General features: G+C 46.7%; 63 protein-coding genes, 2 tRNA genes and 2 pseudogenes (1 of these 67 only partly in view). 39 read left to right on the forward strand and 28 right to left on the reverse strand.

Features of this window, described 5'->3' with window-relative positions:
• Window positions 1-178: 178 nt before the first annotated feature.
• The 4 genes from AM1_RS26215 to AM1_RS26230 all read left to right on the forward strand — a co-directional run bounded on the left by AM1_RS26215 (window position 179) and on the right by AM1_RS26230 (window position 4,177).
• A complete protein-coding gene (locus AM1_RS26215) occupies window positions 179-1,450 on the forward strand; it encodes a glycosyltransferase (protein ID WP_012165958.1) in 1,272 nt (423 codons plus the stop codon).
• A 107-nt stretch (window positions 1,451-1,557) separates the two neighbouring features.
• Window positions 1,558-2,685, forward strand: coding sequence for a CobW family GTP-binding protein (locus AM1_RS26220; RefSeq protein WP_012165959.1), 1,128 nt, complete (start codon window positions 1,558-1,560; stop codon window positions 2,683-2,685).
• Window positions 2,686-2,761: 76 nt separating this feature from the next.
• Window positions 2,762-2,834 (forward strand) — tRNA-Arg (locus AM1_RS26225).
• 179 nt (window positions 2,835-3,013) lie between these two features.
• On the forward strand, window positions 3,014-4,177 hold the full coding sequence (locus tag AM1_RS26230) for a site-specific integrase (protein WP_012165960.1): 1,164 nt from the start codon (window positions 3,014-3,016) through the stop codon (window positions 4,175-4,177).
• Here the strand turns inward: AM1_RS26230 and AM1_RS26235 are convergent.
• Window positions 4,174-4,476, reverse strand: coding sequence for a hypothetical protein (locus tag AM1_RS26235; RefSeq protein ID WP_012165961.1), 303 nt, complete (start codon window positions 4,474-4,476; stop codon window positions 4,174-4,176). The genes AM1_RS26230 and AM1_RS26235 overlap by 4 nt on opposite strands.
• A complete protein-coding gene (locus AM1_RS40000) occupies window positions 4,473-6,920 on the reverse strand; it encodes an AAA family ATPase (protein ID WP_041660550.1) in 2,448 nt (815 codons plus the stop codon). The genes AM1_RS26235 and AM1_RS40000 overlap by 4 nt, the downstream gene beginning before the upstream one ends.
• Window positions 6,921-7,080: 160 nt before the next feature.
• On the opposite strand from AM1_RS40000, the gene AM1_RS26245 reads away from it, so the two are divergent.
• Window positions 7,081-7,752, forward strand: coding sequence for a S24 family peptidase (locus AM1_RS26245; RefSeq protein ID WP_148215833.1), 672 nt, complete (start codon window positions 7,081-7,083; stop codon window positions 7,750-7,752).
• Window positions 7,753-7,910: 158 nt separating this feature from the next.
• Here the strand turns inward: AM1_RS26245 and AM1_RS26250 are convergent, their stop codons facing one another.
• The 7 genes from AM1_RS26250 to AM1_RS26280 all read right to left on the reverse strand — a co-directional run bounded on the left by AM1_RS26250 (window position 7,911) and on the right by AM1_RS26280 (window position 12,808).
• Entirely contained in the window at window positions 7,911-8,384 is a 474-nt protein-coding gene (locus AM1_RS26250) for a 2Fe-2S iron-sulfur cluster-binding protein (protein ID WP_012165964.1), read from the reverse strand.
• A gap of 52 nt (window positions 8,385-8,436) precedes the next feature.
• On the reverse strand, window positions 8,437-9,381 hold the full coding sequence (locus AM1_RS26255) for a hypothetical protein (protein WP_238549087.1): 945 nt from the start codon (window positions 9,379-9,381) through the stop codon (window positions 8,437-8,439).
• Between the two features lie 118 nt (window positions 9,382-9,499).
• Window positions 9,500-9,967, reverse strand: a complete 468-nt coding sequence (locus AM1_RS26260) for a globin family protein (RefSeq protein ID WP_012165967.1) — start codon at window positions 9,965-9,967, stop codon at window positions 9,500-9,502.
• Between the two features lie 23 nt (window positions 9,968-9,990).
• Window positions 9,991-10,473, reverse strand: coding sequence for a 2Fe-2S iron-sulfur cluster-binding protein (locus tag AM1_RS26265; protein ID WP_012165968.1), 483 nt, complete (start codon window positions 10,471-10,473; stop codon window positions 9,991-9,993).
• Window positions 10,474-10,533: 60 nt separating this feature from the next.
• On the reverse strand, window positions 10,534-11,211 hold the full coding sequence (locus AM1_RS26270; protein WP_012165969.1) for a V4R domain-containing protein: 678 nt from the start codon (window positions 11,209-11,211) through the stop codon (window positions 10,534-10,536).
• A 19-nt stretch (window positions 11,212-11,230) separates the two neighbouring features.
• On the reverse strand, window positions 11,231-11,719 hold the full coding sequence (locus AM1_RS26275) for a globin family protein (RefSeq protein WP_041660556.1): 489 nt from the start codon (window positions 11,717-11,719) through the stop codon (window positions 11,231-11,233).
• Window positions 11,720-12,091: 372 nt separating this feature from the next.
• Entirely contained in the window at window positions 12,092-12,808 is a 717-nt protein-coding gene (locus AM1_RS26280) for a V4R domain-containing protein (protein WP_012165970.1), read from the reverse strand.
• A 1,018-nt stretch (window positions 12,809-13,826) separates the two neighbouring features.
• Between AM1_RS26280 and AM1_RS26285 the strand changes: the two genes are divergently transcribed.
• The 9 genes from AM1_RS26285 (at window position 13,827) to AM1_RS26330 (ending at window position 23,233) form a co-directional block, all read left to right on the forward strand.
• Window positions 13,827-14,144, forward strand: coding sequence for a hypothetical protein (locus AM1_RS26285; RefSeq protein WP_041660558.1), 318 nt, complete (start codon window positions 13,827-13,829; stop codon window positions 14,142-14,144).
• A 316-nt stretch (window positions 14,145-14,460) separates the two neighbouring features.
• Window positions 14,461-16,044 (forward strand): IS5-like element ISAcma17 family transposase, encoded by a 1,584-nt coding sequence (locus AM1_RS26290; protein ID WP_012161164.1) that lies wholly within the window; start codon window positions 14,461-14,463, stop codon window positions 16,042-16,044.
• Window positions 16,045-16,439: 395 nt separating this feature from the next.
• The gene (locus tag AM1_RS26295; protein WP_012165974.1) at window positions 16,440-16,655 is read left to right on the forward strand and encodes a DUF2949 domain-containing protein; all 216 of its coding nucleotides are present in this window, start codon (window positions 16,440-16,442) and stop codon (window positions 16,653-16,655) included.
• Window positions 16,656-17,174: 519 nt separating this feature from the next.
• On the forward strand, window positions 17,175-18,641 hold the full coding sequence (locus AM1_RS26300; RefSeq protein WP_012165975.1) for a DUF7305 domain-containing protein: 1,467 nt from the start codon (window positions 17,175-17,177) through the stop codon (window positions 18,639-18,641).
• Window positions 18,642-18,643: 2 nt separating this feature from the next.
• Entirely contained in the window at window positions 18,644-19,231 is a 588-nt protein-coding gene (locus AM1_RS26305; RefSeq protein WP_012165976.1) for a PulJ/GspJ family protein, read from the forward strand.
• A gap of 557 nt (window positions 19,232-19,788) precedes the next feature.
• Window positions 19,789-20,622 (forward strand): type II secretion system protein, encoded by an 834-nt coding sequence (locus tag AM1_RS26310; protein ID WP_012165979.1) that lies wholly within the window; start codon window positions 19,789-19,791, stop codon window positions 20,620-20,622.
• Between the two features lie 23 nt (window positions 20,623-20,645).
• Complete coding sequence (locus AM1_RS26315; protein WP_012165980.1) at window positions 20,646-21,677, forward strand: PulJ/GspJ family protein; 1,032 nt, start codon at window positions 20,646-20,648, stop codon at window positions 21,675-21,677.
• A 139-nt stretch (window positions 21,678-21,816) separates the two neighbouring features.
• Window positions 21,817-22,700 (forward strand): IS630 family transposase gene (locus tag AM1_RS40005; RefSeq protein ID WP_148215834.1). Its coding sequence is split into 2 segments (ribosomal slippage): window positions 21,817-22,143 and window positions 22,146-22,700, totalling 882 coding nucleotides; the frame shifts between segments, so codons are not numbered across the junction.
• A gap of 176 nt (window positions 22,701-22,876) precedes the next feature.
• Window positions 22,877-23,233, forward strand: a complete 357-nt coding sequence (locus AM1_RS26330) for a hypothetical protein (protein ID WP_041660561.1) — start codon at window positions 22,877-22,879, stop codon at window positions 23,231-23,233.
• Window positions 23,234-23,819: 586 nt separating this feature from the next.
• Here the strand turns inward: AM1_RS26330 and AM1_RS41270 are convergent.
• A complete protein-coding gene (locus AM1_RS41270; RefSeq protein WP_012165982.1) occupies window positions 23,820-23,963 on the reverse strand; it encodes a hypothetical protein in 144 nt (47 codons plus the stop codon).
• A gap of 598 nt (window positions 23,964-24,561) precedes the next feature.
• Here AM1_RS41270 and AM1_RS26335 point away from each other — a divergent pair.
• From AM1_RS26335 to AM1_RS26380, 9 genes are all read left to right on the forward strand, one after another.
• Entirely contained in the window at window positions 24,562-24,828 is a 267-nt protein-coding gene (locus tag AM1_RS26335; protein WP_012165983.1) for a hypothetical protein, read from the forward strand.
• A complete protein-coding gene (locus AM1_RS26340) occupies window positions 24,807-25,325 on the forward strand; it encodes a hypothetical protein (RefSeq protein WP_012165984.1) in 519 nt (172 codons plus the stop codon). Before AM1_RS26335 ends, AM1_RS26340 begins: the two co-directional genes overlap by 22 nt.
• Before the next feature lie 123 nt (window positions 25,326-25,448).
• Window positions 25,449-26,384 carry an ATP-binding protein gene (locus AM1_RS26345; protein ID WP_012165986.1) on the forward strand — a complete coding sequence of 312 codons (936 nt, stop codon included), beginning with the start codon at window positions 25,449-25,451 and terminating at the stop codon, window positions 26,382-26,384.
• Window positions 26,381-26,644 (forward strand): metal-dependent hydrolase, encoded by a 264-nt coding sequence (locus AM1_RS26350; RefSeq protein WP_012165987.1) that lies wholly within the window; start codon window positions 26,381-26,383, stop codon window positions 26,642-26,644. Before AM1_RS26345 ends, AM1_RS26350 begins: the two co-directional genes overlap by 4 nt.
• Window positions 26,645-26,713: 69 nt before the next feature.
• Window positions 26,714-27,711 (forward strand): IS630-like element ISAcma34 family transposase gene (locus AM1_RS40010; RefSeq protein ID WP_148215715.1). Its coding sequence is split into 2 segments (ribosomal slippage): window positions 26,714-27,167 and window positions 27,167-27,711, totalling 999 coding nucleotides; the frame shifts between segments, so codons are not numbered across the junction.
• 136 nt (window positions 27,712-27,847) lie between these two features.
• On the forward strand, window positions 27,848-28,528 hold the full coding sequence (locus tag AM1_RS26365) for a hypothetical protein (RefSeq protein WP_238549088.1): 681 nt from the start codon (window positions 27,848-27,850) through the stop codon (window positions 28,526-28,528).
• Window positions 28,515-29,612 carry an ATP-binding protein gene (locus AM1_RS26370; protein WP_012165990.1) on the forward strand — a complete coding sequence of 366 codons (1,098 nt, stop codon included), beginning with the start codon at window positions 28,515-28,517 and terminating at the stop codon, window positions 29,610-29,612. Before AM1_RS26365 ends, AM1_RS26370 begins: the two co-directional genes overlap by 14 nt.
• 1 nt (window position 29,613) lies before the next feature.
• Window positions 29,614-29,901 carry a hypothetical protein gene (locus AM1_RS26375; protein WP_041660564.1) on the forward strand — a complete coding sequence of 96 codons (288 nt, stop codon included), beginning with the start codon at window positions 29,614-29,616 and terminating at the stop codon, window positions 29,899-29,901.
• Window positions 29,850-30,671 (forward strand): HlyD family secretion protein, encoded by an 822-nt coding sequence (locus tag AM1_RS26380; RefSeq protein ID WP_238549089.1) that lies wholly within the window; start codon window positions 29,850-29,852, stop codon window positions 30,669-30,671. Before AM1_RS26375 ends, AM1_RS26380 begins: the two co-directional genes overlap by 52 nt.
• A 54-nt stretch (window positions 30,672-30,725) precedes the next feature.
• Here AM1_RS26380 and AM1_RS26385 read toward each other — a convergent pair whose 3' ends face one another.
• The 3 genes from AM1_RS26385 to AM1_RS26395 all read right to left on the reverse strand — a co-directional run bounded on the left by AM1_RS26385 (window position 30,726) and on the right by AM1_RS26395 (window position 33,622).
• Window positions 30,726-31,670 (reverse strand): nuclear transport factor 2 family protein, encoded by a 945-nt coding sequence (locus tag AM1_RS26385; protein ID WP_012165993.1) that lies wholly within the window; start codon window positions 31,668-31,670, stop codon window positions 30,726-30,728.
• A 9-nt stretch (window positions 31,671-31,679) separates the two neighbouring features.
• Window positions 31,680-32,639, reverse strand: coding sequence for an alpha/beta hydrolase (locus AM1_RS26390; RefSeq protein WP_012165994.1), 960 nt, complete (start codon window positions 32,637-32,639; stop codon window positions 31,680-31,682).
• A 104-nt stretch (window positions 32,640-32,743) separates the two neighbouring features.
• A complete protein-coding gene (locus tag AM1_RS26395) occupies window positions 32,744-33,622 on the reverse strand; it encodes a helix-turn-helix domain-containing protein (RefSeq protein WP_012165995.1) in 879 nt (292 codons plus the stop codon).
• Between the two features lie 224 nt (window positions 33,623-33,846).
• Between AM1_RS26395 and AM1_RS26400 the strand changes: the two genes are divergently transcribed.
• The gene (locus AM1_RS26400) at window positions 33,847-34,101 is read left to right on the forward strand and encodes a hypothetical protein (RefSeq protein WP_041660567.1); all 255 of its coding nucleotides are present in this window, start codon (window positions 33,847-33,849) and stop codon (window positions 34,099-34,101) included.
• Here AM1_RS26400 and AM1_RS44470 read toward each other — a convergent pair.
• Window positions 34,048-34,191: pseudogene (locus AM1_RS44470) on the reverse strand (pentapeptide repeat-containing protein); the annotation flags it as partial. The gene AM1_RS26400 and the pseudogene AM1_RS44470 sit on opposite strands and share 54 nt — an antisense overlap.
• Window positions 34,192-34,256: 65 nt before the next feature.
• Here AM1_RS44470 and AM1_RS44475 point away from each other — a divergent pair.
• The 3 genes from AM1_RS44475 (at window position 34,257) to AM1_RS26410 (ending at window position 37,707) form a co-directional block, all read left to right on the forward strand.
• On the forward strand, window positions 34,257-34,349 hold the full coding sequence (locus AM1_RS44475) for a hypothetical protein (RefSeq protein ID WP_390610040.1): 93 nt from the start codon (window positions 34,257-34,259) through the stop codon (window positions 34,347-34,349).
• Between the two features lie 158 nt (window positions 34,350-34,507).
• Window positions 34,508-35,752, forward strand: a complete 1,245-nt coding sequence (locus tag AM1_RS26405; protein ID WP_012160803.1) for an ISL3-like element ISAcma10 family transposase — start codon at window positions 34,508-34,510, stop codon at window positions 35,750-35,752.
• Between the two features lie 572 nt (window positions 35,753-36,324).
• Window positions 36,325-37,707 carry a hypothetical protein gene (locus tag AM1_RS26410; protein WP_148215836.1) on the forward strand — a complete coding sequence of 461 codons (1,383 nt, stop codon included), beginning with the start codon at window positions 36,325-36,327 and terminating at the stop codon, window positions 37,705-37,707.
• Window positions 37,708-37,911: 204 nt separating this feature from the next.
• Here AM1_RS26410 and AM1_RS43325 read toward each other — a convergent pair whose 3' ends face one another.
• From AM1_RS43325 to AM1_RS26420, 4 genes are all read right to left on the reverse strand, one after another.
• Window positions 37,912-38,088: a hypothetical protein gene (locus AM1_RS43325; RefSeq protein WP_238549090.1), complete on the reverse strand. Its 177-nt coding sequence runs from the start codon at window positions 38,086-38,088 to the stop codon at window positions 37,912-37,914.
• An 11-nt stretch (window positions 38,089-38,099) separates the two neighbouring features.
• Entirely contained in the window at window positions 38,100-38,420 is a 321-nt protein-coding gene (locus AM1_RS43330; RefSeq protein WP_238549091.1) for a hypothetical protein, read from the reverse strand.
• Between the two features lie 93 nt (window positions 38,421-38,513).
• Complete coding sequence (locus tag AM1_RS43335) at window positions 38,514-39,005, reverse strand: PulJ/GspJ family protein (RefSeq protein ID WP_012166004.1); 492 nt, start codon at window positions 39,003-39,005, stop codon at window positions 38,514-38,516.
• Window positions 39,002-39,859: a pilus assembly FimT family protein gene (locus AM1_RS26420; RefSeq protein WP_012166005.1), complete on the reverse strand. Its 858-nt coding sequence runs from the start codon at window positions 39,857-39,859 to the stop codon at window positions 39,002-39,004. The genes AM1_RS43335 and AM1_RS26420 overlap by 4 nt, the downstream gene beginning before the upstream one ends.
• Before the next feature lie 71 nt (window positions 39,860-39,930).
• On the opposite strand from AM1_RS26420, the gene AM1_RS41285 reads away from it, so the two are divergent.
• Window positions 39,931-40,113, forward strand: a complete 183-nt coding sequence (locus AM1_RS41285; RefSeq protein ID WP_012166006.1) for a hypothetical protein — start codon at window positions 39,931-39,933, stop codon at window positions 40,111-40,113.
• Window positions 40,114-40,365: 252 nt separating this feature from the next.
• Here AM1_RS41285 and AM1_RS26425 read toward each other — a convergent pair whose 3' ends face one another.
• The 6 genes and pseudogenes from AM1_RS26425 to AM1_RS41290 form a co-directional block, all read right to left on the reverse strand.
• Window positions 40,366-40,953: a PulJ/GspJ family protein gene (locus tag AM1_RS26425; protein ID WP_041660570.1), complete on the reverse strand. Its 588-nt coding sequence runs from the start codon at window positions 40,951-40,953 to the stop codon at window positions 40,366-40,368.
• Between the two features lie 93 nt (window positions 40,954-41,046).
• Window positions 41,047-42,396: a sensor domain-containing diguanylate cyclase gene (locus AM1_RS26430; RefSeq protein WP_012166008.1), complete on the reverse strand. Its 1,350-nt coding sequence runs from the start codon at window positions 42,394-42,396 to the stop codon at window positions 41,047-41,049.
• Window positions 42,397-42,407: 11 nt separating this feature from the next.
• Window positions 42,408-44,759, reverse strand: a complete 2,352-nt coding sequence (locus AM1_RS26435) for a bifunctional diguanylate cyclase/phosphodiesterase (protein WP_012166009.1) — start codon at window positions 44,757-44,759, stop codon at window positions 42,408-42,410.
• A gap of 854 nt (window positions 44,760-45,613) precedes the next feature.
• Window positions 45,614-46,006 (reverse strand): annotated as a pseudogene (locus AM1_RS44480) (DDE-type integrase/transposase/recombinase); the annotation flags it as partial.
• A 60-nt stretch (window positions 46,007-46,066) separates the two neighbouring features.
• Entirely contained in the window at window positions 46,067-46,321 is a 255-nt protein-coding gene (locus tag AM1_RS44485; RefSeq protein ID WP_012166013.1) for an IS6 family transposase, read from the reverse strand.
• A gap of 459 nt (window positions 46,322-46,780) precedes the next feature.
• On the reverse strand, window positions 46,781-47,122 hold the full coding sequence (locus tag AM1_RS41290; RefSeq protein ID WP_148215837.1) for a hypothetical protein: 342 nt from the start codon (window positions 47,120-47,122) through the stop codon (window positions 46,781-46,783).
• Window positions 47,123-47,162: 40 nt separating this feature from the next.
• Here AM1_RS41290 and AM1_RS26445 point away from each other — a divergent pair, with 40 nt between their 5' ends.
• Complete coding sequence (locus AM1_RS26445; protein WP_012166015.1) at window positions 47,163-47,453, forward strand: hypothetical protein; 291 nt, start codon at window positions 47,163-47,165, stop codon at window positions 47,451-47,453.
• Between the two features lie 258 nt (window positions 47,454-47,711).
• Window positions 47,712-47,984, forward strand: a complete 273-nt coding sequence (locus AM1_RS26450; RefSeq protein ID WP_012166016.1) for a hypothetical protein — start codon at window positions 47,712-47,714, stop codon at window positions 47,982-47,984.
• A gap of 83 nt (window positions 47,985-48,067) precedes the next feature.
• Here the strand turns inward: AM1_RS26450 and AM1_RS26455 are convergent, their stop codons facing one another.
• Window positions 48,068-49,006, reverse strand: a complete 939-nt coding sequence (locus AM1_RS26455; RefSeq protein ID WP_012166017.1) for a DUF4351 domain-containing protein — start codon at window positions 49,004-49,006, stop codon at window positions 48,068-48,070.
• Between the two features lie 76 nt (window positions 49,007-49,082).
• Between AM1_RS26455 and AM1_RS44035 the strand changes: the two genes are divergently transcribed.
• Window positions 49,083-49,217: a hypothetical protein gene (locus tag AM1_RS44035; RefSeq protein WP_269150214.1), complete on the forward strand. Its 135-nt coding sequence runs from the start codon at window positions 49,083-49,085 to the stop codon at window positions 49,215-49,217.
• A 19-nt stretch (window positions 49,218-49,236) separates the two neighbouring features.
• On the opposite strand, the gene AM1_RS26460 is transcribed toward AM1_RS44035, so the two are convergent.
• Window positions 49,237-49,491 (reverse strand): hypothetical protein, encoded by a 255-nt coding sequence (locus tag AM1_RS26460; RefSeq protein ID WP_012166018.1) that lies wholly within the window; start codon window positions 49,489-49,491, stop codon window positions 49,237-49,239.
• A 151-nt stretch (window positions 49,492-49,642) separates the two neighbouring features.
• Entirely contained in the window at window positions 49,643-49,831 is a 189-nt protein-coding gene (locus tag AM1_RS26465) for a hypothetical protein (protein ID WP_012166019.1), read from the reverse strand.
• A gap of 200 nt (window positions 49,832-50,031) precedes the next feature.
• Here AM1_RS26465 and AM1_RS42360 point away from each other — a divergent pair, with 200 nt between their 5' ends.
• The 7 genes from AM1_RS42360 (at window position 50,032) to AM1_RS41300 (ending at window position 53,242) form a co-directional block, all read left to right on the forward strand.
• Window positions 50,032-50,169 (forward strand): hypothetical protein, encoded by a 138-nt coding sequence (locus tag AM1_RS42360; protein ID WP_012166020.1) that lies wholly within the window; start codon window positions 50,032-50,034, stop codon window positions 50,167-50,169.
• 250 nt (window positions 50,170-50,419) lie between these two features.
• On the forward strand, window positions 50,420-50,770 hold the full coding sequence (locus AM1_RS26470) for a hypothetical protein (protein WP_010481246.1): 351 nt from the start codon (window positions 50,420-50,422) through the stop codon (window positions 50,768-50,770).
• 30 nt (window positions 50,771-50,800) lie between these two features.
• A complete protein-coding gene (locus AM1_RS26475; RefSeq protein ID WP_012166021.1) occupies window positions 50,801-51,103 on the forward strand; it encodes a DUF2958 domain-containing protein in 303 nt (100 codons plus the stop codon).
• Between the two features lie 101 nt (window positions 51,104-51,204).
• On the forward strand, window positions 51,205-52,116 hold the full coding sequence (locus tag AM1_RS26480) for a DNA adenine methylase (protein WP_012166022.1): 912 nt from the start codon (window positions 51,205-51,207) through the stop codon (window positions 52,114-52,116).
• Window positions 52,117-52,298: 182 nt separating this feature from the next.
• The gene (locus AM1_RS26485; RefSeq protein ID WP_010481253.1) at window positions 52,299-52,550 is read left to right on the forward strand and encodes a UPF0175 family protein; all 252 of its coding nucleotides are present in this window, start codon (window positions 52,299-52,301) and stop codon (window positions 52,548-52,550) included.
• Window positions 52,543-53,040 (forward strand): DUF3368 domain-containing protein, encoded by a 498-nt coding sequence (locus AM1_RS26490; protein WP_012166023.1) that lies wholly within the window; start codon window positions 52,543-52,545, stop codon window positions 53,038-53,040. The genes AM1_RS26485 and AM1_RS26490 overlap by 8 nt, the downstream gene beginning before the upstream one ends.
• 92 nt (window positions 53,041-53,132) lie before the next feature.
• Window positions 53,133-53,242, forward strand: a tRNA-Ser gene (locus AM1_RS41300).
• A gap of 170 nt (window positions 53,243-53,412) precedes the next feature.
• On the opposite strand, the gene AM1_RS26495 is transcribed toward AM1_RS41300, so the two are convergent.
• A complete protein-coding gene (locus AM1_RS26495) occupies window positions 53,413-54,321 on the reverse strand; it encodes a M23 family metallopeptidase (RefSeq protein WP_012166024.1) in 909 nt (302 codons plus the stop codon).
• Window positions 54,322-54,716: 395 nt separating this feature from the next.
• Here AM1_RS26495 and AM1_RS26500 point away from each other — a divergent pair, with 395 nt between their 5' ends.
• A protein-coding gene (locus AM1_RS26500) for a protein adenylyltransferase SelO (protein WP_012166026.1) crosses the window boundary here: on the forward strand, window positions 54,717-56,221 show its 5' portion. Its footprint extends 199 nt past the window's final position; only the first 1,505 of its 1,704 coding nucleotides appear in the window; it begins with the start codon at window positions 54,717-54,719; its stop codon lies off the right edge, out of view.

The following is a 56,221-nucleotide window of genomic DNA, read 5'->3' on the forward strand; positions in this document are numbered from 1 at the left end:
CGGGATAGATATTATGGCAGTTCTGCTCCTTGAAACGCCAAACGTTAGTTTTAAATTGCATTCTGGATGGGTTTTAAACCGTCTGATTCAACCAGCGGAACAAATCGTTTCTTCAAATCGCTATTATTGGGGACCACCGCTCGATATTCTGTGATCACGATCAGTTAAAGGATGAGATATGGTTTCGGTTGGGGTGTTTATAGATTTAAGATGGCACCAAGCCGCAGGCGGGCATGTCAAATGCTGGGAATCCTTTGCCAAAGCCGCAGCCACATTACCGGAAGAGCTAACACTAAGTCTGCATTTTTTAGGGGATCAAGAACAGGTTATCGAACTCGCTCCCAATGTTCGCTACATTTTGCATCCACCCCGGTTTAGTACTGAACGTCTGACCTTCCTGAAAGATGTTCCTGGACATACGGATATTGCCCCCTCGAATCCTTCTCTGATTCCCTATTTGGAAAAGCTGGATATTGTCCATATCACCCATCCTCAGTTCACATTTGGGAAGACGGCCAAACGGTATTGTCAGCAACAAGGCAAACCCCTGATTGCTTCAATTCATACGGATACGCCAGAATATTCCCGAATCTATACGGAGCAGGCCCTGGAAAAACTCTTTGGTCAGGGATGGTTGAATCAACTGCTTTCCCAACAGCTGCAAATTCCACGACGGTATAAGCAGTTGATGGTGGCCCGCCAAAAGCGTTACTGGCAATCCTGTGCCCATGTGCTGACCGCTCAGCCTTCTGACTTTGGGGTGGTCAATACTGTTTTACCCAAGTCACACATTTCCCATCTCCGACGGGGCATTGATAAGGAATTGTTTCATCCTCAACATCGCGATCGGTCTTGGTTGGAACAAACCTACAACATCCCTCCTGGAAAGTTTCTGCTGTTATTTGTGGGGCGCTTAGATGCCTGCAAAAATATCCTTACCTTTGCCCAAGCCGTGAAGGTTCTGCTAGATCAGGGCCTGCCCGTTCATGCCCTCGTTGTCGGTCAAGGCAGTAGCGATCAAGAAGTGCAGGCTATCCTTGGAGACCATGTGACCTTAACAGGCACGATTAACCACGATCAGCTGGGTCCCATCTTTGCCAGTGCCGATCTGTTTGTGTTTCCCTCCCAAACAGAGACCATCGGCAATGTGATTGTGGAAGCGAAAGCGTCTGGATTACCTGTTATTATTTCTAGTCATGGCGGCGCTTACCAGTCGGTACAAGCCTCTGGGGAAGATGGCGTTGTGATTGAAGACGATTTGCCCGAGACTTGGGCGGGTGCGATCGCAACCCTGTATCACGACCCCGATCAGCTTGCCCAGATGAAACAAGCCACTCTCGCCCATATTGATCAGCATTGGCCTACTTGGCTAGAAGTGTTGCAAAACGACTTGCTGCCCGTTTGGCAGGCAGTGGCTTCGATTCCAGACCGAGTCACCAAACGACCTTAGATTTAGAAAAAATTAGGACTTCCCCCGAGTGCCATCCTTTAGTATGTAGAGGTGGGGACTACACTCTTTATATTTGTTCTTCAGCGGCTGCATCTCTGAGCAAGACTATGACCACAACAACTCCCGAATCCACTCAGACCATGACGGCTAACAAGCGTGGGTTACCCGTCACCATTATCACGGGCTTTTTGGGCAGTGGAAAAACAACCCTTTTAAACCACATTCTCTCCAATCAGGAAGGTTTAAGAACGGCTGTTCTGGTCAATGAGTTTGGTGAAATTGGCATTGATAATGATCTCCTGATCACCACGGGTGATGACATGGTGGAGCTGAGCAATGGCTGTATCTGCTGCACTATAAATAATGATTTAGTAGATGCGGTTTATAAGGTTCTGGAGCGGTCTGAAAAGATTGATTATCTGGTGGTGGAAACTACAGGATTAGCCGATCCTTTACCAGTCGCTTTGACCTTCCTAGGCACCGATTTACGAGATGTGACTCGCTTAGATTCAATTGTAACGGTGGTCGATTCTGAGAATTTCAGTTTGGATCTGTTCAATAGTGAAGCCGCTCAAAGCCAGATTGCCTATGGCGATATTATCTTGCTTAACAAAGCTGATCTAGTGGATGAAGCGAATCTGGATCTGCTAGAAGTGCGGGTCCGGGAAATGCGTGAAGGTGCTCGGATCATCAGGACCACTAAAAGCCAGGTTTCCCTACCGTTGATTTTGAGTGTCGGGCTATTTGAATCCGATAAGTATTTTGATGAGCACGGCCACGGCCACAGCCATGACCATAGCCACGATCACGACCATCATGATCACGATCATGGCCACGACCATCACGACCACAGCAATTGCGACCATGACCATGGCCATTGCGAGCATGATCACGACCATCATCACTCCCATCATTTAGATAACGATGGGTTTACATCCCTCTCTTTTCAAAGCGATCGCCCCTTTTCAGTTCGCAAGTTTCAAAAGTTCTTGGATGAACAGCTTCCCCTCAACGTCTTCCGAGCCAAAGGGATTCTGTGGTTTGATGAAAGCGAGAAGCGTCATGTCTTTCATTTAAGTGGTAAGCGCTTTTCCTTAGATGATGAGGACTGGAGAGGCGAGCCCAAGAATCAGCTGGTGTTAATTGGGCAAGATTTGGATCATGATCAGTTGCGATCGCAAATCGAAAACTGCTTAACCACCAATTCCACCAATAGCAGCAAAGGATTTGGCTAAGAAATGATTCTGGCGTTTATGGCTTCAACCCATAAACGCTATACTTGCGAGGTAGATTAATTATCTACCCCAATAAGGGCATGTAGCTCAGTGGATAGAGCATCAGATTCCGGTTCTGAGGGTCGGGGGTTCGAATCCCTCCATGCTCGCTTTTGAAAAAAGCTCGAAATATATACCCTTTCAGGGATTCCTAGATTTCAGGAGTCCCTTTTTTAGCTTATAAATAAAGAACATATGTACTATAATTAGGCCTAGTTGGGTATGGTTGGGGTAAAAATTGGGGTAAAAATAAGCCGAGCATAAGAGCTTTTACCCCAAGTAAGATTTGATGGACACTCAAACGCCTAAAGCTAAAGCCAGCAAGGGTTCCGTTAAAATCAAAGTTTCGAATAATCGACTGCAGCTTGTCTTTTCTTGCGGTGGCAAGCGACATTACCTCAGTTTGGGCTTATCGGACTCCCAGACCCATCGCAAACTGGCGGAAATGAAGGTCAGAGCAATTGAGTTGGACATCGTTTCGGACAACTTTGATCAAACCCTTGAGAAGTACAAGCCTCAATTTACCCGAAGCTCTATTACCCCAATTACCCCAACACCACCCAACCTGCCCAGCCTTGATCATCTGTGGGAACAGTATGTTGAGTTCAAACGCCCTAGCGTATCGCCAAACTATCTAGCAAAAGAGCTAGGGACTGCTGAACGGGTGATTAATAACCAATTACCGACGCGATCGCTAGAGGATGCCGTCCAAATTCGAGATTGGGTTGTGGCCCATAAACCTGCTAATGCGGCCAAGCGCTTAATCACTCAGCTGTCGTCTTGTTGTGACTGGGCCACCAAAAGCAATCTAATTGAGGTCAATCCCTTTAGCGGTATGGCGAAGGAACTCAAGCTTCCCAAAAATGGGAAAAAGCAACAGATCGATCCCTTTACCCAGCAGGAGCGTAATCAAATCATTCAGGCTTTTACTGCGAATCAGTATTATGGCCACTACGGTCCCTTTGTCAGCTTCCTATTTAAAACGGGCTGCCGACCGTCCGAAGCCATTGCCTTGCAGTGGAAACATATCGCACCTGACTTCCAGCTGATTATTTTTGAGCAGTCAGCCATAGATACGGAATATGGCCTAAAAATGCGCAAGGGTTTAAAAACGCAAGAGCGTCGTCAATTCCCTTGCAACACTTCCTTACGAGACCTACTGATCACTCACCAACCCTCGGACTGTGAACCTGAACTTCTAGTTTTTCCTAGCCCAGGTGGCAAGCTAATTGACTTTCATAATTTTCGAAATCGGGCCTGGAAAACCATTCTGGGAAACCTGAAAGAGATTCGCTACCGTAAGCCTTACCAAACCCGTCATACCTTTATTACCTTGGCCCTAGAGAATGGTTTGGATGCCAAGGATGTCGCTGGATTAGTGGGTAACTCTCCCGAAATCATTTACAAGCACTATGCCGGAACAAAGCGAGAACTTGTGGTGCCTGAATTTTAAGGGGAGCGCTTTTTCTTTCTTCGCCTTCGAGGGGGTGGCTGATTGGAGGGCAATGCCCCCAAAAAGTTCTCAATCGCCTGGTTATGGGTGCCTTTATCCATCCGCGTTGCGGCCCAGTCTTTCATCAGCTCGACGTTATAGCGGACACAGCGGCTTGAATAGCGAACCCAGTGAATCCCCTCAATCAGTTGATTGGAAAGCCGCAGCTTTTTCAAGCTGGATTCAGAAAGACCGACAATCTTAGCGGCCTCATGCTTGTTGCACCAAACAGCGGGTTGTGAATTGGCTGGAGATTTCATGGTGTTGCCCTCCGAATCAGTCGTACATCCTGGCGCTCATATTCCTTCGTGATCAGCCAAGCTTTACCCTTAACTTCTACCCATCCAGGCTTTTTACGGGGAAATCCCACCACCTGCACCTGGCGACCCGTAAAATATCCCGTTAATAATTCCACCCAATCGCCTTCCTTTAGATCTGGTGCAGGAGGACTCACACCAGTTCGCTGATGGTGATGATCAAGAGACACCGACCCTTGCTCTGAGTGGCTTTTCGGGACTTGCTCACCTTGAACAGCAAGTTCACGCCCATTAGAATCGCGTGTCTGAGCAATGGGGTGATCAGACGACAAAGATCCGTGATATATCGTTGTTGTAGTCACCTGATCCGAAGAGGTTGATTTAGGATCATCTGATACCAGCCCTTGCCTAGCTTGGGTTTCAGTCACCTGATCATCTGATTCGGGATACGTGAATATTTTTTTGCGAGATTTGCCACCGCGACCATTATTGGCATCAACCTCTCGGATCCCTTCCGTAATATGTCCCTGTCGCCATAGCCGCTTGACCAGTCTGCGCATATGAGATTCACTACAGCTAAACTGAAGGGCCAATTCAGCAATCTCAAATGCAATGCCTGGAGCGTGCTGGAAATGGTCTAATAATCTCCCCTCAAGACCGCCTTGCCCTTGAGGAGTGCATTTGAAGTCACCGTGGTAAACAATCACACAATCATCCGGGTCATAGCTGATCACAAACTTGCCAGAACAGCGACTCCGAGATTTATTGATACTCCAGATGCGTTGGTCTTCCGGCAGGTTATCCTCTGGCTTGGGATGACGGAGGTACCAAACTTCGCTGACATTATCGGGAATGGCCGTGGTCCCTCGACTCTCCCCCAGCTTGTTTGTGTGATGAAGAATCAAGAATGTACAGCCATAGGTATTGGCGATATTCCGCAAGTCATAAATACAAGCCCCATAGTTGGTATCCTTCTCCGCTAGCTCACTTGCCCGATTAGCAGCCGTAAAGGAATCGATAATCACGAGAGTGGGTTGTTCTTGCTCAATCCAGCGGGTGAGCTGGGGCAGTTGGGAAAACTGCCATTCCGTCTCCACCTGCACCATCCCCGGCTGAAACTGCTCATAATTGGCATCCCGTAATGAATCCGAGAAATCTACATCCGGCTCATCGGTTTGGATAATCAGAACCTTGCCCTGAGTGGTCCGAAAACCATTCCAAGATTGGCCAGAAGCCACAGCATAGGCCAAATCATAACTCAGCCGACTTTTGCCTGTGCCTCCATCCGCAATCAAGGCAATGGTGCTGGCCTTGGGAATCTTGCCCGCAATAATCCACTCTCGACTTTCAGGAGCACGAGCGAGGAAATCAACAACGTCCATTGGTGCAAAGGGACGAGCACATTCCAAGCGCGTCTGGTGGATTTTGCGAAGTTGAGCAGTTGAGAGTTCAGCCCGTTTTGCTAACCGATTCAACTCCCACAGTTGGCGAGCGGTATCTTCAATCTGAAGGATTTCGTCAATCTTTTCCAGACACTGCTCATAGTTGAGCCGGGTATCATGAGTCTTATGATTGGGCCGAGTGGCCTGTCGTGCAGCAGCCTTAATTTGGCTCAAACTACAATCCGCATTCAGAGCATCGCTGATATCCCATCCCTTAGGAATGGGGGTCTGGTTAAAAGGCACTTGAGCAATCTTAGCTCTATGTCCCAACTGCAGGGCCAGCTTTTCAGCCCCCTTTTGTCCTGGTGGATCCAGGTCATAGAAGATCGTGACTGGGCCGGGTAGGCGTTGCAGCTGCTCAGTTGGCGGAATGACATTACAGCCACAGGTGAAGGTTGAGATCGCAATCTTTGTATCGTCTCGCATCGCCCAACCCAGCAAGATCGCATCCCATTCCCCCTCACATAGATAGGTCTGCTTAGCTGCCTTGGGCTTATGGGTAAAGTAGACCATTGCAGGCAGCCCTTTCTGAGACCAGGTAGGTCTATAACTCCAAGGTTCAATTCTGAACTTTCGATAGTAACGAGTATCTTGATCATCTGCAGGAATAGGAATGACAATTCCGGCTCGACCATGATGAGTCACTAAACCTAAACGATAGTGTTGAATTAGCTCAGGGGTAATCCCTCGATTTTTCAACCACTGTTGCGCTTGTCCTCGTTTACCGTCATTGCCATTCAGCAGCCAATCGGTAGTCGTCTGCAGTTGATCAGGGGTATAGATCAACGGTGAATTTTGATTCGCCAAGTCCAAGGATGAGGTTTTCTCTATGCCTAGGCTGTCGCGGATTTCTTCAGGGGTACAGCCTGCATGACACTTGTACGCTCCACTGTCTAACAGAGCCAAGCTTTTCTGGGATGGACGACGGCCCTTTTTACGACTGCAGCTAGGACAGTACGCTCGTCCGCTAGCGTTGAAATTGATAAAGTCTTGAATCTCAAACATATAAATGCCCAACGCAAAACCTATCTGCTAGGCAGTTCCATGGATAAGACACCTGCAGAAAGCTAATTTCTTTAAACAGTATATATGTACTATTTCAAAAAAGGATATTCATGCAGAATAGTCATATAATTCTTGGCATGAGTCAGTGGTGGATATCCCCATGCGTAAGGTCTTTAATGCAGATAGTTTTACGGGTCGAATGGCCATCTTGGTGGATGAGTATAAAAATGCCACTCATCTCGCCAAAGTGGTCGGCGTGAATGACCGAACGATCCGAAAATGGATGGCGGGAACGGAACCCGCTCGAAACTATCTGGAGCTATTGGCTGAAAAGCTTGAGGTCAATATCGAATGGCTGGTACTCGGTCGGGGACCTATTCGGCGGGCGGATGGGGGGATTGGTGATGGCACTTATGTCCAAATCCCTCTCTATGATGTTCGAGCGGGGGCTGGGGAAGGCATGATTGCGGAGGACAAGGAGCAGATCGAGGAACTGATGGCGTTTAGTCGATCCTGGATTCGTAGTGAATTACGTACTAGCCCAGCTCATTTGAGTTTGATTCATGTCAGTGGAGATTCGATGGAACCAACTCTGCGACCTGGGGATGTGGTGCTGGTGGATCAGCATCAAGCGGAAGGGGGGACGGATGGGGTTTATGTGTTGCGTCGGGATGGGCATTTGCAGATTAAACGTCTGCATTGGTTATCAGGGAAAGTTTTGAAGATTATTAGTGATAACCCTATCTATCAGCCGATTGAGGTGGATTTATCTCAGTTGACGGAGGAGTTTCAGATTATTGGCCGAGTGATTTGGGGCGGGAAGCGGTTTTGAGCTTTGGTAATTGATGCAGGGTTTTGATGACTACTCCGCTCTTGAAAATCCAGACACACTGTTTGGTGAACACTTGGAAGCTATAGCCCGCCAACTTTAATGCTCATCACCGGATAGCAAAACTAGCTAAAGCGATGGAAATGGCGAATCAGGATAATTCAGCTTCTAGCTAGAAGTTGGTCAATCTGAACGAGCGCTTCTTCCAATTGGCTGACGATAGAGCGGGTAATCATCAACCCTCCTTCAACTAGTACGGTGCCATTGAGTGGATGGAGAATTGGTTGTTGTACCCTTTTACCTATCAGAGCATCGAGATCTTCAATCTCACTGAGATACATACCCGCAGGCAGCTCTACGACAACACCTTCTCCAAGAACTCTGGCTTGGCAGGCCAAGCGAGAATTATCCTGGCAATTTGAGAGCAGCTCTAGGGTTTTTAGCTCTCTCTTACTTTTAGGTGACAAGCTCTCCGTACCAGACTGGATATACACATGACAGGTACTACAACGCCCCCGACCACCACAACTCCAATTAACATTTAATTCCTGCTGGAGCAACATGGACAGCAAGTTTTCATTGGTTTTGACGGAAACCTCATGATCGATGGGCTCCAACTGAATTTGTTTAGGCATGATGGATGAACGTGTAGGCGATTTATGCAGACAGGAACGACTTAATCTTGGCTTAGCCGAAGAGATTTTCAACTAACATGGGGTCGTCAGATTCTTCGTTGCTCATGGTCTCAGAGACAAGGTCATGAAGATTCAAGCTGACTTCACGAGCTTTCTCATACTGGTCAAGCTGACCTGCCTCAAAAAAGAGCTTTGCTGCAACATGCAAGTCATCAACGGCACGTTGTTTTTGACCTAACTCAGATGCCATGATCCCTCGTTCAAAATAGGCCTCCGCATAAGAGGGTTTCAGTTGGATCGCCCTTGAAAAATCGTTCATCACCGTTTCTTGGTCTTCATTGCGTTGCAGGCGTTTTCGAATTACCCCGCGCTGATAGAAACTTTCTGCAACGTTTGGCTCGTCAGAAATGGCCTGGGTAAGTGTATCAATTGCACGTAGAGTTTCCAGGAGTTCTTGAACACCCTTCGTTTGGGCTGCTATGAGTTGGGATTGATTCTGTTGAGTCTCAACTTGATTACTCAGATCCAATGTCGTTGATTGAAGGAGTGCGATTGCATTATGAAGATCTTCCATTTTGGAGGACAGGTCGTCGAACTGAGTGACTGCTGAGCGTTGTTGCTCGCTCAACGCAGCTAGCGATGAATGATTTTGATCTTGAAGTTGGTTGAGACTGCTAATTTCCTCTCCCATTTGTGTAGTACGAGTGGTCAACCCTTGAAGAGCCTCTGAGGCTTGGGTATCTTGCTCATGTAATTCGTCTAACTTCAATTGAAGTTGTTCATTATTCTGCTGAGCCTCAGACAGCTCATTTCTCATGGAGTCAGTGTTTTGTTGAATCAAAAGGGATACTTCAACCCGCTGTTGTTCCAGCATCTTCCCCGTTTGACGACGACGGTTAGCCAAGTTGATGGTCGCAGTCAGCGATAGGGGAATCATAACCATTGCAATTTGCTGTGACACTACAGCAGCAACGGTTCCCCCAATGGAGGACACCACAGCTAGAGTTTCCGCAAGATCAAGCCAGTGAGATGTTTTTGTTCTTCCGTTCGTTTCTTTTGGCGACTGCATAATTGAGATACCCTTAAAAATTATTTGATAAAAATTTGATTACGAATTAGCTTAATAAAGCCTGATTTAGATGAAGTGCTGGCATCATCAAATCTGTTTCTTCAGCGGAAAGATGCCCTCTTAAAACCTCTGGCATCTCCCTCCAAGTTAATGTAGAGGCCTGTTCATCCTTGACGGCTCGAACAATAGTGCGCTGCCACAGGAGAAGTCCATCCCTGAGTCGATCCAGGTCATTAAAGAGCATGGCGGTTGCGGCATACCGCAAGGTATTTTTCCGATCCCGACGACAGGTTTCTGAGTAGTCTTTGGGGCCTTTACAAAACACTTGCGGTTCAATATCCGTTAGTTGAACCTCAGAGTCGTCCATAATGGCGTCTTCAGCATCCCGAATCTTTTCATAGCCACTGATGCGCTGGCCAACGTCTTGAAGATAAGACTTTACGCAAGCTAACTCGGCATCAGTGGCATACCGTCCATCGGCCTCAAGGCTAATGCGCTTTAGTTGTGACAACATAATTCCCCCAATATTGATCTGGATTAAACAAGTTTTGAATGGGCTAAATGGGTGACCACATCACTACGAGTCACCTCCAATTGGCTAATCATGGAGCGGGTAATTAATTTCCCTTTTTCGACTAAGATGCGACCATCCAGTGGGTGAAGGATGTTTTCGTCTGCTCGTCGGCCGACTAAGCTCTCAATCTCATTCATATCGCCCAGATACATCCCCGCAGGAACCTCAACCACGACCCCATTGCCCAGAACTCGACATTGGCAAGCTAGTCGAGAAGTTATGGTACTGGTGGTAATTGCCCCCAGCGTTCGCTGTTCACGACGGCTAATGGGCGACAACTGCTCCATCCCTTCCGTGATGAAGATATGGCAGGTTGCACACATGCCCCGCCCCCCGCATTCTTGCAGAACTGTCAGCTCATTTTTAAGTAAGGCTGAGAGCACATGATCGTTGGTGGTGACACTGGTTTCTTGACCGAGGGGGTCTAGCCTAACTATCTTCGCCATTGCTCCATACTCCGAGATTGATGTTTCATCAGTATTGACATCCTCTGGTCTGGATAACGTCTAAGAAGCTACAGTTCCAGGTTGAGCGGTACACAACCGAGCCAGAATGGTGTCATGGTCTTGTGCTTCCGCTAACCAGGCTTGTGCCACTTTGACTCGTTCCGGCAATCCCAGAATGAAATAGTTCCATTCAGCCTGCATCGACTCGCAGGATGTTTGCACACCGTCCAACTCTCGACCGGTCAGTTGGCTGAAAAAGGCACTCAGTAGCCCCACTTCAATAAGGCATGAGGGACGGTCTTGCACATTCCTCGTTTTGGCAAAAGCAGAATATTGGGTCTTAACGACTAAGAACCCCTGTGAATAAGCTCCAAAATCAAAATCGATAAGGCCCCAACCATAGGTTTTCCAGCACTCCTTGAGGGATTGCAGAAATTCCACCATTTCCATTTCAGCTAGCGTTTTGCCATAGTATTGGCTGACCTCTGAGGTGAACCGTCGATAAAAATTCTTTCCCCACCAACGACCACATTGCTTTAAGACCACATCAGCAGCAGGTCCCACCTCATGCTCCAGGCTTTGATTCAATGCGTTTAAAAACGTCTCAGGGAGGGCGATGAGTCGTGCCCCTTCCCGATTTTCAATTAGGCCTAACTCTGTATCTCCCTGGACATAGTGCTCAGGGGCAAAATAATTGCCTGGGATATGTTGATTGATTAATTTCTCAGCAGCTAACATGTGATTTTTTCTCTAACCCTTATGCCATAACGACTAATTCACGGTTTTTATCTATGCTCACCAAGTGGGTGTCTATGCGTTGAATAAAGGGCTCTAGCAATACCAGTTGCTCTTCATTCAAGATGGAGCGCAAACATTGTTTGAGAAATAGACAAATATTGTGGTTAATCGCATTTAGGTCATCCCTCCTCAAAATTTCTGCATAGAACTTAAGCTGATTCTCTAGATAGTCGGGCTGATCCATCAGCATTGCCATGGCAGCGTATCTGAGCACCGAAATCCAACGAGTCAACATTTGTTCTAAGGTCGCTTGAGGAATGTTGGATGCCTCTTTTTGTAGTTGATGAGCCACGACTTGGAATATGGTTAACTCCTGATCCCGCAGGGCTTCATAGAGTGTGAGTCGGTCTTGTAAGGCCCCCACCTGTTGCTTAAATTGATTCATTTCAGTGGGTTGTAGATAATGATCCTCTGCTGTCCGCAGTAGATCTTCAAATTTAGATTGCATAGCTACCCTCAAAAAAGTTCAGAGAAATCATGGAGCTTTAATTCATCTCCCTCAGCATTTGGAAACAAATTGACTGGGATGGGAGAAACGGTGATGAGGGGTGACCTCCCCAAGCGAAGAATTGAAAGAAATCTGTCACGGATAACCGTGTGGAGAACTCCTTTGACCTGGAGTGAACCCGTGATTCCTTAGTAGGCTGCCCAGTCCAGTTCAATTGGCTGAAAAATGTTTGTACAGATTGTCGCGGCCAAGATTTTTGAAGGTTGCTAGGGGTGGAGTGGTTAGCAGATCCAGAAACTTGTTGCTGACCTGACCAATTACATGTGCCTAGAAACTGACCAACCGTTAAAGATCGCCACGATATAGAGGTACTCATGCTAAGTATTCTCCATCCCGCAAACGAGTAGCGATATCCTTGGCATTTGCCCCTTCGTTCTGCCAGAAGGTAGCCGCGTCAATTCGATTCTTCTTACCCAGTAAGAATTTGCAGTAGGTTTCACCCATGGCATAGCATTGCGTTTCAATGCAACTCAACTTCTTTTGAGTGAGTTGACTAAAGAACCCTGCAAATAACCCCGCATAAATATGGCAAACAGGCTTGCCGACATCTCCAAGGGTGCGAGCCACAGCAGAATCAAAGATATTGATGAACATGAAGCCATTGGTTTGGTCTTCAAGATCCACTTCCCAATTCCCCCATCCTTGACTTGTAAAGGGCCACCACCATGCTTCTAATGCAAGGGAGGGACGTGCCATTCTTACAGGTTTTTGAAATTGCTGTTCAAACCAGCCCTGAAAAAAGGCCGCATCTTGCTTACCCCATTCATGGCCGATGTTATACATCACCACAGAGGAAGCCGATCCCACTTCCTGTTCTAAGCCATTGATCAGCGCAACAATGAAGTCTTCACTGGCCAAGATATTGCGTGAGTCATGCCAGTCCTCAATCGTGCCGTCAGAGCGATTGAAGGTAAAGAAATCCTCAAAGCGATAGTGATTGAGCTTCTGAGGGAATAATTCTTTAGAAGAATATTGTTTTTGAATGCAGTTTGAGGGCGCACTACTCAATTCTGCTGGTGCAAGAACCATAGAGAATAACCTTTTATAATGAAAATATTACGGGAATAAAAATATTGCGATTACGGTTGAACGCTAAACAGTAGAAATTATAGATAAGCGGCTAACATTCGCTATTATCCTTAGCAAATCAACCTGCAAATATCAGTTTTATTTACTGCTTTAACCATTGAGTTAAAACAGCTCAAAGATTGTCGAACAATCAGTATTATTCCTAAATGATAATTCTGATAAAAGCTGATAAAATCAGCAATTCCACTTATTTATATTTCTTTACAAAATAGCATGAAAGTAAGATGTTTGTATTTAAGAAATATTGACTATTTCAGAATAAAATCATTCTCTCTGGCCATTATTTTTCTTTGAATATCGCTTTATTTGTAAATTCGCCTGTTTTTATCTAGAAATCTTATTTATTTCCTTGTTGCAATGATTTAGACAATTACAGTAAATCCAATATCTCTGGCACATCAAAAGGATTTTAAGATTTTTTATATAGAGCCATCGAATACAAGTAGTTCAAGATACAATTGTTAGCCTTGTTTCTCCGTAAAATTACGGATAGATTCACCACAAAATGCGGTAGACGCGAGGGCGATATGGCCCAAATTTCTTAAATCCTTAAAGTGGAACTCAATGGTCAATGGCTACAGCACTGTTTCCCTCAAACCAGTACAGGGTAGAAAACACGAAAAAAATTACGGATTGCACTAAACATTTGTCAAAAATAGATTGGCAAATGCATCTCATCCAGATGAATCACCATACTTATTGCTTGTGTTCCTGAGTATGATCACAGGAGAAATACTAATATTCCTACAATAATTGCATAAAAATAAAATATAGTTCATTGGATGGAATAATCAAATATAGGCATTAGATGAAGCTAAATCACTCTCACCCCCAAATAAAGGTCAGGGATAATACGGTTTAATTAACTCTGAGAACAAAATAAAATCAGTAGTGAGGAATATCTATAAAGCTTTCCTCATATTACTGATGCAAGTTCCCCTGATTAATCTGAGTTCTAATGTTGCAAGTTACTGATATATCCGTTTTTTTTCAAAAGAATACTTCTGATATTCCAGATGATCATTTCGAGACGCCTAAGAAAATAGCTGTTATTGAGTCCTGGACTGCAATACAAAGGGGAAAGAGTGTTGTTATCAAAGGAAGACTCCTGGGCCATCCTAATTATCCCGACGGGGTTAAGATGATGACCTCAACAGTCTATCGTTACTTAGCGGGTGATGGTCACGTATACATCAAAACTCAAAATTCCCTATATGAGTTGGGTCAACCTCTGAAGACAACTGATTTCCAAAAATTAGAACGAATGACCCAGTAAGAAATTTCATTCATCATTAATGTAGACTACAAAGTTGGTGGCCAAAAGGTCTGAGTTGAAGCAACATAATAGATATTGATTCTTTTATATGTTCTATCAGATAAAACCAACTGTTGGAACGACTAAATATCGGTGCGTTAGCTCTTGAAAACGAAATAAATTATTTTTCCCAGATTCACAAGTCATCATTAATCTAATAAGGGCTTGCTTCGGAAGTCTAAGTTCCAATATTTGCAGTGTATCCAAGTGTTGAGGGCCCTTGAGAAGTGCAAGGAAAATCATTCAAAATATTTAAAACCCTTGCACCTGCAACCCGATGTATCGCCGTCCATCCCCCGGTCAACTGTCCTTTGAGAACTTCTACTTGCCCTTTGGAGGGAAACTTTCAGGAGAGAATCGCTGGGTCAAACTAGCCGAGTTGATTCCTTGGGAGAGCTTTGAGTCAGAATATGCAGACCAATTCAGTCAGACCATGGGGGCACCTGCCAAACCCTTTCGTGTGGCCTTAGGGACCTTAATCATCAAAGAGAAACTGGGTATATCCGACGCAGAGACCGTAGAACAGATTCGAGAGAACCCCTACTTGCAGTACTTTCTGGGGTTTAGTGAATATCGAGAGAGTGCTCCGTTTGATGCCTCCATGCTGGTTCACTTTCGCCAACGGTTGAATCTAGAGCTGCTAGCTCAAGTCAATGACGCAGTCGTGGACTCTGTGCTGGCATCCGAGGGGTCTCCTGTGGCGATGTCCCCTGAGTCATCTCCTCCCTCTGACGATGATGAAGATGAGCCTCCTGCCCCTCCCAACCAGGGCCAATTGTTGATAGATGCGACCTGTGCACCAGCCGATATTCGCTATCCGACAGACTTGGATTTGCTCAATGATGCCCGCAAAGCAAGCGAAGCCATCCTCGATGCTTTATATGCTCAAGTCATGCTGTCCCTCAAGTGCAAACCTCGCACCTACCGCCAGAAGGCCCGCAAAGCCTATCTGGCCATTGCCAAAAAACGTCAACCGAGCCGCAAGCTGATTCGTAAAGGGATTCGTCAGCAGTTGGGCTATGTGCGTCGCAATCTAGCCCATATTGATGGGTTGATAACATTGGGGGCTTCCCTATCCCAATTGTCCCGGCGGCAGTACCGTCTGTTGCTGGTGATTCATGAAGTCTTTCGACAGCAAGAATGGATGTATCAACAGTCAGTACGTCGAGTGGACGACCGGATTGTCAGTATGAGTCAGCCTCATGTCCGACCGATGGTCCGAGGCAAAGCTGGAACACCCGTTGAGTTTGGAGCCAAGCTATCCCTCAGTTGTGTGCGTGGATGTGTGTTTCTGGAGCGCTTGAGTTGGGATGCGTTCAATGAATCCCAGCATCTTCAACATCAAGTGGAAGCCTTTCGTCGTCGCTTTGGCCATTATCCTTTCTCAGTCCATGCTGACCAAATCTATCGGACTCGGGCTAATCGACGATGGTGTAAAGCTCGGGGGATTCGCTTGAGTGGACCGCCGTTAGGAAGACCTCAACAAGACCCACAAGTACAGACCCAACTCAAGCAACAAGCGTGTGAGGATGAAAAGGTGAGGGTCCAGATTGAGGGTAAGTTTGGGCAGGCCAAGCGACGGTTTGGCTTGAATCGAGTGATGGCGAAGTTAGCGGATACGGCTGCCAGTGCGATTGCTATCACGTTCTTGGTCATGAATCTGGAGCGGTGGCTCAGCCACTTTTTATCGTTCATTTTTGGGGTGGGATTGCTGGTTTTGGAAAGCGTTATGGAGCTGTCAGGACTTCCTTGGGGCTTTGCTAGGGCCAGTCAAAGGATATGGCTCTGGCCGTCACAAATGGGTTGCTTGTACGATTTGATGCATGGAATTTGCTCAATTTACTTTCTCAGCAAACCCTAATAAAAGGGTTAACATCTCACCAAGACCTTATAACCGCCACTAAGAGATGTGCCGTTTGACTGCATCTTCATTGCTTAGCTGAGACGATTCCAGACCACAGATAGCATGTTAAAACTCGTGAAAAATCTTGCAGGGCTAGCGATAGCTCCAGGTGGTGGCAATGCGTGAGACATCGCAATGCAGTGCATCAGTTACCCGAAAGCAAGAGTTTTCTTGGGGGATGAATATCACTATTTGGAGGTTATGCAGGGAAAGGATTTCAGGCAGAAGCGCGATGTTCTATTGAAATGCTCCTGCTGGTCCTAGTTCGGTGGTATTACTCAGGGCACCTAGCTACGCTTTTTTAGATTATGGAAATATTAGATAGCCCAATTGCCAGATGTTCCCATATACTGATGAGCTCCCCATCCCAACAACAATTGATTCACTACCTCCAAAGCGATTTAGGCGTTTCTGAAAAAGCGATTGATCTTGCTGTGCGTCTTCAACAGCCTTTACAGGGGCCGATTCATATCCTTCTATGGCAGTATGGCTTGATTGACATCGTACAGCTTGGCAAAGCTATTGAGTGGTGGGTGAATGAAAGAGAGGATGTCACAAGCAGGGGATGATGCAATTGCTTCCTTGCCAATCACTGATCAGTCAAGACCTTAATCTGCGAATCTTCCTTAGATCAGGTAGTCAGAACTGATATTCCCATAAATTGCTAGTTTCTCTAGGCTATAGCTTTAGTATTTTTAGGCTTTCAACAAAAATCGCCTCATGATCTGAGGCATTGCAAAGTAAGCCCCATCCGTTCAACGCTGAACATCAGAAAAATTTGTCTGATTCAGCAAATTATTTCTCCTCAAAACCACGGATGTTTCGACAAATTTATATTTTGTTTAGAAATTATATTGAGTAATTTCCCTGTCGTCAGGGGGATGGGATAAAAGCCACGATCAAGGGAGTGCAGCAGGGTACCCCTGTTTGGCCAATATCTTCAGTTGGCGTAAAGTTCGTGTGTCTCATTATGAATAGTTCCCACTTGAGAGAGTTAGTGAAACACCTAACCAATTTTGAAAAGAACGGTCTTTGCCCAAACCTATATAGCTTGGTCGAGCTGGGTCAACTAATCAGGAGAGAACGTCATGAGTAATCCATTCGCTCAGCTGCTGGCCCAGCAATTACACTGTTTAGTCAAAATGAGGAATAGCCAACCTCATCAGGAGCGAGGGTTCGCGCTTCCCCTTGCCCTAGGGTTGGGCTTCATCATGATCTTGCTGGGGATGTCCTCCATGATCATGGCGCAGAGTGATCGGATCACCGCTTGGAATCGAAAAGAATCTGGTGCAAGTTTGGCTATATCAGAAGGAGGAATGGCTCGTACCCTAGCCCAGCTTACTCAAACGGATAACCGGATTCTCTTGACTCGAAACTATGACACCATCAATCCCAAGACCGGAACCACCTATCTCGGACCTGATGGCATTCTCAATTCTGGGGATGAAGAGTCTGCCACAGTGGATGAGTGGACAGGGTATACGGGCAGTAGCTCAACGCCCTGTGATGCAAGTGCAACGACAATCACACCGAATGTCACTCTTTCTGGAGCAATGAATTCAGGGGGCCAGTATGAGCTTAAAGCCTATCGTTATAATCCCACGGATCAAACCGGGACACTCCTCGTTGAGGGTCAACATGGAGAGAGAATATCCCATATTCTCTCTACCTTGGTCATCCAGTCAGAGATTGAGAATTTCCCAGGGGTTCTGGCCATGCAGGGAGCCGTTATTCGAGGACGTACTCTTATTGGTCAACATGCCAATCTTTACTATGATCCGTCCTGGTCCGCGGACACCAGCTTAACGGATAAGTCAGCACCGAGTGATAGCGACCGTGCGAGCTATCTCAATGCGGTTTACTCAACAGCGCAAGATGGTCCAGGTAATGATTTGATTGCTGGCAACATTGTGGGATGCCAGATTACCCAAACACTGTCGGTGGATTTACCCGCAACGGTGACGAGTTTAGGTGAAGTTAAGAGTAGCACCACTCTTACTGCAGCCAACAGCCCCTACCATATCGAAGAACTGGAACTGGATGGTACCGATGTCGTTACCGTGGACACGACGGATGGTCCTGTCTACCTGTATGTCACTGAATCCTTTGAATTACGAGGCAATGCTCAACTGAGAAATATCCGCACGGATGGCGAATCTCCACGAGTGGGTGATTTGAGGATTATTGTTCATAATGCAGGCGCTGGAACACCTCCCATCGAACTGTACGATCAATCCTGCATTGACACCGCTTTTGTCTATAACAAGATTAACGACCTCCAGCTACAAGGTTCAGGTGATGGCTGTCCCAGTAGCGGCAATACTAACTTTGATGGGGTGGTATGGGTCGAAGATGTCGTCAGTTCCATCAACATCAGTCCCCATACCCGAATCGTGCCTGCTGAGGATGATGACATCATCACGACGAATGGCAGTACATCCGGCATTCGGGTGCCCAACGATGTGTCCAGTCTGGCTGATGTCGTGAGTGGTATTGGTATCACTCCGACGAATAAATTTGGCTATGTCAAAAGTTGGCAACGGGTGAGGTTGTAGTCATGCATCAATTGAGATCGATGAGCCATATCGATCGGTGGTTGTGGTTGTACTTGAAGCGGCCGAAAGCATCTTCAGGAGTTGATTCTTTAAAATCACTCTCTGCGAAGAGTGGAGGGTTTACCTTAATCGAGGTGTTGGTGGCGATGATTGTTGCTGCTGTGTTTGTCTCCATGACCATGCAGGCCATGGTAACTTCAGCGGCCTTTCGGGTGGTTGCTACACAATACGACGAGGCCGTGAGTTGGATTCAGGAAGATTTAGAAACCGTTGTCAATCAAGCGGCACAATATGAGATTACGACGCAACCCTACTCCTCTCGGTGTCTAGCCACCCTCAGTAGTGATGGGTTTGCATCCGGATTTCTCAATGACTCAGCTACGGGATTAGGGGGAGCTTCCACAACCATTGGCCCTAGAACACTGGGTGGGAAATACTATACCCTCACTCGTACTGCTAACTATGCAAGTTCTTCTGACCCCTATCGGTTGTTAAATGTCACCTATCAAGTGACGGAACAAGGGGATAGTAAACCGATTGCCACGGTAGAAACTGAGGTCATTCCCCATGCCGTATTCAAATGTCCCTAAATCCCAGGTGATATTTTCTGAATTGCTGTCCCTTCAACAAAGCTTGATGTCTAATTCCAGATATATCGGCAACAGCCTGCGATTATTGCATGAATTTAGGGCCTCTTGGCCAACAACGGCTTCAGTATAAGTATGCAATTTATCGGATATCTATTTTCCTCTTTTGGTGGAAATTCAGTGCTATTCCTGTCGCCAAAGACGCACAGGCAAAGCCAGAATTAGGGGAGAGCGTTCAAATGAGCTGATTGGTTTGGCCAATATTGTTGATTTGAATTAACCACCCAGTGAAATTTTTTATATCCATTAAAGATTTGTAATTCCTGGTTCTAGCTCATTCTCTCGCTAGAGAAGAACCTCTGATAGGCACTGCTAAGAATTGCGTGGGTAATGGCTTCGCCCCTACCGAAGCAACTTCATGCGCCTTAGTTCTGAAATTTTCGGTTGAGAATTTCTTTGCCAAATTCCTTGAGTAATGCAGAGTTGCCATCAATTTAGTGACGCTTCATCGCTCTCAGGGCCTCTTTCGAGCCCTGTTTATATTGCCGCTGTGATGTTCCATGTTCCATTTCAATGCTCTCATTCCTCTAAGATCTTCTCCTTCAAATGCGGGATTTACCCTCCCAGAAAAGATGGTGATTTGCTGCCTTATCGGTATTGCTGCCGCTGCCTCTGCACCCAGCCTGATGGCTTCCATGAATCGGGCCAAGGTGAAACAGACGATGGCTGAGGTTCGGTCTGCTCTGAATGAAACCCAACGAGAAGCCATCAAGGGCAACAAAATTTGTACCCTTACTCTCAACTTTGTAGAAGGGAAGATTACTGGTCCTTGCCTCAAATCGGGGGATCGGACGTTGGATGCTGATGTGGCCATCGTCACAAACCTGACGGATCCGAGTTCCAGTGAGGCCCTGGATGAAGGGCAACCTGTTCTGATCGGTTCAGATGTGCAACTCTCACTGGGGCTGAGCGATGGAGAATCTGTTTCTCAAATTGCTATGGCTGCATCTCCTGAAAATACAGTCAACGATTCTAAAGCAGGGATGGTAGTCCAGATTATTGCTCATCACAAGAACGGTAATGGCAACAAGGAGGGGGGAACACAAGGAAGCGATAATCCTCCTAACTCATCAGCTTCTTCAGCCAGTATTCCCATCAAATATGGGGTGTTAGGTAATCCCGAATTTGCTATTGTCAGTGCTCAACAAACGCCGACGGACCCCACCGGCAAAATTGTCTTCTACAACCCACAAGATTCCCAAGTGACGAAACGCTGTATTGCTATTTCAAACACCCTTGGATTGACCCGTATTGGCACCTATCAAGGAGACCTCAAACCGACCTCGATTACAGACTCCGGTCGATGCACTGCGGAGAACTGGGAAGAGCAATAAAACATCACATGGGGGAATAGGGTTTGAATCAGCAGCCGGACAATCAGACATCGACTCTCCATCACGGGTATACCCTCGTGGAACTGTTGATTGCCACTATCATCACCAGTTTGGTGGTTAGTATTGCAGGTTACGGCGTTATAGCAGCAACCCAAGCCAACAAGCGGACGGAAGCGATTGCGGCTAGACGGCATGATTTAAGTCGGGCATTCGATTTCATCAGCAATGAAATTCGGATGGCCCACCGGATTAACCAATCTCAACTAACGAAGGCAACAAACCCTTCATCCATGTCGAGTCTATTAACAAGCGCAGGTTTGAATGCCTCCGATTGGACGACCCCAGTCCTTTACTTAGAAATTCCCATCACCACCCAAGTCCCTGAGGTTTGCCCGACAGGCGGCCCCAATGCGGGTTCCCCACCTCCTCAACCAGCTGCCTACGATCAGGTGGTGTATGATATCCGTCCCAGTACTCAAGATTGGTTAGCGCCCAATTCGATATATAGATATGGCCGAGTTCCCAGAAGTGATGGCAGTATCGACCCCTGTAGTGATCCCGTTGCGAGTGATACCTTAGTGGATGCGATCGCAATGAACGTTGATACAACACCCGACTGCCCTACCCCTGGAGTACTCATGGGAACAGGAGGGTTTCAAGCATGTGTGAATGGTAACCAGGTGGATTTATTCATGCGCAGCCGAATCTCAGAGTTTGAGATTCACCGTTTAAGCAGTACCGCAACCTCCCGCTCAGGGAATAGCCAGCCTATCCCAGTACTCACTGCAGTTCAGCAACCCGGAACCAATAATGTTGATTTGAACTGGCAATGGTCTGGTTCCACCAATGGGGTCACCTTTGAAGTCAAGAAGGAAATTACAACAACTGCACAAAAGTCCAAAATAAAAACAGGCGCAGATAGTAGTCAATCATTTGAGATGCAAGGCTCTCCAGGAGATCAGCATTGCTATTCTGTCACGGCAAAGGTGGGGCAGATCACTAGCCCGGAGAGCAACAAAGCTTGTTTTACACAGATTGCAAATCCCATCAATTAATCCAGACAGTCTTGGTTAGCTCAACATTCAACACCTTATCCAATATTGACATGCAAAAAATCATCCGATCTTGCTAGATTTTGTATAGCACTACGAAATCGTGTTAGTACTATTGAATAGAAGATACGTCTAAATCAGTATGCCAGCACCCTATAGTTACGACCTTCGCTGCAAAGCCCTTGCAGCGGTCAAGAATGGTGAACGAAAAGTTGACGTGTGCCGGATGTTCAATATCAGTCGTAACACGTTGCATCTATGGATAGTCCGTGAGGAATCCACAGGCGACTGCCAGGCGATTACCAACTATCAACAAGGAGCTCGCCACAAGATCACAGATTGGGACCGTTTTCGTGAGTTTGCCCAAGAGCATGGCGGGAAGACCCAGGCCCAAATGGCCAAACTATGGGGAGATAATGTCACCCAGCAAAATATCAGTGATGCCTTGAGAAAGCTGGGATTGAGTCGAAAAAAAAGACCTATGGCTATCGAGAACGGGATGAAACACAACGCCAAGAGTTTATAGAGCGACTAAAGACTAAACATGCCCATCAGATCGTCTATGTAGATGAAGCGGGTATCGATAATCGAGCGGACTATCCCTATGGATACGGCCCCATTGGCCAACGATTCTATGACCTCAAATCAGGCAAGCGGACAGAGCGAGTCAGTTTCATTGCTGCGCTTAAAGAAGGTCAGTTATTTTCTCCCATGACCTTTGAAGGGTCTTGCAATTGGTTGTTATTCGAAGCGTGGTTACAGCAGAGTCTTATACCCCAGTTGCAACCGGGCGATATCATCGTGATTGATAATGCCAGTTTTCATCATGGTCTGAGTATTGAAGAAATCGTAGCTGAAGCAGGCTGTGAGATTTGGTATCTACCGAGCTATTCTCCAGATCTCAATAAAATCGAGCGATGGTGGTTTGTGCTCAAAAACTGGATGAAGCAACGGTGGGATGAATTTGACACTTTCCGTGATTGTGTGGATGCTGCTTTTAAAGAGTGTACTAACGTGCTCCCGTAATGCTATAGAACCTAAAAACATAAAAATTAGATTAGAACTAATAGAAAAAGGAGGTAATTTCGGCGTAATTACTGAGTTATTACACTCGGGTTATGACTAGGCTAGAACTATCTGGGAGTAGCAACTTTGAGTTTGACTCTCAGCATTATCGGAGTCACACATTCTGAAGTTTGATCATGTTCTCAGCCGATATCACAGAATATTATTTAGAACATTCTCGGCCCACGCTAACAGCATCCAGCACAACATCACTCAACGTACCAGTGATTGAGTCTTGGCGTTGCATTGACATTAGGAATCAAGTGATTATTCGAGGGCGGATCTTTAACCATCCCAAATATCCAGCAGGAAAATCACTGAAATCTTCACCTATTCAAGGTTGTTTGACCAAAGCTGGTCGAGTATATGTGACGACAAAGAACTCCATGTATGAGCTGGGTACACCCCATTCTGATTGTGCTAATGATGTTCTAGATTGGCTTAACTACACGGATCATCAACCCATAGAGAAAGTGACTTATTGGGGAGAGTAGTACTTGGGTAGCCAAGTTAGATTATCTCAGCCCTTGCACTAAGTAAAGCTTAAGAAAGGTCCTATTTAAGGAAGTAATTAGCCAAGATACACCCACAGGAAAAAGGTCGTTACTTTTGGAGTTAGCTTGCGTAAAATCCATTGTCAAGTGGGCCTTAAAAATTTATATAGTACGAAAAGTCTACAGACAAGATCAGATTCGGTACCTAAACTGTCGTCTCTGTAGTCTCGAATTCAGCGAAGGAAAGAATACCACCTTTTTGAATAAAAAGATTCAAGAAATTTGTGCAACAGCAGTAGGTCGTCAAACTGCAGAAAGGTCGTTCAAAAAAACGTTGGAGGAAACAATAGTCTTTATCAAACCACAGTGCAAGTGAGGATTTTAATTTAGAGCAACTGCTCCCACAGCTCATCAGTATACCCAAATATTCTCTGATAAAGATCAATCAGAATTATCATTTGAGGCTACATCCGAGTGAATATGATTGATTCAAGAAACTGGCTTTATCATGGTCAACTCCTTCAAAATTTGAGTGTTTCCGAACGAGTGCAAGTCCTGGCTGGTAATAGGCTGAGAGAATAAATCTTTATTTCTGGTTGCTGTCCTCAGACGATTGATCAGAATTCTTCTTCCAAGAGATTGTCTCCGCTAGCTTCGCAGACACCTTCTTCTGAAGCTGGTTGCGATTGTCATCATAGAACTTGAGAGTATTGAGATTGGCGGTTGGCATTGGTCGATTTCAAAATTGAGTAGATGTTGCCATCGGACATCGCCAGATGAATAAGGGAATGAGTTGGTCAGCGAGAGGAAGTCGTGCTTTAGCTGTACTATAAACCTTGACAACCCCAGTGAAACCTCGACTTATACGCTTTCTGATGTAGGAAAATCTTAATTAAGCAAGACTTTGAAATTCATTCGCATCACTTTGTCAGGTGTGCTCTCGGCTTGGGTATTCTCAACTAAAAAGAGATGAGAATAAAGCAATTCTCTGATCTATCACAGAACGTTTGTGGACAGTTCCAGTACCGAGAACTGTCCCTTTTTTTAAACAAAAATTTCTCATAGGAATAAAATAATCGATTTAATCGGGTGACTAATTTAATCGCTCTTTTGAGTGTCGATCCCATTTACCTTGCTGGCTAATTGGGATAAGAGTGGAATCATGATTTAGCTGGTGTTTATGCTCATCGTTACTCATCAATCTATCTCGGCTTGGCGTTAGATGAGTCAAATAAGGGACGCATTAATAGTACAAATAAACTAATATGGTTGTTGGCACGATTTTCTACAAGCCTCTCTGTCAATATGAATGATTCATTCAGCCATTCATGAGTAGTTCATCTCTATTGCTGTCTCGTAAAGATGCCTTGCACATTCTGTCTGAGGAGCGAGGACGCTCTCCTGCCCATCCTCTTGACCCTAGCCTGATCAGCAAGTGGTGCGCAGATTTGGGCTTTGCTTCGGGCCTGCAGGAGTTTGATGAAGCACAGATGGCTCAACTAAGAGCGATGAATCAGCACTACTTCCAGGGGGGTAGCAGGATTGAGCTTCTTGAAAAGATGAGGAATCCCAAATGGTATCAATCACCGAACTGATGAAATATGGCAGTCGTCGCAAAGTCGAGGCGATCGCAGCTGAACTCGGCTACCCCAAAGCCGATGAATACCCAGAAGAAGTCCTAGAAGAAGTTCAGAAAAGAATCAGTACCAAGAAACAGTCCGTCAGTTCTAAAGCCCACACTGCAGCCGATTCTGAGACGGAAGCCGAAGCACAGCAGGATCTTCGCTATGTGCAAGAGGCCGCTGAGCACCGAGCCGCAGGGCTGCTGATTTCCTTAGATGCCCTGACTATGATGCATTGTGCCTCGCGCCAGTTCACAGATCCCAAACTGCAACAGGCCGTCAACGACTCCCAAACCCAGCTCAAACAAATGCTTACAGGCGTAGCTGTCTACTATGACCCCGACCATTTTTTATCCCCCACCCCGCTAGCCCAGATCACGGCTGGGGGGAATGGTTCGACACAATCTCCGAAATCGCTCAATGGCAAGCCAAGCGACTCCGAGCTGAACGTCGTCGAAGTCGTTTGCTAACGGTCTTGATTGCTGCGATGGCCGAAGGCCGGTCGGAGACCATCGCAATCGGTATCACTATCATCCTCACTAGAACTCCAGGGGATCCCCACAAAACGGAACCCCCAATCGGAACTGAACAAAATGCCGATTAAACGCCACAAACGCCGACTCGCCAATGGAGAAGAGCGCGTCTATCTCTATGCCGTATCCAAGGATGGCTCTCAGAGAAGATCCCTATCCAGCGTTCCTGCCAGTTCCGTTTCCCTTCCCCTCTATAGAAAGGCAGAAAAAAATCGTATCGTTGCTGCTTTACAAGCCAACTCTAGCTTGTTGGTTGTCGGTGAAGCGGGCATCGGCAAAAGTGTTCTGGGTGAAGCTGTGGCTGAGGAGTTGCAGGAGTTAGGTTTTATGGTTGCGATCGCACATCCTCTGACCGCCAAACAAGCCTATCTGGATATAGCCCAGCAATTGGGTGTAGAGACAGAAACCATAGAGGGAAGATCCCTGACCTCGAACCAGTTATCGACTGCGATCTCAGAATGGCTGAAAGACAATACCGCTTTTATTATCTGTGATGATGCCCATCGGTATACGGTTCAGTTTCGTACCTGGCTCGCTCAGCTCCATGAGCAAGGTCAATCTCTATTGCTATTGGCAACATTCCCACCAGCCCGAGATATTTTTCTAAAGTTGCCTCGGATCGAACTCAAACCCCTTACCGATAAGCCCATCCGTCAGATTATGCGTTCCATGGCTCAAAGCCTCGGTATCGATATGATGCCGTCTCAATTGTCCAAGTTGCAGCAGCGCTGTGGTGGTAATCCCATGCTGGCTCAGCGAGTGGTCAGGGAGGAATATCTGGGCCTGGATGCTACCAACCCGGACCACACCCAATGGATTGATGGCACTCCGTTTCTGATCGCCGGACTGATGGTTCTGGTGATTACTCGCTTTATTGGTCTGGGCCTTAACAGTACCAGCCTCTATTTAATCGGTGGCATTCTCACGGTGGCAGTCGGGGTAATTCGTCTATTGGTTTATGCCATGCCCCGCAAGTCAGGGAAGTTAGGCCGATGATGATTGTCACTCATACTGCCCTGAGTATTGCCGGGACTGCCTTAACGATGGGAACAGCAGATCCAGTTGTACTGGGAGCGGCTGCCCTAGCAGCCCAGCTCCCAGATATGGATACGAGTAAATCTCTGCCAGGCAGAATTCTCTTCCCGGTGAGTAGATGGTTAGAGAAACGCTTTCCCCATCGGTCGGTGACCCATAGCTTTATTGCTACCGGGTTGATTGCTTTCATTTCTACGCCCCTGATGTTTATAAGCAGATGAACAAAATTAATTACATAGAATTTCCTGGTTGTAAACTACCTGAGTCCTCTGTTTACATCCATTGATTTGATGTTATTAGTCCGTCCTATCTCCACCGAAAGCTTACGCTTATTGCATCGGATTTATCACAGTAGTCGCCATCATCAGGTCAGACAACGCGCCCATTGCCTCATTTTGTTCGCCCAGGGTTGGCCCCCCTACACCTTAGCCTCCCTTTTTAGTGTGAGTCCTAAAACGGTTTACAACTGGCTTAAGGCTTGGAACAACCGAGGATTTGCAGGACTCTATAATCACCCAGGTCGAGGTCGAAAACCGATGTTTAATCCCGACCAACAACAGCAGATTTATGAGTGGACTCAGGCATCTCCCATCCAACTCAATCAGGTGTTAGCTCAGATTGAACAACAGTGGTCAGTACGCGTGTCAAAGGCCACAGTTAAACGCGTCTTGAAGCAGATGGACATGAGCTGGCATCGCTTTCGCCAAGGGACATCAGGCCAGCCTTTATATGCCCACTACCTCGAAAAAAACAGCAGTTAGAACATCTCAAGGAACAGGAAGAGAAGGGAGACATCCATCTATTCTTTATGGATGAGAGTGGTTTTTCGTTAGTCCCCTGTATTCCCTATGGATGGCAACCCATAGGGACGTATCTGGAAATACCGACTCGTTCAAGTAAACGCTTGAATGTTCTGGGGTTTTTGAGTCGACGACAAGGGCTACATGCTTATACATCAGAACAGACCATCACCAGTGAGGTTGTCAGTCATTGCATTGATACCTTTTTTGCTGACGTGGAGTTGCCCACCGTCATTGTGGTGGATCAAGCCCCTATCCATACGAGCCAATCAATCTATGAGATGAAAGCAGAGTGGGCCGAACGGGGAATTACCTTGTTTGAGTTGCCAAGCTATTCTCCCCATCTAAATTTGATTGAGCGTCTGTGGCAATTCATGAAATATCAGTGGATTGAAATGAGTGCCTACTGGGGGTGGTCATCTTTGGTCGAATATGTGGAAAGAGTTTTGAAAGCCTACGGCGATGATTATGTAATTAATTTTAGCTAGGTGCTTAAGACAGCCTATTTGGCAAGCGGTTGTCTTAGGTTATTTCTTTGGTTGGTTTGGGGATGTATTTACAAAGTCTGGGGTCTGTGCGTTTTATCCCAGCTCTGCTCGCTTGGTAATTCCGGGTAATCCTCGCATGAGGTTGTCTACTGGCAGTGGTGCTGAAGTTTTTGTTTTTGTAGCTCTATTGGCGGTGGCGATCGCAACCATAAACATCAACAGCAATGGAGGTGTATTAACTGCCTTTAACAAAGTGCTGGGTGTTCCCAGTGGTGCCGTGGAAATTGTGGGTGAAGAGGGGAGTAAATATCTGATGATTGCCCAAATCCGTGGCCGGAATGCCATTACCCAACAACGCATTGATGCCAGCTTTGAGGTCATTAAGCCCCTGACTCAGAATGATTTGCTAGTCAAAGATAAACAGGGAATTGTCTATCGAGCGGGCGTTAGTCAAGAGTCTCAAATTCTGGCGAGTCAGATTCAAGTACAGCGAAGTTCACCTATTTCAGTTCAGCTTCAATCCATCAATTTGGATAGTGATGATGTTTACGCTGCTGTTGAAAATTTACCCCCAGAACGCACCTATATTACCGGGACTTTGACCATCGAAGATTCTGAGGATTTGCAACTGCGAACCAATCCGCAGCAGTTCAACTCAATCACGTTACAGCCTGCCCAAGGATACGCGATGGCCGAAGGCCGGTCGAAGACCATTGCACATCTCGTATCAGCCAGTCCCCAAGAAGTTGCTCAGCAGCTCGGCTCCTACTTTGCCACTGGATCGCTCATTGTGAGGACCATCAATGTTCGCTCGTGAGAAACCTTTACCCCAAGCTGTACTCAGCCCCAATGCTCCACAGGCTAATGATCTGATCGAGGAAGATGGAATTCGGTTGGGTAGCGCCTATTGGAATCCTGAGATTCTACCCAATGGGCATATTGTGGCGATTGGTGCCAGTGGATCGGGTAAGACGCAGACCCTAAAAGCGATCTCCTTTGCAATGCACCAGACCTATCCTCAAATCCAAGTCATCTTGATCGACTTTCATGGTGATCAAGATATTGCGGGTGAAACCTGCTTCCCCCTTCATATGAATAGTGATTGGGGGATTAATTTGCTGGTGTTGAATTTGGATCCCGAAGGTGGGGGTCCCAACTTACAGTCGATCCAGGTGGTAGCGCTGTTGAAAAAGACCTTGCGGCTGGGTCCTAATCAGGAGGGTCTTGCGTTGGAAGTTTTGGGAGAGTGCTATCACCGTCGAGGCATTCTTCAATCTGATAGTTCGACCTGGACGCGTGAGCCACCCAACTTTACGGATGTGCAAAGAGTAATTGAGGACCGAATTGAGAATGGCTGCAAGGATAGTCAGAAATTACAACTCAAGCTGGCAGCGACCTTTATCTATGGCATTTTCAATCGCGCTCAGCCGGAGTTGAGTGAGAAGCTGATTCGGATTGATTTATCGAAGTTACCGCCTGAGTTAGCGGCAATCGCTGCTGAATCTTTGGCTCGTCAACTGATGAACAATCATAGATTACAGGGAGAGATTGAAGGTAAGCTACCTTACACCTATTTATTCATTGATGAAGCTAAAGAGATGCCCAAGATCGCTGGTTCGGCTTGCGATCGCATTATCGCTGATGGTCGCAAATACGGGTTAGCCCTAGTTCTGGCGTCCCAGTCTGAACGCCATCTCAGCCTAGATGTGATTGGCAACTCTGCGACCAAGATTGTCTTGCCCGTAGATCAGACTGAGGCCAAGAAAGTGGCTCGAAAGTTTCGATTTGCAGAACAGAAGGTCGCTCAGTTAAAGCCATTGACAGCATTATGTCGATTTGGGACTCAAGCTCAACAGGTAGAGATCATCCCTTATTTTCAGAGGATCCAGGAGGAGCGTTGATTTGATTTCAAGAGTTAGAGCCGTCATCAGAAACAATGTTCCGGCTTGGCTAAATGTGGAGGTGAACCGATATTTTATTCAGAATTTGCGGGAGGCATTAACGCCGCCTACACCCTCCAAGTCGTTTGGTCCCCATTGGCGACGAATTGCTCAGGTCTATAAAGCGTTGGATCAGGCAGAAGCAGGGGCTACATACTCTACGTTGATTCAGCATGTTCGACAGGTGACGGGGACAGGATGTTCAAGAAAGCTGATTGCCAAATGGAAGCGAGAACGGGGATTACGATAGCGTTGCTAATGGTGGGGTGCGCTCAGCCCCAGATTTCAAATGAAACTACTGAGACGATTGCGGCTGTGTCGCCCACCAGTAAACCTCGACCAGCACCTCCCCAAAAAAATACTCCTCGACGATTAAAGATGCGGTTGACCTTAGATCGGCCAGAAGATTTGAAGGTAAAGGTTGGTGATGAAGTTGTAAAGGGGCAACTTCTGAGCGATCGTTCCGTAATCCGAACCAGACTTATGCGGAAGCGAAACATTGTGCGCCGCAAACTTAAGCAACTTCAAAGGCCAGCCATATCTTCCCTCTCTGCAGTGGAGAAAGCTGAGGTGGAGCAAGCCCGCTTCAATGTGGAACAGGCGAGAAGTGCAATCTCAGCTTTCCATGCCGATTCTCCCTGGACAGACTATGCCCGCTCCGTGCTGCCAATTTCTGAGAATATTCCATTGAGACAATTGCAGAACCAGTATCTGCAAGCCAAGGGAGAGCTTGCAATCGCAATTGCCAAGCTACAGGACTCTCAGCAGAGAAATAAAGTTCTACAGCATTCTTCGACTCAAACAGGTGAGCTTACGGCCCAATTGCAGGAGATTGAGGAGAAGTTAAACACTATGGGTCTGGTACATTCTCCCATCAACGGCTGGATTAAATCAATCAAATGGGTGGGACAAACCAATCGAGAGTTGCAGATTGAGATGACTGTGACTGTACGGTCTAAGCCTCAGGTCAAAGCCAATCACCCAAAAGCACATCATGGGAATGTCCACTTTTTCGAGTAAAGGTCATAGCAGCTCTTGTCGTTTTATATACCAGGCAGCTTAGGGCGAATGCCACTAATTTGACTCATCCAGTCCGAAGGCATCAGTAAAGGGAATGGGATTAAAGTATTCCCGGAAGAGAGTGATTTTGCCGTTCTCGACATGGAACAGCCCTCCATAGGCTTGGTTGTATTCACGACCTGTTGAGATGATGTCAACCTTACCAATCCATTCGGCAAAGATAATCTTTGGATCTCGCATGGGGTAAAAAACAAGTTGAGAAGTGAAATCGGTCTTACCGCTGATTTCAGGCCATTGGGCATAATGTTGAATCAGGTTCTGTTTGCCAACCACACGTTTTGGGAAGTTTCCAGGTGCGTAGGGCATTTCTTGAACAGCATCCATTGACCACACGCTGGCAAATTTCTCCATGTCTTTCTCCTCAAGCGCTGTGAGGAAATTCAGCACAGTTTGTTTGGTCTCCTGACGCTGTAGATAGAGAATGGGAGTAGCAGCCGCCCTCTTGGAAGCAGGGCCAAATAGTGTGCGATCACCACTTTCTTGATGAAAGTTAAACCGATGACTGGTAATGCGCCAGATATCCCCCTCCTTTTGCAGTTCATAGCGGTAATCCCCCTGCACCTGCCAGTGTTGGTTACCCATGTAATGATCCGCAATTACATCAGCAGTAGCAACAGCCTTTTGACCATCTACTGTAACCTCAACATTGGAAATATCATGCCGCGTAACGTCAAACCCTGGTAGAACTGATGCCCACTGAGTCATCAAGGCTTGAGGGCTTTTGAGTTCGACCTCGCCACCCGTAAGGGATGTGTAATCAACTGTGACTTCATCGTCATAGAGGTGTTCCAGGGCAGAGAATTCACCGCGATCTGCTAGGGTAGCAACACTTTCGACGATGGTCACAATTTGAGCGTTATCTTGAGGAGTTGCAAACGCATGTGTAGAAGTTGATGCAAGGATAGTCATGGCCAATACTCCTTTCCAAATTTGCTTCATCGTGAACTCCTACAGCGTTGCTTGGAAGTGACGGTCAACCTCTTTCGTTGCGTGGGCAACATCAGTGGGGTTGTCATAGAAATCAAACTGAGTGACATTCTCTAGCCATACTGTGGTGGCCATATCTCCCATCCGTTGAGCAAATTCCTGTGCCCCCTGCGGAATTGCAGCCGATTCGGAATGCACCAACAATGTGGGTTTCTTAAGTTGTGTCGCCGTTTGTAGGGCATCGTAGGTTAACCACGGCTCCCAAGTTGCTAAGTTGAACTGGTTGTCATATTCAGGAATAGAACCCCGCTCTGGATCAGTGTAGTAGGGAGCCTCTTGCATGATGGCGGTTTTATCGGTGTCGCTGGCCGCGGGTACGATAGACATCTCACCCGTTGATTGAAACTTCGCTTTAGCTTTGCGACCGGTCTCCAGCAGAGCAGTGACACCATCGGAACCCCCATACACGGTTTTAACAATCTCAGCATTATGGAGCCAGGGTGCTACTAGAGCCACAGAATGGATCGCATCACTAGTGAGTGCTGCATCGGCAATATAACCAGCGCTGGCACAAATCCCCAGTCCCCCAACTTTATCTGGATTGACTTCAGGGCGAGTGGTCAGAAACTCGGCTGCAGCAATGATGTCCTCAGTTTTGCGCTTGGGATCTTCGAGGAACTTCACAGTATCCTGGGATTCCCCCCACCCTCGAAAATCAAAGGCAAGGGATGCATAGCCTCGGTCTGCTAATTCGCTGGCATAGGTACCCGCCATTTGTTCTTTAACGGATGTCCAAGAGCCAGTGACTACCACACCGGGTAACTGCTGCCCTTCTTGGTAATTATCCGGTAGGTAGAGGTGACCGACCAGGGCTTGGCCTTGGCTATCAAAAGTGACACGCTTCACTTGAGCAGCCTCAGCGGATTGGATAGTGCCAAGGGCAAGGACGGTTGCGATCGCTGATTCAAAGATTCGTTTCATGGCAAGGCTCCTGTGTGGCTTGTGTTGGTCTGACACTTGCCAATGTATAAGCAGCCATCCCTGAAGAGCTTGAAGTATCTTGGGCGATTTTTTGAAGATTCTTGCTATTGGGCTTTACGCCATGCCTTAGGGGTTTGCCCCTCGAATTTCTTAAAGACCCGCGAGAAGTGGGCTTGGTCAGCAAAGCCACAACGCAAAGCAATGTCAATCATGGAGGTGGGAGTAGCCAGCATTTTTTTTGCCTGCTCAATCCGGTAAGTCATCACAAACTGATGGGGGCTTTGACCAATGGTCTGCTTAAATAACCGCGAGAAGTGGTAGGTGCTCAAACTCGCCTGGCCCGCGAGATCTTCCAGCATAATAGTTTGACCGAAATTATCAGCAATATAATCCAGCACTCGTTTATAGTGCTGGGCTGTGAAGCTTTGGGTGAAGGCATACTCCTCATCCCGTTCCAGCCCATATTTTTGAATCAGCTTGACCAGAAAAACCCGTGCTAGGGACTCGAACATCACTGCAGAGCCAATCCCTTCTGACTGCAGAGCGTTGAGTAATAGGACCCCGGCCTCAGTCAGGTCTTCGTCAATGAATTGAGGAATGCTACTCAGCTGTGTTGGATTTAGGAGGACCCCCAGCTCATTTTGCGCGAACTGCTCCATTTTGTCAGGCTTAAGCGTGATGACAATGACCTTGGATTTCGCATACCAACGCCAGCCACTTTCCACCCCTGCAGGTGTCACGACAATTTCATTTTTGCGATAGATGAAATCTCGATGTTGGTCATCTCGCCAATTCTCAACCCGATGGGGTTCATCTTTAAGGTTGATCAGAATATGATGCTGCTCATAGATCTGGGTCGGCATGGTATCCGGCTCAGCTTCAAAGTATTCGAGGCTTAAAAGTTCAGTGGCTGTAGGTCTAACGATATCGCCACTTCGTAAAAGTGGTTCGGATGGATAGATACTTTGGTAAGTATCAGCCATAGCTCAATCCAAGTTTGGGCTGATTTGAAGCTGCATTATTTCAACTTGATGTTGTTTTGCAAGATACGCTTACGACTGAATCTTGATAGGCAGGCAGAGTGAGCACTTTATCGCATATCTTCTATTTTTATCAGAATATGAGTCATGAACTTAACTGAGATAATCTTAGTTATGAGTTTCAAACTACTCATAAAAACTGAGCGATTCTCTCATCCTGCCATTTTGTGGATACCGATGCAGTTGAGACAATACCCCTCTCAACTCAACTGACAGAAGTATCAGCTGCTCCTATACCTGGAGATAGCGATCTCAACTACAAGTGTCAGATTGAAATGTTTGATGAAGATGGTCAGCCTCTCCTGCAAAAGACTCTTCCTGCAAAAATTGGGATTTTAAACACTTTAATTTCCATACTTCAAAATACCCTAAGGCAACTGAATATTCCATCTTTCTCCACTTGGAACCTGTTGATGTCCTAATGCTTCCAACTTTGAAGCATACTCTTCAGGAAAGATTGCGCTACTAATATCAGCACCCGTGAAGTTGGCATGGGTGAGATTTGCCTCTCTAAAATCAGCACCACATAGCCTTGCTCCTCTGAGGTTTGCTCCATATAATTCTGTGGCAACATGGCTTGTTCGACCTTGATCAGCTAGGGCAAGCTTTCGAGTGGCGAATGAGAAAAAGAATTGAATCGGCTACCCATACGTGTCCAGTCGGTCAATAACTGGCAACACAATAGAAGGTAATCGTCAGCTTTGTGATTTAATACCGCAGTGAAAAAAAGGCTCTCTGGGAATTAGCGTGTAGCAGTCCTACATTTAGTGTGTTTCCTTTTTCATCCCTATGGAATGATCTGAGGTAGTACTTCAGAGCAATGGCGTAATGGATAACTCAATTCGCATCCCGCTCAACCTTCCTGATATTCGAGTTCTAGAGCTATCGAAGACTGAGAGAGGGGATTGGCTCATCAAGATTGAGAGTACGCTTCAAGGAACAACCTGTCATCAATGCGGACGTGAGATTACTGACCTCCATTGTCATGATCAGCCTTTTCGGATTCGTCACCTGCCATTATTTGAAGTCCCCGTTTACTTAGAAATTCGGCCCAAGCGTTATCGATGCAAGTATTGCGATGACCATCCCACAACAACTCAACATTTAGAATGGCACGAACCTCGCAGTCCCAATACAAAAGCATATGAGCGTTGGCTTCTGCGAATCTTGATCAATTCAACGGTCTCAGATGTTGCCAGAAAACTAGGCGTTAGTGAGGATATCGTCAGTGGAATCATTGATCGTTGGATTGCCGCTCAAGTTGACTGGAGCGAATATGCAGACCTCAAAGTTATGGGGATGGATGAGATTTCTCTCAAACGAGGCCATCGTGATTTTGTGGTTTTGATCACGATTCCTACGACGGATGGGGTGGATATATTGGCAGTTCTAGCCGACCGTAAACAGCAGACAGTGGCAAATTTCCTTCAATCGATTCCCATTGATTTACGCCAAACCATTGAGCGCGTCTGTACGGACATGTACCAAGGATTTGTCAGTGCAGTCCGAGAACAATTGCCGCAAGCCAAAATTGTCATTGACCGCTTTCATGTGACCAAAGCCTATCGTAATTGTGCTGATACGGTTCGTAAACGTGAGGTCAAACGTCTACGACGAGAGCTCTCTAAGCAAGAGTATGACAGCATCAAAGGCGCGATGTGGCCTTTTAGAAAACGACCAGAGAATCTGAAAGAGTCAGAGCAACAACTCCTTGAGCGATTGTTTGCTTATTCTCCACAACTGAAACAGGCGTACAACCTCCGAGAGAAACTCACGCAGATATTTGAGGGCAGGTACACCAAGCACGGAGCTAAATGTGCCATCCGTGCTTGGTGTAAACAAGTACTCAAGAGTGACATCAAGGAATTCGATTGTTTTCTGACCACTATCAATAATTGGATGGACGAGATGACCAACTATTTCCTGGAGGGGTGGACCAGTGGTTTTGTGGAAGGATTTAATAACCGAGTCAAAGTCTTAAAAAGACGATGCTACGGTATTTTCGATATTGAAAGACTCTTCCAAAGGATTTCTCTTGACCTCAATGGGTATCAGACATTCGCTGTGACCTAAACACTATATCTAGCGGCTACCACGCTAATTCCCGGAGAGCCGAAAAAAAGTAGCGATCCCAAAAGCTCGGTATCCAAAGCAGACTGGATCTTTGAGACGACTTAGCGCAAAGAAGATGCAAAATCCCAAGCTAAGCAGGACGGAAGCCACGTCCCCTAAAGGTGGGGTATGCATCTGGAACGCTTTTTGGTCTCTGAAACAATGACATGGCAAAAATCCGTATTATCCCCGTCGCCACAGTAGGGGAGGGAAAGCCATGATCAAAGCACTGTTGTTCGATAACAGTGTCTTGCCAATTTTCACTATTGGCATTGAAGTTCCTCTGATGTGCTCATGTTCCACCGAATCCTTGAATTTTCTGTTAGTCGTTTTAGTTTTGCTGGCATCAACGCTCCTAGTGGCAGCTTGAAGGGGATACGATGATGTCGAAATCCTTTTCAATACCTCTTTTGCAAGCATGGCTTCGCTATTGTTTAGCACACAAGTCCTCAAACACATCTTCAGATAAGGGATTTGCGTTACCGCTAGCCTTAGGTTTGGGCTTTGTCATGATTATTTTGGGATTGTCAACAATGATGATAGCTCAAAGTGATCGCACCTCTGCGTTTAGCCGGAAACAGTCAGGTGTTAGTTTAGCCCTAGCAGAAGGGGGGATGGCTCGTTCCTTAGCCCAGTTAAACAAGCCGAATAATGCTGTTTTACTAAATCGTAATTACGATACGATCAATCCCGAAACAGGTAAGACCTATCTGGGGCCAGATGGCTTTTTCAATAGTGGTGATGAAGAGGCCAGTGCGATTGATGAATGGACTGGCTATGACCCAAGTAATTCCTCTTGTTATCAGCAAAAAGGATGGGGTAGCCCTAACTTTGCACTAACGGGTTCCTTGGGTGAAACGGGTTCTTACACGGTTAGAGCATATCGGTATAATCCCCGTGCACAACAAGGGACACTATTTATTGAAGCCAGTAAGGATGGAAGAACAACGGGGGTTCAAATCACTATTTCCGTTCAACCAGATTTAGAAGACTTTCCTGGTGTTGTTTTAAGTGAACCTACAGGGAACGATTCCTCTGGCACAGGTGTTTTGGCCTTAAGAGGTCGTGTGATTCAGGGCAGTAAGAGCAATGTGTATTATCACCCCTCTTCTTCCGCAGATTCATCCCTTAGTGACAGCGCTGCATCTGGGGACTCTAATCGTGGCAGTTATTTAAACGCAATTTGGTCATCTAACCTCGATGGAGTGAGTCAAGATACAGTCCAAGGGAAGATTTTTGCCTGTACTCTTCGGGCTAACCTCCCTCCTAGCGAAACCGGGACAGATTTAGGAACAATCGATAGTAGTACGACGATTGAAGGGATTGCTGGAAAACATCGCACTTACTTTACCGTCGATCAAATCGACCTCAGTGGAAGCGAAATCTTAACCGTCGATACAACAAATGGCCCTGTCCAAATAGACATCATCAATAATAATGTCAACAGCCTCAAATACGGACTCACGCTTCGTGGAACAGCCAAAATCTTGAATGTGCGAACGGATGGGCAGCCCCCCCGCGTGGGAGATCTAAGAATTATTGCAAGAAGGAATGACCGTATTACCCTTTATGACCAAACCTGCATTCAAAATGCATTTTTATGGTTCCCAATCGATGAGTTAAGATTGCTGACCACTGGGCCAGGGTGTCCAGGGGGACAAAATACCAATGTAGAAGGGGTGGTATGGATTGAAGCCATTCTCAGCTCCAAAAATGAGGCCACTCACCGTGATGTGGAGTATTTGGAATCCAGCAGTCAAGATTACGATACAACCACAAAATCAGGGATAACCTCTGGAATTGCAGTTTCCGAAGATATTGCTAGTGTGGTTGACCTCTTGAAATATATTGACTGGCCAGCAAAATATCGATTTGGTGGTGTTTTGAAATGGCAACGGTATAATTTAACGACTTAAACAGCCAATTCTAGTTACAAGGCCGATGATAATTAACTAGACACTCCGAGAAACCCTAACGGGTATGCAAGGGGATTCCCCGGATCGCTCCAAAGATTTCCTGTTTCAGTGCAAATTGAATGAGAAGCAATCAACTTCCCCGTCTGCTTGTAACGGGGAATGCACCCCGATTAGATTCAAGATAACCAGTGCCTAGATACCCGATTAGCTGGCTGGAACTGCAATCTGAGTAAAGCAGACTTTGTTGCTATCTGGACTAGTGATTTGCCCCACTTTCGCGGTCACAGTGTAGCAGTGCTGAGCACCCACAGAATCTTGCATCTCTGTCTCTTTATTGATACCAGAACCACTGTAGATGTTAGATTTTTGAGCAGTGGTCATGATTTCTTTATTTACTTCAAAGTCACACCATTCCTCGTGCCTGCCCATCGCCAGTTCCAAGTGATCTTCCTCGTGCCTGCCCATCGCCAGTTCCAAGTGATCTTGTTCGTACCCGGTTGTTGAGTCGCGGTTAGCAAGGGGATTGGCTGGTAATTACCAGCACGGGAGGTTGCTTTACTGCTTAATCGATGAATCTCTACATCAGAGATTTTACTCCGCAAAAATAAGTCAACTTGGTTTTCATTCACACAAGCCTGAAACCCTCCCTTACCCATCAGTACTCCTGGAGCAGTGCAGGTGGGAGCAGTTATCGATTTGTTCTGCAATAGCATCCACTAAGGTATCGCTAGCAACGGGATTACTACAGGGGTCGATACTGCCATCACTTCGGGGAACTCGGCCAAACCGATAAACTGAGTTGGGGGCTAACCAATCTCGGGTACTGGGACGGACATCATACACAACCTGATCGTAGGTAGCCGGTTGAGGCGGTGGAGAAACGGCATTGGGGCTTCCAGCGGGGCAAATGTCAGGAACTTGAGCAGAATGGGAGTTTCTAAGTAAAGAACTGGGTTACTCCAAATAGATGAATCTAGCCCTGCACTCGTCAGCACATTAGACATGGACGAAGCATTCGTTGCTTTCAGCATTTGAGATTGGTTAATCCGGATGGCCATTCTAATTTCATTGCTAATGAAATCAAAGGCTCTGCTCAAATCATGACGACGGGCCGCGATTGCTTCGGTTCGTTTATTAGACTGAGTGGCGGCAATAACCCCAAACCCCGCAAGACTCAACACTAAACTCGTCACTAAAGCCGCAACTAGCAGTTCCACGAGGGTGTAGCCCTTAAATGAATCTGAGATTCCTTCTGCTCGCTGCCGATTCAAACCATAGCCGCCCCGATGAGACCTCATTGCTCCTCCCATTTCTCAGCGGTACAACGTCCAGAATCCGTTATTGAGGTAGGCTTAGTGTCTCCTTGGTAGGTGCCAATTCGGGTTAACCCTAGCGTGTTGGAAATGGCAATACAGCGTTTCGTAACCTTGCTATCAGAGGGGTTGAAGAAAACAATCTTGCCACTAGGGTCAGTGGGGACTTCTTGGGAACTGACAATTGCAAACTCAGGATTACCTAAGACCCCATATTTGATCGGGATACTCGTCGATGTCACTGGATTGGATGACGGTTCATTTTGTACATCCTCTGGATCGTTATCTTTACAGGTTCCGAAACCTAATCCTCGGCTGGTGTTACCTTTGCATTTAGTGATAACCTGAACCACCATTCCTGCCTTGGGCAAATTGGCTTTATCCTCCGAACCAGGAGCCAGAGCAATCTGGGAAACGCTCTCACCATCACTCAGTCCCAATGAGGGTTGCACATCTGATCCAATCAGCACAGGTTGCCCTTCATTTTGAGCGGTACTTGAATTGGTATCCGTGAGGTTAGTGGCGATCTCAACATCGGTATTCAGCGTGCGATCTCCCGTTCTCAAACATGGGCCTGTAATCTTCCCGTCCACAAAATTGAGGGTGAGGGTACAAATTTTGTTGCCCTTGATTGCTTCGCGTTGCGTTTCATTCAAAGCAGCCCGAACTTTAGCCATAGTCTGTTTCACTTTTGCTCGATTCATGGTAGCCATCAAGCTGGGGGCTGAGGCAGAGGCTGCAATGCCAACAATCGCACAAATTACCATCTTTTCGGCCAGGCTAAATCCTGCTTCTGACGGAGAACGGCTGAGTAAAACGAGTGATTTGAAGTGGAACATAAAAATTCAGAGGAGTAACATAAATCAAGACAGTAAAGGAGCCGAGAAAGAGACCAAGGGATAATAAAATCATGGCAAAGCTGTATCACCCTGGAGAATTGCCAAAGGTTGTTCCTAAGTGGTATCAGACTGATCTCACTGGCCGTTACACCCTCACAAATTACCCAATCAACCCAAAGCCACTTTTGTCAGCATTGCAACTGATCTGGGTAAAGGAATCGAAAACAGAAACTTTAGCTGTGAATGGGAATTAAACATCATCGCGATGCTGATCCCGATTGAAAACGTTGGTAGGCCTATTGAGTTTGTGTTAAAACACTTTCCTCATACTGGCTTTGGTTGCCCCTCTTTGACGACAGAAATATTACGGAATTCCAGCCATTCGGGTGATTGCCAGATGAATTCGTTTTATTCTAAAAGCTCATTCAATAATCTTTTCAGGTATTTGACTCAAATATGCCTAGGGAAGAGGTACGCGGAAAGAGTTAATGAAGGTTACCAACCGCTTAAGGACATTTAAATACAGCATGTGGAATGACCTCAGTATCTACCGTGGCAATCGGTTTACTGCCCCCTTGTTCCGTCACTTGATAGGTGACGTTTAACAACCAATACGGGTCAGAAGAGCTTGTATAGTTAGCGGTCCGAGTGAGGGTATAGTATTTCCCGCCTAATGCTCTAGGGCCAATAGTCGTGGAGGTTCCTCCTAAACCCATGACTGTGTCATTAAGAAAGCCTGAGGCAAACCCATCGCTAGTCAGTGTGGCTAAGCATCGAGAGGAGTAGGGTTGAGCCGTAATCTCATATTGTGCCGCTTGATTGACAACGGTTTCTAAATCTTCCTGGATCCAACTCACTGCCTCGTCATATTGCGTGGCAACCACTCGTAATGCCGCTGAAGTCACGATGGCCTGCATCGTCATTGACACAAAAACAGCAGCTACAATCATTGCCACCAACACTTCGATTAAGGTAAACCCGCCATTATTTGCAGAGAGTGGTTTTGATGAGTCCCTCCAGGAAGACGCTTGCGGTCGCTTCAAATACAGCCATAACCACAGGTCTTTTGGGCTCATCGATCTAAACTGGTGCATAACTACAACCTCACTAACCAACTGCTTTTCACCGAAAAGCTAACGAATTAAGAGCATATGGATAGACTCAGGTAGAATGGGTGGAACCTGACATTAAGTACCTTGTTTAACAAGCATCCGTTGGAGCTTATTGATTTGGTGATTGCATTCATTGACCTCAGCAGAATGGACACGGTTGCGCCCTTGATATTTAGCCGTATAAAGTGCCTGATCCGCCTGCTTAACTAACCGCTCTTTGCAATCAGCGTGATCTGGATAGGTCGCCACCCCTAGACTTGCAGTCATATCGATATGCTGCTGTGACGGAAGCACAACGGATTTCTCGGCAATGGCTAATCGAATTCGCTCTGCGATAACCCAGCTATCCGCACTCGTTGCCTTCGGCAGTATTACACCAAACTCTTCACCACCATAACGACAGACAATATCACCCGGTCGGACCTCCCGCTGAAGAAGTTGGGCAACTTCACATAGAGCGAGATCCCCAGCCTGATGACCATAGGTATCATTCAACCGTTTGAAATGATCGATATCCACCATAATCAGGGAGACGGGATGTTCACCCCGTTGAGATCGCTCAATTTCCACCAACAACCACCGATTAAATTCTCGGCGATTGTATACTTCAGTAAGACCATCCAGTGTGGCTAATCGATACAAATCCTGCTGGCTCTGCTCTAACTGATTGGCCATCAGATTAAATGTTTCAGCCAAATGGTTAAATTCATCTTGGGTCTCTAGAGTAATGCGGTGGTGCAACTCCCCCTGGCCTAATTTCTCAACCCCTTTTGCCAAGGTCTGCAAGGGGTCTGTAATGGACCTGGACAAATAAAAGGCAAACAATAAGGCTAATGCTAGTGCCAACAAAGAAATGAAAGCGACCAAATATCTTACCTTTTCTCGTACCGCCCTAGCTTTGTCAAAGTTAGCTTCATTTTGAAACGCAATCAACCGATAATTCAACTCTTGTGTGTTTTTCAAAATCCCCTGTAGCCTCTGACTAAGCTGAACTTTGGCATTAGCTAGCTGCTCAGGTTCTGTGGCCTCGAAAATTTGCTCGCATAGTCTGGCAATCTCCAGCCATTGGCGACGAATTTCTTGAACAGAATTAAACTTCGTTGGCTGCCCTTGAAAATAATCTGAAAGTAGTGCCAGTTGGGACTTAATCACCAACTGTTTCCGACGATAATTCTGTAATGTCATCGTATTGGTCGGTTGAGCATGGGTAGCTACACTTGTTAACTCAAGAATTTCCCCCTCAACCTCAGCGAGAGGGAATAAAGCTTGTCGGCTAATACTATCTTGTTGCTCAAAACTTCCAACAGCTCCCTCAAAGGAAATCAAGGCCCCCCCCGCCAGCATAATCAGGGGCACCAGCATAGTTCCTAGCCCAACCCTGAGACGTTGGTGCAAGGAGGATTGTGGGGAAAACGGTAAGGACATGCAATACTCCGCTAGGTCAATAATTTTCTATGGTTCTTCAACGTTAAAAGCCATTTTTTTGCATCATCAGGCTCTAAGGGACGAGCAAACCAAAAACCTTGTCCGAGTTCGCACCCTAGCAGATTTAGATACTGGGCCTGCTCCACGGTCTCAATCCCTTCTGCCACAACGTTCATCTCTAAACCATGGGCAAGAGCAATTATCGTTTTCACTATCTGATCTTGACCCTGGCCAATCCCCCATACAAAGGAGCGGTCAATCTTTAAGGTATTGATCGGTAAATTGTGAAGGTAGTTCAAGGATGAATACCCCGTGCCAAAATCATCCAAACTCAGCAATAGTCCTAGTTTTTGCAGTTGCTCCAGCCGGTCCGTTACGTGATGTGTGGTTTCCATCAACACGCTTTCTGTAATCTCTAATTTGAGTAGCTCTCCTGGGAGCTGGTGGCCATTGAGTAAGGATTGGATACTGGACACAAAGTCGGGTTGCAAAAATTGCTGGCTCGACACATTAATACTCATGGAGACGGGAGCCCAAAATTCTTCAAACCAAATGGCGAGCTGTTGGCAAGCCCGTTCTAGAACCCACTGGCCCAATGGCACAATCAGTCCCGTCTCTTCAGCAATTGGAATAAATTGCTCAGGCGAAATCAGCCCCTGCTGAGGATGATGCCACCGTAACAGGGCTTCAAACCCGATCAACTTTCGTTGCTGTAAACAAAAAATGGGCTGGTACTGGAGTTGGAATTGGCACTGTCCTTTCTCCAACGCTTTGACGGCATATCGCAAACTATTGCCCAGCCATAACCGAGAACGGACCTGCTTATGCATCACTTCATCAAAGACCACATAGCCACCCTGCCCCTGATCTTTTGCTTGATACATGGCCGTATCAGCATCCCGCAGCAGCTCCTCAGTATGCTCATATGAATTAGATGAGTGGGTCATGCCAATACTGACGGAGGTAAAGACTTCTTGATGATCAACCTGTAGAGGTTTCGCTAAGGAACGCTGGATGCGTTGGACAATCTCATGGGCTTCCTGGTGATTGTCTACACCATCCAGGAGTACAGCAAATTCATCTCCCCCCAAGCGGGCCAGTAAGTCATGAGAACGCAAGCTTTCGGACAGCTGACGGGCGAGGGCAACGAGGAGCTGATCCCCCACACTATGCCCCAAACTGTCATTAACGAGCTTGAAATGATCAACATCCAAAAACAACACTGCAAAGTGACAGGGGTCGTAAGACACTGAATATTCTGCTAACCGATGTTGCTGTAGCTGATGGAGCTTATACTGCAGCTCCTCGATGAAGTAATCTCGGCTGGGGAGCCCCGTCAATTCATCAAATAGTGCCTTATGCTTTAATTGCTCCGCGGTTCGATGCCCTTCCAGGGCAATACTGGCCAAATGAGTTGCGGTTTTAATGATGCTTAGATGGTGGTCCGTGGGAGCACAGGGGACTTGGTGGGTCAGGGCAAACGTTCCTAAAAGCTCTCCCAACTGGGAAAAGAATGGCATTGACCAACAGGCTCGGATATTATGCTGACGGGCAAACTCACGGAAATCCGCCCAGACTGGATCCTTGAAGGTGTCTTCCACATACACTGCCACGCCCCGAAAGGCCGCCGTTCCGCAAGAGCCAACGTTCTCAGCGATCAGTAAATGGTCAAAGGCAATGGCGACTTCGGAAGACAGACTCGGGCCAGCCCCCATGCGTAATTCTTGTTTACTGGGGTCCTTGAGCAAAATTGAGCAGACGGTGCCCCTGGATTGGGCTTCAATTAAAGTGCATATACAATTTAGGATGTCATCCAGCCCTTTACCCGTTGCTACATACTCCAGAATTTGTGTTTGGGTCTGCAACAAGGATTCAGATCGTTTGCGTTGAATAGCTGTTGCTAAGATCTGCACTACAGATTGAACAAAATTCAGGTCTTCTTTTAGCCAAGTATGAGGATTGGGGGTGAGAATTTCTAATATCCCTAGCGCCTGTTTAGCAGCAGAAATCGGCACACACAGTCCTCGCCGCTGTTGAGGCTGAGTGAGCGGTAGCTGTTCAGAATTTCCGGTTATAACGGCTATTTTCCCCGATTTGAGAACAGATTGAAGCCAAGGCAATTCACGACTATCGATATCGGTAGATTTACCTTCTAGGGTCGCTTTTTGTTTGGCTAATAGTCTTAATGTGTTGCTATCTGAAAGAAGTTGCCAGAGACAACAATCTTCAATGGGTAAATGGCGATTGATGAGTGAGATCGCCTCTAAGTACAACTCAGTTAAAGTAAATTCAGAAAGCGCTTTTTGGCCTAATTCTGATAATTCTGACTGTTTATCAATTGAGTTCGTCGTAAAGTCGTTCATGAGGCCAAAGACGTAAATATTTAAGATACTGTGTTGAATAAGTCATTTCATTACATGGATTTTCAAAGGCAAACCGACCATTTTTCTGACAAGCCATGTCATTCATTGCTGAAAACCATTGCTATTTTGTTGAACTGCTAAAAAATAAAAATCAAAGTAATTTTCACTACAAAAAGCTCCTTTCAATCAACTAGCCAATATAAAGACAATCAAGACTCTCTTTGAACAGGAAAGGGGGATGAAATGCGGTAAGAATGGGCGATTCGATCCTTGACCATTCTCTTAAGCTGACCCACATCCAAAGGGTTTAACCCTCGAATGGCTTTTATATCCTCATACAAATCATCTCGAACAAGCTACGGAACTACCATTCCCAAGCTTCAAAGCAGCTTGAATCATTCCGATTGACTTCATCTATGTCAAGTGATTAATCTCGGTAAAAGATAATTAGAAAGACTGTGCAGAATTAGTATGTACAAAAGAAATTGAACCTCATTCATGGCTAGGAAAATCAAATGTATTTTGAGAGTGGACTTAGTAGGCATTGGTCAGAATGCTGAATGGTTGCTGATAAAAACAACCTAGCCATTGCAGTAGGCTTGAGGGTCAATGCCAATTTGCATAAGAATAAGTTATACATGACTGCACAGTTGTTTGCTCGATGACTCACAGACTATTTGTTGCAAGGCTTTTGACTAACTGACATCCAATTAGGCGCTATCCATTTTTCTCTAGGCTGCTCACGTTGTCCCTGAATTGGCGGTCCAGACTTAAAATTTCACTAGCAGTTAGTTAATCAGTTGCGTTGCAAATAATGCTTCCAGGTACAAAACTCCTCTAAGCTTCATCCAAAACTATGCTGCTAATCCAAAGATTTGATTGATGAAATAGATCTGTCCTATCACATCATCCTTTCCCACATTTTTGATTTGAACTTTACAGATCATGTTCATCGATTCAAATCCCTTCAAAGTTCTTCTAGCGGAATTGCATGATCCAAAACCCATGCCGGGGTTGACAAGCTTTTTTATCCCTATACGATCTTGCTCCACTCTATTGTTGAGGTATTTGACCTGCCGTACTTTTTCCTTCTCAGGGATACGTTCATCTGCCTGTAACTGCTCCACAGCAGGAGGATAGGCCGGATGTCTTCCACATTGAATACTTGAGATTCATACCCATGAATCTCAAGTATTCAATGCTTTGGTCAGGAAGCGCTTCGCAGCCTTGGTATCCCGCTTTGCTGTGAGTAGAAAGTCGAGGGTGTAGCTCTCAGAGTCAACTGCTCGATAAAGGTAGCGCCACTGTTAGTGGATTTTGACGTAAGTTTCGTCAACTCTCGAGGAGGCATGGGTAGGCTTGAGATGACGACAGCGCTTGTCCAGCTCAGAGGAATATTTGAAAACCCACCGATGAATTGTGATGTGATCTACCTTGAATCCTCGCCCCATCATCTCTTCTAAATTCCTATAGCTGAGAGTATAACGGCAATACCAACGGACATTGAGCAGGATGATCTCAAATTGGTAATGACGCCATTTGAACAGATCAGTAGTTTTCATTGATGGGAGAGAAAAGGGACAGAGCCTCTCAATTTACCACTGACTTTCGGCTAATATCCTTCTTGCGACATTACCAAAGAATGTACCACTCCATGCGATAGCAGCTGAGTTGTGGGTGGGCCAACAGCAAATTGCAATTGTGGGGTCTGTTCATGCCTTAGGATGGACCAACTCTGACGTAATATAGTATTTCTCGCGATATCCTCATCCGCTTTTCTGAGTATCTAGATAGAAAGGTGCTACATCAGCATGACTTGCGAGTAGAAGCCGATCGTATCTCAATGCCCCATTCGCCCTTGCCTATTGTGTCCATAGAGGAGAGGCACCACAGAAACTGGAATTCAACATGTGGCATTAGCTGAAGTAAGCATGCTACGGAGTTTGAGGATAATTTTTTTTAGGCCTATTTCCTTAAACGAATGAAATTTCTCATGAATAACTCACAATAGGTCTGATTTATCATCTCGTTACCCCCTCGCCAGTCTGCCCCTCGGGGGCCTGCTCCAGCAGTGCGCTTCGCGCGGCTACCAACAACAGCGCCGATAAAGGTACCACACAGCGGCTTTCTTGCAACCCCTTCGGTACTCCTGCTCTCCGCTCCGCTAGGTAGTGAGTCTGCGATCGCAAACCAGTATCAGGCTCCGCTGCGTTTAGTCCGTGTCCTCGCAAGCGGTTGGGGGCTGATATGGTTGTGCACTGCACTTTTTCCTTGGGGAGCACCCCATACCCCCGACCCAACCAGGGTGGCAACGCCGGGCAACATGTGGTTTCCAAAGAGCGTTGTTGCTGGTTATTCGCCATGCTTCTTCAGTTGTTTCTATTCGTTTTTATAGGGGTTACCATGCTGACTTTGCTTCGTTCTCCCACGCCTTCCGTCCAGTTGCCTTCAGCCATGCCTTCTGGGGCTTGGTCTTGCTGCTTCTTGCGGTTGTCCGGGTCGGGCTGGGTCGAGTTAGCGGGGGTTCCTGTGGCCTCTGTCGATCCGGCGGTGGCTAAGCTCCAGGCCATGGGGGCGTCTCGGGTCTCTGTGGTGTCTTCTGGTGCCCAGTTGTGCGTCATTCGGTTTCAGGCTCAGCGGTCGGTGTTGCTGGAGTTATCCAATGCATTTCCCAGTGCTTGCCGGGTGGCTTAGTTCGGTTTGGGTCGGGACCTTTGGGCCTCGGCCCTTTTTTTATTGGCTGGTATCCAAAGAGTAACGAACACAAGAAATGTAGAGCGCATCATCTTGAAGACAGGATGCTTTCAGCCAGCTTATCTCCTCTCAGGCCAATCTTCTTCCAAGCCAACAGCAGCAATATCTTTGAAGCCAATGCAGTCTAGAACACGATAGACAACCTACGTTGCCGGGAGGTTGGCATCCCTCAGTTACAATCAAGCTAGATTCCAAAGCATGATCTTGCGAGTTATAAGTATTGCACTGCCCCCCAAACTCGACCATCTCCCCGAAACCCTGCCAGAAGGGGCAGTTTGCATTGAGTTAGAAGAAGGCATTCCGGTATTCCGAGCCTCTAGTTCGGTTCAAGCTCATATTGAGTCATTACTCACAAAACAACAAACCACAACTTTAAGCGCAGCGGAAGAACAAGAACTCGATAGATATGAAGAGATTGATGATTATCTGAGCTTTGTGAATCGAACACTCCGCAATCTATCGCTCACCTAGACATAGCAAATTACCTAACTTCAAACGATTCCGTGCCGTTCTTGCTGTGAAATCGGGTAGTAAAGGTTTTGCTTCTTAATCGCTCAATCTTTAGGTCTTTCCACAAGTTGCAGCCAGGCTATTAAATCACTGATATCGTCAAATTCAAGTAGCGCTTCCCCTAAAGCTTCTATCTGGTCAGTGTCTAGCGCTTGAATATCAGTCTCTACTTCAGCCGGAATTGTTCCAACCTTACGGTGAAGTAGACGGAGTACCAACTGGACTTGTCCTTCCAGCCTGCCTCGTATCAGGCCCCTCTCTTCCCAACTCGTTACTGTTTGCATAATGGCGTCCCGTTCTGCTGTTTCCAATCTATCAACTTCTGCTTGAAAGCGTTGTTCCTCATCCGCTGCCAACTTCAGGTAGGTATCAATAAATTGCGAGAGAAACATCGTTCTTGCTGGATCAAGCTGCAGTGTAGCTAGCATCCGTAGGCATTCCAGTTTCACCTGGGGCCGATCTTCCACCGCAATTTGCATCTTGGTCATTAATGCGGCAGCAACGGGATTTTGTTGCCTTAAGTAATCTCGCCAGTTTAGTCGATTCAGCTGAATCGCTTGGAAATTAAACTGTAAAACTTGAAAATCGGGAAATCCCATTTGATAAGAATTTTCTGCAGCTTGTCGAGGATTGTCATAGGAAAAGATGACGACAGGATAAATGGGCAAGTCATATTTCTCATGCAATCGCCCGAAATAGAAAAACATCCGTTTCTCAAAGTCTTTTTGCGGGGAAGATTGCGGCTCAATGTGGAAGAGAAAATAGCTCTCCTGCTCTCGAAACTTAACGCGAGCCAGCAAATCAATGATTCGCTTTTCCTCAGCTCCAATGCTGCTGTAGACCTCTTGGGACAAAAAGGTAACAGAGGTAGGGTCCACATAGTCCACAACCTGAGGTAAAAATAATTCCAGAAATTCCCAAAAGAAGGTTTCAATCAGTTCTTTGAATAAACCGTCATGATCAATGGACCCTTGTGATGCCAATCCTCTATACCTCCTACTTCCCTGGAATGACGGTGTTTTGCTTGATCTACAGTTGCTGAGTTCGTCGGTAGTTTCCGTGCTGCCGCACCGAGAAGAGGCACCGACCCAGCGGAGCCAAACCGATCTTGCTTATCCAAGACATACCGCCGCTGTTCCCGTGCCGTCGGTAGGATACCATTCTTTCTTCAACAGTCCCGCCCGTGGCGCTTAATTTACGATTGGCTATCGCTTCAAAATGCACCCCAATAGACTGCAGGTGTGGCGGCGGCGAAGCGAGGTGAGGGCAAGGGGGGCAACTGAGATAACACCGCCGCAAAGATTCCAGGGTGGGGGTGCATTTTGATTGTCAAGCCGGGGGCGATTGCCAAACAGGGGCCATTGGTGGTTTGCCCTTTTGTTTTAGGGTGCGTCCGGCCCATCACCTTCATCGTTCCACAGTAAAAGATATGACCAAGAGCCTCCCGCACTTTTGGGTTGTTGGGCATTGTATGACCTGCCCCAGTTTGCGGCTTGACAACCGCTCATAGCCGAGAAGGGGCAGCAGCTCCGCTCGGCTCAGGCAAGGGAGTCTATTGCGGTTTTGCACCGATATCAATGTAGTATTCATGCATCTCTGTTACGGAGCGCATACATGCTTTAGGAATTGCGTTCTAATAGCTTTTCTGAGATCGCCTCTCTGACAAATTCCTGCCAGTTGGGAATGGCCTCAACCTCTGCCTTCATGCTTTTGGTAATACGTAGTTGCAGCTTAGCCAAAAGGGGTTCGGGGCGGTCGGTGGTGAACTGATGTTCAACTAATCCTGGGTTTCCTCCGGGTCGTGCCATATTTTCGCCTCTCAAAACCGCTTCAAAATAGCATGTCTACATTCTATACATCCATAAGTAATTTAAATGGGGGCTGGTGTGCTCAAAAACATCTTTTTAGTATGTATCCAATCTAAAATATAGATATAAATCAAAGCCCCTGCTGCATCTTTGGACGGACTCAGCAGGGGATGACTCCAATACGAAAAGGAATCAACGCTATGTTACCAACCATTACGGATACAGCGCTTAACGCCCTAGCTCAAGCAGCCAGTCAGATTCAATCTGCACTGCTAGATTACGCAGGCGAGCAGTACGAGATTCAAGATCTCAACGAGGTTCTAGCCTATTGGTTATAGCGTTCCATCGAATCCCTCTGTGAAGATGCCTGTGAATTCTGCGTCACGGGCGATCGTACCCATAGCAGTTTCAACCGGGATGTCTTTGAAGCGCAGTTAAAACAACGTCCTTCCATCAATATCTGGGAGCAAGCGGCGGCAATGGCTCAGGAGGCCAAAGATCAAACAGCTTTAGCTGTCGAACGCGCTGCCTAAATCTGCTCTGGGGAGCCTTCTCCCCTTGCCCCCAGAATGTTGAGGAATTTGAAATATGAAACTATCAGCCTATCCTGCTGCAATCGCTTCCTTGCAGCACCAAATTCTAGAACTTGATCAGCAGATCATCACCTTGAGCGAAAGTGTGGCGCTGTTTGCCTCGTTGATTGATAAAGCGATCGCTTTTGATACCACCCTTAAAAACGAGGCCCAGCGCAAAGCCGTCAAGCTGGAGCGTCAGCAGAATGACCCTGATTACTACCAGGCCGCCACAGCCCTAAAGGAAGCCAAGCAGAAACGAGAACAGCTAGCGATAGAACTCGGTCTACTCCGCAATCAGTTCAGCATCGCCAAGCTGGAAATGCGATCCACTATTGCCCATCTGGAAGCCCAAACGGCTGCCTAACACCACATTCAACCAATTGGGAAAATCAAAATGCAATTAATCACTGATGAAATCAGGCGACAGCTGCCGCCGTTGTATACAACTGAAAACACGTCAGATCCCGTTGCCTGGGTCAAGTATTTTACTCCCGATTCATCTTGGACCTGGTATGCGGCTGAGTTCGATGGCCAAGATACCTTCTTCGGTTTGGTCCAGGGACTGGAGGAAGAGCTGGGCTACTTCAGCTTGGCAGAATTGCAGCAGGCACGGGGACCATCGGGTTTACCCATCGAGCGAGATCTGCATTTTCAGCCTACTCCTTTGTCCCAACTCCGACAGCGGATCCGTACCTAACGCAACTGCACTGCCTGAGGCAGCAAGGGCTGCCTCAGGTTAGAAGATTTTTTGTATCCATAGAATAGTACATAAGAACTATAAGAGTACTTTCTGAAATCATGTCGTTTGCTCTGTCTACGCGATCGCTTCCCCAGATTACCCGGCCAGCATTCCGGTATTTTGGCGGTAAATGGTTACTCGGTCCCTGGATTTGGTCTTACTTCCCGGATCATGACTGTTATGTCGAGCCCTTTGGCGGAGCCTTTAGTGTGGGACTGCAAAAACCACCCGCTGCCAATGACATCTACAACGACCTTCATCAAGCAGGCGTTAACTTCTTTCAAGTCCTCCAACAGCAGCCTGATTCCCTCCTAGAGGCCATTGCCCAATCCCCTCGCACAGCTGCAGAATTCCAGTGCTGTCTGCAACCTTGTGATCAGCCCTTGGAATGGGCTAGACGATATTATCTCTATTGTCAGCTGGCCTATATCGGAGGCGGTGGTCGCTGGAGCCATGGCCTGAGTTCCTCCAGACTGCAAGCGTCGAGTTCTTGGGATGTGGGTCACCTGACTGCGATCGCTGACCGAATCCAAACCGTCCAATTCCTCAATCTAGATGCTTTCAATTGCATACAGATCTATGACTCCCCTAGTACTTTGTTCTACTGCGACCCACCCTATCCCCATAGTGCAAGGGGCAGTAAAGATAAACGGCACCAGAATCCAGTAACACCCCGACGTCAGTACCGGCATGAGATGACCGACGAGGATCATCGCCAACTTGCGGAAATATTGCATGGCATTCAGGGACGTGCGATCATCAGCGGTTATGCCTGTCTACTCTACGAGGAGCTTTACTCCGACTGGAAACGAGTTGAACAAAAGGCATTTACAACTTCTGGCGTGAAGCGGGTAGAGTGCTTATGGTTATCCCCCGAGCCTCCTCAGATCGTTCAGGTTAAGCTATCCCCAAAACCGTTCTCCCTGACTCAGAAGATAAGCGCGATACCCGAAGCCTATACTAGAAAATGAGGCTGATATCGCAAATGAGCAGGCTGAGTATGATCGTCTCATTGTGGCAGCAGCAGCCCAATAAGTGAGTCAGAGCCATCTCTTCCTCGATAAGGACTTTCAATGCTAAGCCCTAGCCCTAGCACTATGGAATGCGGTTGTAGAGGTAAAGACTAGGATTCTAAACCAACGGAGGATTCCCGATGACCCAAGTCACCCTTAATATCCCTGATGATCTTGTGGTTAATCAGGCAGACAATGGTGAAAGCTTTGCCCATCGTTTACAACTGGCAGCTGCCATTTATTGGTATGCCCGTGGTGAGATCTCCCAAGGCAAAGCCGCGCAACTAGCTGGAATGAACCGTAAAGAATTTCTCAAGAGATTGGCCCATGAAAATATGGATGTGTTTCAGGTTGATTTTGACGATTTGGCTCAGGAGCTAGCCCGTGGCTGAGTTATCGACACCGCCACCTGTCATAGATACCTCGCCTCTAATTTTCTTGACCACCGCTAATTATCTTCATCTCTTGCAAACGCTTTACCCTAAAGTGCTTGTACCCCAGATGGTTGCCACAGAGATTGAGCAATACGGTGAAGCAGACCCAACCTTCCAGGCTGTACAGGCTGTGGATTGGCTAATTGAAACTGAAATATCTAGCATTTCTAAAGCCGTGCAAGACTTTAACCTCGACCCCGGTGAATCTGCCGTTCTTACTTGGGCCAAACAGCATCCAGGAACCGAAGCCATTTTGGATGACTTGGCCGGTCGGCGCTGTGCCAAGAGACTGGGAATTCCTGTCCGGGGCACTTTGGGCTTAGTGCTGGCAGCAAAACAGCGGGGGCATCTTCCTGCAGCTCGTCCCGTGATTGCAGACCTCAAACAAGCCGGAATGTATTTGAGCGATCGGGTCATCGATCAAGCATTAGCTTTAGTGGGAGAGTGAAAGCGATAGCACTAACGTTCTCGTGCAGATATGAATGATACTTGCTCTAAAGCAGTAGAGTGAGGGATCTGAAACATGAATCCGTGATTATTGGGGTAAAATTGGGGTAATCATTTCGTTAAAACGCTAAAATCCCTATAGAATAAGGATTTTCTCCAGATTCCGGTTCTGAGGGTCGGGGGTTCGAATCCCTCCATGCTCGCTTCAAAAAAAGCTCAAAATATACATCCTTTTAGGGATTCCTAGGTTTCAGGAGTCCCTTTTTTAGGTCAAAAATACAGAACACTTATACTAATAATTCGGTCTATTTGGGCATGATTGGGGTAAAACAAGCCAAGCATAAGAGCTTTTACCCCAAGAGAGATTTGATGACTACTCAACACCTTTAGAGCGCCAGGGAACTGGATCAACTGCTACCCCATGCAGGTAAAGACCCCAGTGCAGGTGGGGGCCGGTTGATGCTCCTGTTGATCCAACACCGCCGATCCTCTGCCCGGTAGTGACAAAGTCTCCTTCGGCAACGTCTATGCGGCTCAGGTGAATCATAATGCTCAACACACCCTGACCGTGATCGATACCGACAGTGTTGCCGTGGAGTTCGAAGCCGTCAACCACTCTTCCCACTAGCCGGACATAACCTGCCGCTGGAGCGACAACGGGCGAACCAGTCGCGGCAGCGTAATCTACACCTCGGTGGTAATAGTCTTTAGCAAACACGCCGTTGTAATATCGCCGGACACCAAATTCAGTACTGACATAGCCCTGGCTAGGGCGGGCCAGCGCGCCTTTCCAATAACGCTTTGGGGTGACGATGCGCTTGAATTTGTCGACGCGGTCAAATTCGTGATCGGTCCCCAAGTCGCTGCTGCCCGAGGGGAGCCAAATGCGTTGGGTGGCGAAGGAGCGATCTGCCAGGTTTACGGTTAGGCGACGCGATGAGTCTGAGGCAGAAACATTCAATGTTAGCTGTCCAGGGGTATCTAGTGGACTAGTGGGAATCAATGCCCGGTAACGATTGCCGGATACCTGAAAGCTGGGATAGTTGGTGCCGTTGACGGAAACAACTGGGGCAGTGCCAGCCGTTGAAGCGCTAGAGATCACGACCGAGATGGTATCGCCTAGCCTGGGGTTCGTTGGTGAGAGTGTCACCTCGTAGGCATGAGCAGCAGGACTCCAAAGGCGACCGCTGGCGACTGTGCTGACCATTGCCCCCACCATCGAGAGAAAAGCCCGACGCCTTATACGAGGGGAAATGACAGGACAAATTTTGGGTTGCTTCATAGCTTAAAGGGATTCAAAGCTCAATTTCTTGTTTACAAGCGTAACCATTCCAACTTAGGTAAGAGAAAAATATAAAAAAAAACTTATCCAAGAACGTCTTTACAAAGATAGTAATCACCAATCTTGAGTCAATCTAATCGTTGGAGCTAATAATACTCATTTATAATACGGCCCAAATTTCTTAAACCCTCAAAAAGGATGATCTTCCCCAAATAAACCTCTTTTTTATATTCTTTCGTCATCATAATATTCAGGATTTTGTAGCACTGCAAGCCAGAGCATATATTGCCATTGCCTTTCAGCTCTAGCCCCTTCATTTAGTTAATCGTTGCCATACGTCTACAAGGCCTAAAATTAAACATGAACCTTTCCCGATAATACCGACGCTAGCAACAATGTCATATCCATCTAAAACATCTGCTGAGCCCTCTGTAACGACCTTCGATGAGTTTGTGCAATTGGCGGATTATTCTCTGATGGACACCTTAAATGCCGATCCTGATGCCACGGTCGATGGCGATGATCACCGTGCCCGCCAGGTTTTTTCTGGCCATTTCGTACCTGTGGCACCCAAGCCGCTTGCAGAAGCAGAATATGTAACCCATAGCAGCACTTTTTTTAAGGAGCTTGGGTTAAGCAATGAGCTGGCGCTGAATGAAAAATTTCGCCATGTATTTTCGGGTGATATCACTGCTGCCCATGAGCCTATGCGTCAGGTTGGCTGGGCGACGGGTTATGCACTGTCGATTCTTGGCACCGAATATACCCAACAATGTCCCTTCGGTACGGGTAACGGCTATGGCGATGGTCGGGCGATATCCGTGTTTGAAGGAATCATCAATGGCCAACGCTGGGAAATGCAACTGAAAGGGGGTGGCCCAACACCTTATTGCCGTGGCGGTGACGGGCGCGCAGTACTCCGTTCAAGTGTGCGTGAGTTTCTAGCACAAGAGTATATGCAGGCTTTAGGTGTGCCAACATCGCGTTCTTTGACCCTGTATGTTTCGAAATCTGAGACTGTTAAGCGGCCTTGGTATTCTCAAAACTCCTACTCCGCTGACCCAGATGTTTTGATGGACGATCCTGTGGCCATTTCAACTCGCGTTGCCCCTTCCTTTTTGCGCGTGGGGCAGCTAGAGTTATTTGCCCGCCGCACTCGCAACAATGCTCATCCAAAAGCATTAGAAGAGTTGAGCATGATCGTGTCCCATTTAATGGAGCGAGAATACAAAAGCGATATTAATCAAAACCTTGGTTTTGCTGATCAACTGGTTGAGTTGGCTAAGCTATTTCGCCAGCGTCTTACGTCATTGGTGGCCAACTGGCTACGTGTTGGTTATTGCCAGGGTAACTTTAATAGTGACAACTGCGCTGCTGGTGGCTTTACCCTCGACTATGGACCCTTTGGATTTTGTGAAGTTTTTGACCCTTGGTTTCAACCTTGGACTGGCGGTGCCGAACAATTTTCATTCTTCTATCAGCCCATCGCAGCAGAAGCGAATTATTATATGTTTTGGAAAGCGGTGAGACCGCTACTTGAAGAAGATGCTGATGCTTTAGAACAGTTCGACCAAGTAGGCCGTGGCTTTTCAGAAGCCATGCAACAACAAGTCCAAAAAATGTGGGCAGCCAAACTTGGCTTGACTGAATTTAACCCACAGCTGTTAAAGACATTAATTCAGTTAATGACTGACTCAGAGGTAGATTACACCATTTTCTTCCGGGAGTTATCCCACATACCTGAGGATATCTCAGCATTGAAAAAGAGCTTCTACGGTAAAACGTCTCAACAACTCGATGAGCAATGGCAATCTTGGCTAAAAAGCTGGCGCGACCTCGTCATTAAGGACGGCAATTTGGCTGAGATATCAACAAATATGAAACTGACTAACCCAAAATA

It is taken from the genome of Acaryochloris marina MBIC11017 (assembly GCF_000018105.1).
GTDB classification, from domain to species: domain Bacteria; phylum Cyanobacteriota; class Cyanobacteriia; order Thermosynechococcales; family Thermosynechococcaceae; genus Acaryochloris; species Acaryochloris marina.

Coding starts and splice junctions, on each gene's coding strand:
- AM1_RS26465 (WP_012166019.1), bottom strand. CDS start 49,831: ATGGCACGACCCGGAGGAAACCCAGGATTAGTTGAACATCAGTTCACC.
- AM1_RS26330 (WP_041660561.1), top strand. CDS start 22,877: ATGTTCTCAGCCGATATCACAGAATATTATTTAGAACATTCTCGGCCC.
- AM1_RS26460 (WP_012166018.1), bottom strand. CDS start 49,491: ATGCCCAACAACCCAAAAGTGCGGGAGGCTCTTGGTCATATCTTTTAC.
- AM1_RS26350 (WP_012165987.1), top strand. CDS start 26,381: ATGATGATTGTCACTCATACTGCCCTGAGTATTGCCGGGACTGCCTTA.
- AM1_RS41270 (WP_012165982.1), bottom strand. CDS start 23,963: ATGCCAACCGCCAATCTCAATACTCTCAAGTTCTATGATGACAATCGC.
- AM1_RS26265 (WP_012165968.1), bottom strand. CDS start 10,473: ATGGCGAAGATAGTTAGGCTAGACCCCCTCGGTCAAGAAACCAGTGTC.
- AM1_RS26220 (WP_012165959.1), top strand. CDS start 1,558: ATGACCACAACAACTCCCGAATCCACTCAGACCATGACGGCTAACAAG.
- AM1_RS26435 (WP_012166009.1), bottom strand. CDS start 44,759: ATGAACGACTTTACGACGAACTCAATTGATAAACAGTCAGAATTATCA.
- AM1_RS43335 (WP_012166004.1), bottom strand. CDS start 39,005: ATGAGGTCTCATCGGGGCGGCTATGGTTTGAATCGGCAGCGAGCAGAA.
- AM1_RS26335 (WP_012165983.1), top strand. CDS start 24,562: ATGAGTAGTTCATCTCTATTGCTGTCTCGTAAAGATGCCTTGCACATT.
- AM1_RS26280 (WP_012165970.1), bottom strand. CDS start 12,808: ATGGTTCTTGCACCAGCAGAATTGAGTAGTGCGCCCTCAAACTGCATT.
- AM1_RS26420 (WP_012166005.1), bottom strand. CDS start 39,859: ATGTTCCACTTCAAATCACTCGTTTTACTCAGCCGTTCTCCGTCAGAA.
- AM1_RS26475 (WP_012166021.1), top strand. CDS start 50,801: ATGCAATTAATCACTGATGAAATCAGGCGACAGCTGCCGCCGTTGTAT.
- AM1_RS26250 (WP_012165964.1), bottom strand. CDS start 8,384: ATGCCTAAACAAATTCAGTTGGAGCCCATCGATCATGAGGTTTCCGTC.
- AM1_RS43330 (WP_238549091.1), bottom strand. CDS start 38,420: ATGCTATTGCAGAACAAATCGATAACTGCTCCCACCTGCACTGCTCCA.
- AM1_RS26485 (WP_010481253.1), top strand. CDS start 52,299: ATGACCCAAGTCACCCTTAATATCCCTGATGATCTTGTGGTTAATCAG.
- AM1_RS26260 (WP_012165967.1), bottom strand. CDS start 9,967: ATGTTGTCACAACTAAAGCGCATTAGCCTTGAGGCCGATGGACGGTAT.
- AM1_RS26270 (WP_012165969.1), bottom strand. CDS start 11,211: ATGTTAGCTGCTGAGAAATTAATCAATCAACATATCCCAGGCAATTAT.
- AM1_RS26340 (WP_012165984.1), top strand. CDS start 24,807: ATGGTATCAATCACCGAACTGATGAAATATGGCAGTCGTCGCAAAGTC.
- AM1_RS43325 (WP_238549090.1), bottom strand. CDS start 38,088: ATGACCACTGCTCAAAAATCTAACATCTACAGTGGTTCTGGTATCAAT.
- AM1_RS41290 (WP_148215837.1), bottom strand. CDS start 47,122: ATGGCGAATAACCAGCAACAACGCTCTTTGGAAACCACATGTTGCCCG.
- AM1_RS26230 (WP_012165960.1), top strand. CDS start 3,014: ATGGACACTCAAACGCCTAAAGCTAAAGCCAGCAAGGGTTCCGTTAAA.
- AM1_RS41285 (WP_012166006.1), top strand. CDS start 39,931: ATGGCAAAGCTGTATCACCCTGGAGAATTGCCAAAGGTTGTTCCTAAG.
- AM1_RS26495 (WP_012166024.1), bottom strand. CDS start 54,321: ATGAAGCAACCCAAAATTTGTCCTGTCATTTCCCCTCGTATAAGGCGT.
- AM1_RS26395 (WP_012165995.1), bottom strand. CDS start 33,622: ATGGCTGATACTTACCAAAGTATCTATCCATCCGAACCACTTTTACGA.
- AM1_RS26390 (WP_012165994.1), bottom strand. CDS start 32,639: ATGAAACGAATCTTTGAATCAGCGATCGCAACCGTCCTTGCCCTTGGC.
- AM1_RS26300 (WP_012165975.1), top strand. CDS start 17,175: ATGAGTAATCCATTCGCTCAGCTGCTGGCCCAGCAATTACACTGTTTA.
- AM1_RS26275 (WP_041660556.1), bottom strand. CDS start 11,719: ATGCAATCTAAATTTGAAGATCTACTGCGGACAGCAGAGGATCATTAT.
- AM1_RS26470 (WP_010481246.1), top strand. CDS start 50,420: ATGAAACTATCAGCCTATCCTGCTGCAATCGCTTCCTTGCAGCACCAA.
- AM1_RS26285 (WP_041660558.1), top strand. CDS start 13,827: ATGTTGCAAGTTACTGATATATCCGTTTTTTTTCAAAAGAATACTTCT.
- AM1_RS26235 (WP_012165961.1), bottom strand. CDS start 4,476: ATGAAATCTCCAGCCAATTCACAACCCGCTGTTTGGTGCAACAAGCAT.
- AM1_RS26445 (WP_012166015.1), top strand. CDS start 47,163: ATGCTGACTTTGCTTCGTTCTCCCACGCCTTCCGTCCAGTTGCCTTCA.
- AM1_RS26245 (WP_148215833.1), top strand. CDS start 7,081: ATGCGTAAGGTCTTTAATGCAGATAGTTTTACGGGTCGAATGGCCATC.
- AM1_RS26295 (WP_012165974.1), top strand. CDS start 16,440: ATGAGCTCCCCATCCCAACAACAATTGATTCACTACCTCCAAAGCGAT.
- AM1_RS26480 (WP_012166022.1), top strand. CDS start 51,205: ATGTCGTTTGCTCTGTCTACGCGATCGCTTCCCCAGATTACCCGGCCA.
- AM1_RS26290 (WP_012161164.1), top strand. CDS start 14,461: ATGTATCGCCGTCCATCCCCCGGTCAACTGTCCTTTGAGAACTTCTAC.
- AM1_RS44485 (WP_012166013.1), bottom strand. CDS start 46,321: ATGAAAACTACTGATCTGTTCAAATGGCGTCATTACCAATTTGAGATC.
- AM1_RS42360 (WP_012166020.1), top strand. CDS start 50,032: ATGTTACCAACCATTACGGATACAGCGCTTAACGCCCTAGCTCAAGCA.
- AM1_RS26370 (WP_012165990.1), top strand. CDS start 28,515: ATGTTCGCTCGTGAGAAACCTTTACCCCAAGCTGTACTCAGCCCCAAT.
- AM1_RS26305 (WP_012165976.1), top strand. CDS start 18,644: ATGCATCAATTGAGATCGATGAGCCATATCGATCGGTGGTTGTGGTTG.
- AM1_RS26385 (WP_012165993.1), bottom strand. CDS start 31,670: ATGAAGCAAATTTGGAAAGGAGTATTGGCCATGACTATCCTTGCATCA.
- AM1_RS26310 (WP_012165979.1), top strand. CDS start 19,789: ATGTTCCATTTCAATGCTCTCATTCCTCTAAGATCTTCTCCTTCAAAT.
- AM1_RS26380 (WP_238549089.1), top strand. CDS start 29,850: ATGTTCAAGAAAGCTGATTGCCAAATGGAAGCGAGAACGGGGATTACG.
- AM1_RS26345 (WP_012165986.1), top strand. CDS start 25,449: ATGCCGATTAAACGCCACAAACGCCGACTCGCCAATGGAGAAGAGCGC.
- AM1_RS26450 (WP_012166016.1), top strand. CDS start 47,712: ATGATCTTGCGAGTTATAAGTATTGCACTGCCCCCCAAACTCGACCAT.
- AM1_RS40000 (WP_041660550.1), bottom strand. CDS start 6,920: ATGTTTGAGATTCAAGACTTTATCAATTTCAACGCTAGCGGACGAGCG.
- AM1_RS26405 (WP_012160803.1), top strand. CDS start 34,508: ATGGATAACTCAATTCGCATCCCGCTCAACCTTCCTGATATTCGAGTT.
- AM1_RS26430 (WP_012166008.1), bottom strand. CDS start 42,396: ATGTCCTTACCGTTTTCCCCACAATCCTCCTTGCACCAACGTCTCAGG.
- AM1_RS26425 (WP_041660570.1), bottom strand. CDS start 40,953: ATGCACCAGTTTAGATCGATGAGCCCAAAAGACCTGTGGTTATGGCTG.
- AM1_RS26365 (WP_238549088.1), top strand. CDS start 27,848: ATGAGGTTGTCTACTGGCAGTGGTGCTGAAGTTTTTGTTTTTGTAGCT.
- AM1_RS26410 (WP_148215836.1), top strand. CDS start 36,325: ATGATGATAGCTCAAAGTGATCGCACCTCTGCGTTTAGCCGGAAACAG.
- AM1_RS26215 (WP_012165958.1), top strand. CDS start 179: ATGGTTTCGGTTGGGGTGTTTATAGATTTAAGATGGCACCAAGCCGCA.